Raw genomic sequence first — 57,671 nt, forward strand, 5'->3', positions numbered from 1 at the left:
CCCCAGCATTTACAAGGGATTTCAGACATGATACAGGGTGAGAAGCCCCTCCGTTTACGCGATCATTCCGTAGGTTTGAATGCCTTGGGTTGTTCGATTTCAAGCCCGGACATGAGCCAGTCGAATTGCTGCCAGGTCAATTGTTTTACTTCCAGCTGATTTCTGGGCCAGCGAAACCTGCCCTGAACTTCCATACGTTTATACAGCAGCACAAATCCGTCAGATTCCCAGAGCAAAGCTTTGATCCTGTCACAACGTTTTCCACAGAAAAGATACAGGGCACTTCGCCTTGGATCCATATGGAGTTGATCCTCTACAATAGCACACAGCCCGTCAATGGATTTCCGCATATCCGTTCTGCCTGTTACGATATAGATTTCATCGGCGGCTGTGATATCCCCTAACATTCCAGCTCCTTCACAATTCGAAGCGTTTGAGCCAGAAGCTGAGGATCTGTTCCATTTGGTATTGTTAGATGAAAGCTGCCTACAGACAGCTTCATTGACTCTGCTACAGAAAAGTTATTCCTTTCCGTAGCTGCCGGAATTACATTTAATGGCTGTTCATAAGGAATCGGGTCAGTATCATGAAACTCCACTCTGACAACTTCCTGGCCTTCTGGTGCGCGATAGGTGCGTCCAGTTGACGCCGGCAAATCCACACAACCTTTCTGACGCAGTCTTTTTACCCAGTTGTAAAAAGTTCCTGGCTTGATATCATGTTCCACACACCATTGATGATCTGTCAATCCACTTTGACGGCATTCCATGATGAGACGGTATTGTTCTTCGACAGGTATTCTTTTGCTTTTCATGAGCACACCTCCATAACTTGAATAGAGTAAAATGCTCGCATCTATCATTTCTAGCAAGAAAAGATGAAGTAAAATGCTTGCATTCTCTATTGATTATTATGGGATATTTTTTAGGGCAACACAATCCGTCGAATTATTTTGCACTTACGAAAGAAGTGAAATGGCTGTGGTATCCGTATATTCCGTTCGGCAAGGTTACGCTGTTGCAGGGCGATCCGGGCGATGGAAAAAGCAAGTTAATGCTTTCCATTGCCGCCCTACTCTCTAAGGGCGAACCTCTGCCCTTTACTGAAACGGAAGAAACCGAGCCTATGACTATCATCTATCAGACAACGGAAGATGACGCAGACGATACGGTAGTACCCCGATTTAATTCAGCCGGTGGGAATGGAGAAAATCTTATCTTCATCAAGGAAGATGAAAAGTCTTTATCCTTTGGGGATAACCGTATTGCTGAAGCAATCGAAAGGTATCACGCAAAACTTTTAATTCTTGACCCGATGAGTTCCTATATCGGAGAGAACTGTTCAATGAACAATGCCAACGAAACACGAGCAGAGTTTAATCATCTGATTGCGGTTGCGAAGAATACTGGCTGTGCAATCGTGATTATCGCTCATATGAACAAGATGAGAGATACCAATCCACTTTATCGTACCAATGGTTCTATTGATATTGCGGGTGCTGCAAGAAGTATTCTTGCAATCACACGCACACCGAACAAAGAAGCACCAGCGGAAAGATATATGGTGCAAGTGAAATCCAACCTTGCCCCGACAGGCTCTGCAATTCTCTTTGAGGTTGCAGAAAAAGGAGTGGACTTTATCTCTGAAATGGAAATGACAGCAGAAGAAGCGTTCCAATCCCTTGCCCCTAAAATGGGCAGACCGAACGATAAGGAAATCAAGGCAAAAGAATTTCTTTTGGAAATGCTGAAAGACGGAGAAATGCTTTCTTCGGATTGCGAAGAAAGACTTGAAGCCGCAGGGTTCAAGAAATCGACCATCAAAAAGGCAAAGAAGAAAGCAGGAGTTATCTCCAAAAAGAAAGGCTTTCTGTGGTACTGGTCTTTGCCGATGGGCGATATACCGAGAGAATAATGCAGGCTGTCTGATGAGTGGACAGTCTGTTTTTATGATTGAGGTATCATAAGGAGGTCAAGGGGGAACTCCCTTGCCCACGACATCTTTGCAGACGAAGTCTGAAAGTGTCATAGTGGGTTACACACATTCAAAGAATGTTGTGTAATGGCTTCGCCCCTGTCTGGAAAGGAGAGTAAAATGGCAAAAACCAACAAGGCAGATATGAGTTGTGCAAGGGTAAAACAGTACACCGCTTCTGATGTGAGCAAGGCGGAAAGGCACAACGAACGCAAGAATGAAACCTATGAAAATATGAATGTAATTGTGGAACGAATACCCTTTAATGTGCATTTCAAAAAACCGACTGCCCCGACCTATATGGAACAGTTAAAGCAGATGGAAACAGACGGGCAGGTGTCGCTTCGTGGGTTAAGGAAAGACGCAACACTCTTTAATGAGATTGTGATTGATGTGAACACGATGTACTTCGAGCGTAACGGTGGTTATGAATACGCAAAGCAGTTTTATGAAGAAGCCTATCATTTCATCGAAGAAAAATTCGGTGCTGACAATGTTATATCGGCAGTAATGCACGCTGATGAAATCAATGTAGCGGCAACCGAAGAACTTGGAAAAGAGGTTTACCACTATCATCTTCACGCTATGGTTCTGCCTGTGGTGGAGAAAGAAATCTTATGGAGTAAGCGTTGCAAAGACCCCGAACTGCGAGGAACGGTCAAGGCGGTTGTTAATCAGATAAGCCATTCAAAGAAATGGAAATCGGATATTCCGCTGACCGATGAAAAAGGAAATCCATTGCTAAGAAAGAACGGGAAACCGATGTTCCGAGCTTCGTACAGCATACTGCAAGATGAGTTGTTTCACTATATGACGGAACAAGGGTTCAAAGGCTTTCAGCGTGGCGAATACGGAAGTACGGCAGAGCATTTGACTTCCCTGCAATATCAAATCAAACAGGATAAAGAGCGATTGGAGAAGTTGCAGAAGCGTATTCAAAAGGAACAGGTTAAGTATGAGCCTGCCCGTCATATTTCCAAAACCTTAAACGAGATTGACAGTATGGGGCAGAAAACAATCACAGGTAAAATGGCAATCTCCAAAGAGGATTATTCTGAGCTGACTTCCCTTGCCAAAGAGGGCATTACCAGTCGTGCGGAAATCAATAAATTGGAGCAGAGTGCAAATTATTACCGACAGAAATATTTTGACAGTGCAAATGCACTGGAAAGAATGAAAACCAAATACAACGAACTGAAAGAAAAGTGCAGACCTTTTCTTGAAGCGTTGGAGCATTTCCCCGAAGTTGCTAAACTTTTTACCGAAAAAGTGAAGCAACTTTTTTCTTTTAAGGAAGCACAGGAACGAGCCGAAAAAGAAGCAAGGGAAAAAGAAAGACAGGAGCGTATCAAGGCACGAAGAAACAAGCGTGGTATGGAAAGATAACCATTTCCATTGTACTTGCAACTTAATGACTTCTTGATATGTTCAGATGAAACAGGCTGTATTTGTGGGGTGTTCTAAACGGAATGCCCCACAGTCAATTTATGAAAAGGAGAAACGGACGATATGAAAGAAAACACTTTATCTTATACAACACGAATAGGTAAAACCACTTTTATTGTAAATGTGAAGCAATCGGAAAGTGCGAAGAAGCCTTTGAATACGGTGTTTCAAGAAATATGCAGACACGAGATGTTGGGAGATTTTTCAGCGGATAAATATTTGAATTTAGAAAACTTACAAAAATCATCTTGACAAACTCGTTCCCGAAGGGACGGGCTATCGTGCAAAAACACGATTTGCCCGTTTCTTTAATCTTCCGGAACTGATCTCTATATTTAAGGAAACAGCAGATATTCAGACTGCGGACATGTTGAATCTTCCTGTACCGGAAGCAGAATATATCAACGAAGTGTTAAAGCCGAGTGAGGAACAGAAAGAAATGGTGGAAGCCTTTTCGGAACGTGCAGAACAGGTTCGTGGCGGTGCGGTAGATCCAAGGGTAGATAACATGCTCAAGATTACTAACGATGGAAGAAAATGTGCATTAGACCAGAGGCTTTTAAATGATATGCTGCCAGATGCAGGGGAAAGTAAGGTAAATGCCTGCGTAGAGAATGCTTTCCAGGTATGGGAGGACGGAAAAGATACACAGGCTACCCAGTTGATCTTCTGTGACCTCAGCACACCGAAAACTGACGGAACATTCAACGTGTATGATGATGTGAGAAACAAGCTGGTGGAACGGGGAATCCCGAAAGACCAGATCGCATTTATCCATGAGTATAATACGGAGGTAAAAAAGGCAGAACTGTTTGCAAAGGTGCGGGCCGGGCAGGTAAGAATCCTGATGGGTTCCACTCCGAAACTCGGTGCTGGTACCAACGTCCAGGACAGGCTACTTGCACTGCATCATCTGGACTGCCCTTGGAAACCGTCTGACCTGGAACAGCAGGAGGGACGTATTCTCAGGCAGGGAAACCAGAATGATAAGGTAAAAATCTTCCGGTATGTAACGGAAAATACGTTCGATTCGTACATGTGGCAGATTCTGGAAAACAAGCAGAAGTTTATTTCGCAGATCATGACCAGTAAATCCCCGGTTCGTGCCTGTGAAGATGTAGATGATACAGCCCTGTCCTATGCAGAGATTAAAGCCCTGGCAACAGGAAACGAATACATCAAGGAAAAAATGGATTTGGATGTGCAGGTAAGTAAGCTGAAGCTTCTGAAAGCAAACCACACCAGTCAGATTTATCGTCTGGAATCGGATATTGCAAAGCGGTATCCGGTACAGATCACAGCATTAAAAGAGAAGATTGCCGGTATGCGTGTGGATGCAGATGTAGTAAAAGGAATAGATTTACAGGATAATGACCACTTTGCAATGACAGTCAGTGGAAAGCTGTATACCGATAAAAAAGAAGCGGGAGTTGCACTGATTTCAGCAGCATCCAGTCTGAGGTCTGTAAAATCAGCCGGACAGATCGGGGAATATCATGGTTTTGCTCTTTCTTCAGAACACAATTTCCTGTCGAATACCTATACCATGACGATCAAGGGAAAATGCTCTTATAAGATTGAGTTCGGAAAGGATACTCTGGGCAATATCCAGAGGATTCATAATGCACTTTCTGCAATCGAGAAAAAGCTGGCAGATACCGAGCAGAATCTGGAAACGGTACAACAACAGTTAAAGACAGCACAGGAAGAGGTGCAGAAGCCATTCACCAAAGAAGCGGAACTGAGTGAAAAAATGGAACGTCTGGCAGAATTAAATGCCATGCTCAACATGGATGAGAAAGGTGGAGAGAATCTTCTGGCAGATGAGGGAATCGGGGAAAACCCGGAAGTAAACGTGTCAGAGGAACGGCAGGACAGAATCGCAGATAGTGTTCATAAAACATCTATTCTGGAAAGGATTAAAGAACAGAAACAGCAGGAGCAGACAGGCGAAACACATCAGAAACCAAAAAAGAAACACGAACAGGAGTTATAAAGGGTATCCCGTCAGAGTAACCAGAGCTTTGGCGGGATTTTTCTATGGAGGATTTGATTATGGCAAACAGAGAAGAACAGTTAAAGCAGATTACAGAGCAGTTGGAACAGGGCGTTGCGGAAATATTCACATCAGAAAAATATACGGAATATCTGAACACAATGGCAAAGTTCCATAATTACAGTTTTAATAATACCCTGCTGATCGCCATGCAGAAACCGGAAGCGACACTGGTAGCCGGGTATCAGGCATGGCAGAAGAAATTTAACCGACAGGTAAAAAGAGGAGAAAAAGGCATCCAGATTATTGCCCCGGCTCCGTTTAAAGAGAAACAGGAGATTGAAAAAACAGATCCGGAAACAGGTGAGATTGTGATCGGGGAAGATGGACAGCCGGAAACAGAAGTGGTAGAGCGTGTCATTACAAAATTCCGGGTTACGACAGTATTTGATGTCCGCCAGACCACAGGAGAACCAATTCCAGAGTTTGAGGTATCAGAACTGGAGGGGGATGTTCTGATTTACCATGATTTTATGGAAGCACTGAAAACGGTTGCCCCAGTTCCCATCCGTTTTATTGAAATTGACGGGGAAGCGAAAGGCTTTTATCAGATTGTAGATAAATATATTGCTGTTCAGCCTGGTATGAGTGAGGCACAGACCATGAAAACTGCGGTGCATGAAACCGCACATGCAGTATTGCATGATCGTGACCAGATGGAAGCAGAGGGCGTCGTAAAAGACCAGCTTACAAAAGAAGTGGAAGCAGAAAGTGTTGCTTATGTGGTATGTAATCATTTTGGACTGGACACATCGGAGTATTCCTTTTCCTATATTGCGAGTTGGTCTTCTGGTAAAAATATGAAAGAACTTCGTGCTTCCATGGACACCGTCCGTAAGACATCTGCTGAACTGATCGGGCAGATTGAAGAAAAGGTAAAAGAACTTCAGGCAGAAAGATCGGAACAGGAGGCAACTGTTGGGGAGCAGACAGAAGAACTGAGTGCCATGCAGTATGCGGAGCAGACGATTAACCGTCTGGAACAGGAACGGACGGTTTTCAGCAATGACCAGAGAAATCTTATCGTAAATTTTGCTTATAAACTGGATGACAGGGATGCAACGGAAAAACTGGCAGAGAATCTTGCAGAGGCTATTCTGAATGGGAACAGAGAAGAGGTAATAAAACTGCTCGGAGAAGCAGAGGAACAGATTGACAGTCTGCCAGATTCGATGATCGGGTTATCTGAATTACATGAAGCTGGATTTTATTCGGAAAGTATGCTTCCGCTTACCAGAGAACGGGCAGTGGAACTGTACCATGATGGGGTAACGGTTTACGGATTGATCGGAGCAGTGGGAGTCCAGGAGCAGTCACAGAGGGTTATGGATCTGGAACTGGATATTTTACAGCATGACGGGTTATTCGGAGTGACGAAATTTGAATGGGAAAATTACCGGAGAAGTCAGGAAACGGTTATGACACCGGAAGAAAAAGCAAAGATCAAAGAAACACTTCTTCTGGAAAGTGATGGAAACCGCTATGGTATTTATCAGATCAACAGTGACCAGGAAGAAAGAGGGTATCAGTTTTTAAGTCTGGAAGCAGCAAAGGAAATGGGATTCACCGTAGATGGTAAAGACTATCAGATGGTTTACAGTGAAAGACTGAGAGATGCTACGACACTGGACAACCTCTTTGAGCGTTTTAATGTAGAACGTCCAAACGATTTTACCGGGCATTCCATGTCAGTCAGTGATGTGATCATTATGAACCGGGGCGGCAGATTAACCGCATACTATGTGGATTCCTTTGGTTTTGCAGAATTGCCGGACTTTGTGGCACAGAGAGTTGAAATATTAAATACCAATCCGGTAAAAGCATATCCGGAAGTTTATATGGGAACTTTGGAAAAGGCTATGCAGGAGAGAAATGTAGATGCTTACCTGGATTCCAGAAAACTGAATATTGACTGCAAAAATGCAATCGAACAGGCAATCGCAGAAAAATTTGATGGCATGAGTCTGAACCCGGATACTGCAACAGGTGTGATTGAAAAATATGGAGAGGAACGTGTTGCCTTTGTTCTGGCAAATACGTTAAAGCAGCTTTCCTATGATGGAAGATTTTCTGATGGCAATAAACGGTGGGCAGATGGCATTGATATTCCAGAAAATATTAGCCGGGGAATGGATCTGAACAGGGACTATATTGTGAGCAGTCATCCTGCAGTATTGAATGGCTTCATTGATATGGCGAGAAACGAAATCCGTACCCGGAAACTGGAAGAGGTGCTTGGTGTGAAAAATCAGCATATCACTGAAAATACAAGAGGGTATGAAGCAGACGGACATACAGGCACCTGGTATGCAGTGGATATGAAAACGTATCATGGGGAGCGATTCTTCCAGATGCGAAGTGAGGAATACGGTCAGGAAGTGGCAGATATTATTGTTTCAGAGAATGGAACACTGGTGGCAGAGGACATCTGGCATGGATTTGATGAAGGAGCCAGGGAAGCTATTTCAGAATATCTGGAAGAAAATGGTGCAACAGTATATGACTTGATGAATATTCCAGACCAGGCAACAGTTATCTTAGCAGATGGGACGGTTATGAAAATAACGGAACAGCAGACGATCAGTACAGATACATGGGAACCGACACTGACCGGACAGAATCAGCAGGGGGAAGAACAGAAATTTAGTTTCTTCGAGATACATAAAGTCAGAGAAAATAATGGCATTGACCTGAAAATGCCAGAAAATCATTATATTGACCAATATTATGTGATCGAAGATCTGGCAGCAAAAGGTGGAATGAAGATTGAACGATATAAGGATCTTGGAGCTGCCCTTGGAGCATATTACTCTCTGCCAAACCATAAAATGAAAGCTCTTGGAATTGAAAATACGGCACCGCTGAGAGGCAGTCTTGATTTTATCCAGTGCAAAAATGGAATAGATACATTGATTTATGATTGCCAGGAAGTGGAAGGATGGCTGAATCCGCAGATATACACTACCTTTAAGGACATACGAAATAGTCTGGCAGGACATGATACAGAGATTGCATACCAGATTGGAGAACAGTATTTTACAATCCAGACAGTAGAAGATGGGTATGATTATACGTTCTATGATAAGGATTACTTGGAAATGGATGGCGGTGTCTACGATAATCCGAATATTTCTATTTCAGAAGCAATCGAGAACATTTTAGAGGAAGAAGGATTGTTCATAGAAGATGCAAATGTGATGGATTATGAAGAAATGTATGCAGAAATTGAATATGCAGAAGAAGAGAGACTGGAGAAGATACAGTTTGAACGTAATTGTCCAAAGGCTTTTTTTGATGGTTATGACAGGGAAGCGGCATTAAAAAATTATGAGGGAATAACCGTACAATTTAAAATGTCTGGTATGTATTTAACAGTGCAGCCGACTGAGGAAGGCTATAAATATCTGGTTTATGATCAGGAACTTCATGAAATTTCAGGAGATGCCTGTGGAAATCCAGAAGATTCTATTCAGAAAGCAATGTATGCCAGTCTAAAAAATGAAGGATTGGAAGATGTTGAATGTGTAAAAGTTGATGACAGGGAGTTTCGGGATAAGGTAATCAGTCATTCTAAAGAGGTGTTGGCCAGTGGAGATGTTCGATTCACTTCAGAACTTGGCAGATGTGAAACAGCATTGAATGGGATGGGCAGGGCAGAAATTGAATATGAAGTTTTATTTCATGCAAGAGCTGTGCTGGAAGAAATGGGACTGGAAAATGAAGTTACATTGATTGGGGCGAGAGTACATGGTTCCAGAAGCAGAGATGACCTGTATCGTGCAGATTCTGATCTTGATGTGGTGCTTTCTTATCGAGGAAATATTCGGGAGGATAGTTTTTTTAATGAATTGAATTCGTATGGTATGGCAATAGCAGGCATTAAAGTAGACATTAACCCGATCTTAGAAGAAAGAATTACTCTGTCAGAGTATATAAAGGAATCGGAAGCCTATCTTGATCAGCAGGAAATCAAGAAACTTGCAGTGGACTTGGATAATTTTAGTTATGAGTATGATACTTATGAATATAAGGATACCGTTGAAAATAGGGAAGAACAGGTCGAGAAAATCACAGAGGATATTTTGAACAAGGATACAGCAGGCTTAAAAGACTGGCTGACTGAGGTGTCGGAAGAATCGGATATAGACAGTGATGTAGTCACAGCCCGGTCATTACTTTCACGTCTGGAAAATGCAGAAACACGCTCTGTTTTTACCAGACAGCCAGAGCAGGAACAGCCAGAAGCCACGATCACTTTTTATGTTGCGGAGTGTATGGAATTTCCTGTTATGGGTGAGTATCATGAGAACCTTACCTTGGAAGAAGCACTACGCATTTATGAAACAATTCCTGCAGATCGCATGAATGGAATAAAAGGTGTTGGATTTGAATTGCATGATGGGAGTGATTATGATGGACCGTATGATCTTATGCGACTGGGAAAAGTTGACCGGGAAGGTGTGGAGATGATCCGACATTATAAGGAAAGTCCATTAGTTCAAAAAGCAATGGACGATGTGGAAAAATATTTTGCTCAGAAGCAGGAGCTTACAAAAAGAACAGAGCAGGCAGTTGGAGATAAGCCTGTACAGAAAGAAAATGGTTCACAGCCAAAGAGCAGAAAAGAATCAGTTCTTCAGGCACTCAGAGAGCGTCAGGCGAAAATAAAAGAGCAGGAACAGAATGCAGCAAAAGAAAAATCCAGAACACATAAGAAGGGAGAGGTGTCATTATGATGGTAAGATTTGAGGAAGATGAATATACCGCTTTGGCAATTTTTGATGCAGGAAACAGGGTACAGACAATGGAAGCGATGGATGAGATTTTTTCCTATCTGGACGAAGATATGAAGCTGCTGATTTTTACAACGATTCAGAAACTCTACTATCTTAGTGATGAGGGATATGAAGAACTGCAGAAAACGGTAGAAATTTATAAAGCAGATTTGGAGGTGGATGGAGAATGAGTACAAGTCAGTTTGCAGTTTACCAGTTAAAAAGAAAGCCGGAATTGAGAAATCTTCTTTTCCGGATGTATGAAGAACTTGCACAGGAGCAGATCCCTGTGCAGGTGGCAAATTATGAACAGGTGTATCTTGGAACAATGAAATCGGGAGAAACACCAGAACAGATAAAAAAGGAGCTGGAGAAGAAACAGCCACATAATTATAAAGGTCATGCAGTCAGTACCAGTGATGTGCTGATCCTTAATGATAATGGTGTCACGACCACTTATTATGTAAATAAAGATACTTTTATAGAAATTCCAGATTTTATGAAAGTTACATCTTCAGAAAACGGTGGACTTACAAAAGATACAGTTGGATATGAAATAGAGGGAAAAGACGGGACATGGGAAGTAGTAGATTACCTGCTGGTAGAAGGAAAAAATTATTTTCTTATGGAACATGAGCAGTATGGAAAAGATGTTGCGTATGTAGTATTAGATCAGAAAGGCAATGTGCTTGTAGACAGTACCTACAATGGATTTGATGATGTAGTAAAACAGAAGATTCTTGATTCTCTGCACCCGCCAGTACAGGAGCAGTCCGGAAATAGTAAACCGAAACTGGATAACTGGCAGAAATATATGGAGAATGGGGAATACCTGCGAAGTGCGGAGATCACAGAAGAAGCAAATTACAATATGATTGACGGACTTAAAAATAATGCAGCACCGAAAGATAAAAAGCCCCGTCCAAAAGAATCTGTCCTTGCAAAACTGAATGAGAAAAAGGAAGAAGTCGCAAGGCGCGGCGGACAGAAAGCTATGCAGCAGGTAATGGGACAAGATATGGAACGCAAGAAAAGGTAAGTATATATCACAATTTTCAGAAAAAATCAATAGTCATATAGAAAAAAATATGTTAAAATGAAGCGAGCAACAAATGAGGAGAGTGGAGAAGCATGATGAATAAAGAGGTTTATTTAAAAAATATAGCTGAAAATTTAGCATTATTAAGTCGGGAAGTATCTATATTAAACGCAGTAAATCTCTATGACATTAACATCATTGCAGAAGACTTCTTTCCTGGGCTGTTGAATCTTATCTATGGTTATGAATTAAAAAATGCAAATCATTTGGAAAAAAACGCTCCGGCAATTGACTTAATTGATCAGAAGAATAGGATAGCAGTTCAAGTTACATCAGACAATAGTAGCACAAAAATCAAACATACGATAGAGGAATTTAATAAAAGTCAAGCGTATCATTTATACGACAGATTGGTTGTGCTAATTTTGACGCAGAAGAAAAAATATTCTTCTAATTTTGATACACAGGGGCTGTTTTCTTTTGAAAAGGCAAGAGATATTTGGGATGTTGAAAAGTTAATAAAAGATATTCGTGAATTAGAGACAGCGCAAATAAAAAATGTTAGTGATTATCTGTCAGAAGAATTATATAACAAATATTATTCTGTGAGAGAAACTCAGGCGGGAGAAGTGGATACAATCATAGATTTGATAGAGTATATTTCACAACATAGAAAAGTAAACAAGGATCGTGAAACAACGGTAGATCCAGAGTATAAGATATATAAAAGATTTAAGAATTTTGCAGATAAATTAATTACGGAGTATACGACGCTTTATACAATTTATGGAGAGGCGTTGAATATTGTGAATGAAACGCTTGGAATAGATGAAGCTCAGGACATTATTATTATGTTCTATCTGCAAGATATTAGCGTACAATTTTTGGAAGAGGAACATGATAACCCGATTGCTGCTTTAAACAAATTAGTTACATATTTTGAAGAAAAATTAAGTATTAATGGGAAAAAATATGACCGTTCTGCGATAAAATTTTATCTTGTTAATGAAATGATTAAATGTAGGGTATTTCCAAACGAAAGGAGTGAGTATGATGCTGGCAAGTAGCAATGCACTAAAATCTTCTGCAATGTATATTGGTTATCTCATACTCAAAGAGATACAAAAGCGAGATACAGAAAAGGTTTCAATATATGATGTATCAAAAGCATTAAAAAAAGCAGGAATCACAAGTAGCAGGCAATTGATTTTAGGACTTTCTTTTTTATATTCTGTTAATATTATTGAGTTTGAGGAGGCGAATATATGGGTAAAGAAATAAATCGTATTCGTCTCAATCGACTTTATTCGGAAAATAATATTTTTGAAGAAATTATTTTTCATGATGGAGTTAATATTATATTAGGTGAGAAGTATGATGACAGATCTGTAAAAGGACGAAAAACAAATGGTGTTGGAAAATCCATGAGTATTGAATTTTTGGATTTTTGTTTTCTGAATGATTATGATAAATCCAGAATTGTAAAAATACCAAAAGAAGTTTTCCCAGTAGAAGAAAATGTAATCTTGGATTTAGACATAGGACTAGAAGCAGTTACCATAAAAAGAAATCGTAAACAAGCAGATAAACCTATAATTATCAGGGAGGGAAAAACAGTTTCCTTTGATAAAATTCAGGATGCAAGAGATTATCTAACTGGAATTATTTTTTCAAAGTTAAATGGTAAAAAAGTGCCTAGTTTTAGAAATCTTTTTTCAATTTTGATGAGGGATGAACGCTCTGAGTTTACAGATATTATAAAATGTCATGACTTGACAAAAAAGATTCCAGATGATTTAAGTGCTCATTTATATTTGTTAGGTTTTTCTTTAGAAGCATATAAGAATACAATTGAAACCATCAAGGAAATTGAGGCGGTTAGCACTGTCCTTACGAAAGAAAAAAAAGAACTGACGCAAGACGGAAAAAAGAAAATTTCAGATGTCAGAGCAGAGCTTAATGCGTTGGAAGATGAATTGCAAAAATTGGAGGATGCGATTGAGAGCTTTAAAACGAACGAGAGCTTTGATGCTATGGAAGCGGATTTAATTGAATTGGAGGATTTACTGGATCAATTAAGAAAACGGCAAAAGGCTTTGCGCTATGATTATGAAAAAATTAGAAAAATGCCAAAACCGGAACAAATTGATGACAGAGAAATTGAATTGGTCTACAATCAGTTTAAGAGTGAACTAGGAAATGCTATAGTAAAATCTCTGAATGAAGTGGTAGGGTTTAAGAATAAAATAGAAGAATTTCAAAGAATGCTAGTGAATCAAAAAGCAAAAGAATTGGAGGCTCAGTTAAAAAATATTGCGGAACAAATTCGGATATTGGATGATGAATATTCAGAAAAGCTGAAGATAATTGATAAAAAGGGAATTCTTAAAAATTTAAAGGTAAGTTTAAAAATTTACGAAGCAAAGAAAGAAGCCACTTCACATACAAAGTTTTTGTTTGAACAATACGAAAAGAACGAGAAAAAGAAAAGAATGCTAAACTTACAGAAAACGCAGCAACTCATGGAAATCGATAATGAGATTGAACAGAATAAAAAAATTATCGATGATTTTACTGATACTATTTTGCAAATTCATGAATTTATTATGGGAAATAAGGAATGTTCGTTTAGTATCCAGACAATTGACAAAGCTCGCAGAAAAACACCAGTTGAATTGACTCTTCGTATTTATGATGATGGAAGTCATAGCGTAGATAGAACAAAGGTATTTATTTATGATATGGCATTATTATTTAATCAATATACGAGAGACAGGCATCCACTGTTTTTAGTGCATGATAATATTTTTGATGTGGATCAGGATACACTTGTCCAATGTTTGAATTATCTTTATAAACAAGAAGAACAATATCAGGATTTTCAATATATTCTTACACTGAACCGAGATAAAATTGAAAGTGAAGAGCAGAGAAAATTGATCCAAATGAATATTGATGAGCATCAAGTGGCTGTTTTTACGAAGGAAAAGAAATTTTTGAGACGAGATTATCAGGAAAAATAATAGAAGATCCGCTATATGACAGACTATAAAATCGGTCATATAGCGGATTTTTTGTAAATAGTGAAAAATAACGGGAAAATTTCATAGCACTTTTTAGCGGAAACAGGAATGTTCTTGTGATGCTTCCGGCAGAGGCTCTTGGATATGTGGGTGACTAAGAATGATATCCACATTGGAGCATACTGTACGAAGTTCTCGTTCATATTCACGCTGGGTGTTAAACTCATCCCGCTGTACTGTCTGTAATTCTGTTAAACGATTCTTTTCTTCACGCAACATTTTCAGGGTAGGAAGTTTTTTGCCCTGTGATTTTTCTTTGAGTATTCGGAGAGCAGACTCATAAAGAGTGAGTTCTGCCCTGTGATTGTCATAAAATTTTTCTTTATTTCGACTTTTTCGGTAATCGGAATAGATGGATTTATTGGCAAGGTACTGTCCGGTGTAATGAATCTGTTCATTTATATTTTTTAAAGCGTCTTCTGTGGATTTCAGAGTATTTCTGGTATCAGTGCTTTGGGCAGAGGCATTGGAAAGGGCAGTATCTAAATCTTCCTTGCTCTGGAAACCATGTTCCTGTACATAGGCAACTGTCTGAGCCATCATCTTAAGATTAGACAGCTTTACCTTTTGTGCGTATGCCTGACTTTGCTGTGCCTTGATACAGTGCAGCAAATCTGTTACAAGTCGTAAATCAGATTTTATGAAAAGGAAAGAGTATGTAGTTTCGTCAGTTTGGACAGAAGCTGACGATTTTGACTGTTCTGAAAAATCTGTAACTGGTCTGTCAGTAGAATGTGACTTTTTAGCGTGTTGTCTGTTGGAGTTCTCCTGGAATACCTGCAGAAGATGATTTTCTTCATAAAGCGTTCCGAGATTTCTTCCAGTGATGTATTTTTGACGATTAGGATGCAGGTAGCTGTATCTGCCACGACTGACTTTAAATGTGATATTATATCTATCAGACAGCAATCTGGAAAATTCTTCCTGTGATGTTGCCTGTGAAGCAACTGCATCAATCGCATCACGAAGGTATTGCTTCTCCGTTTGAAATGTTGTCTGTCTTGGAGTAAGTCCTTTCTTTTTCAGTTCTGCATTGTGTTCATCGAGATTTTTTTGACCTCTGCGTTTTGCCCAGTATTCTTTTTCAGATATTTTCTTTTCTGCGGGGTTCAGAAGATCTACCTGGTTTAGTCCATTGGAACGGCACATATCCATAACTTTTTGCTTTAAGTAGATTCTGTATCTGTCAGAAAGATGATGTTTATATCCGGCTTTTGAATCCCGGTCAAATTCCATATAGGGCTGTGGCTCTGTATCATATTTTCGCACACTGTTGATTACAATATGCACATGAATATTTCCACTGCCATTATGACCATCAGTGTGGGTGCAGACAAGAGCCTGGTGTCCGGGAAAATTCTCTCGGGCATATTCCACGCCAAGTTTCTGTGCCTGTTCTCCACTTAAACCATGTTCGTCCCTGTCCTTTGGATCGAAGCTGATAATATAATGGTGAGATTTGATTTCGTTGAAGGATTGGTTCTTGTGGAAATAAGCATTTGTTTCCTGACATTCCACTGCAAAGGTAAACGGATCGCAGTTTACGCCATCAAGGTAGTATTCTTCACGAATGATCATATGCCCATTTTCGTCAAGGACAGGTTTCTGCGTATATTCGTCATGCTGAAAAATCAGATAACGTTCAGATTCTCCATAATCTGCATTTTTACTTGCGATGTGTTTCAGTATTGCCATGAAAGTCACCAGCCATTTCCATTACCTTATATTTCATTTCGTATAAATCTCGAAGTCGCTTATTTATTTCACCACGCATTTCCTGTGAAAGAATCCCACCCTGATTAAAATATTTTGCGATCTGATTGAGGTTGCTGCCTATCTTTCCAAACTCTGCGAGTAGCTTCTTTATTTCTGGAACGTCAGTAACGATTTCGATTTTGGTATGTACCTGTCCTTTTAAAACTTGTGTTCGTACATAAGCGGCCAGAGACATATTGGTTTGTCTGGCTGCAGTTTCAATAATTGAATATTCAAGATCTGTGAATCGAATAGTAATACGATGATTACGATACTTTTCAGTTTCTTTCTTTGGTCTTGCCATCTATTTTTATCCTTTCCGATAATATCGTTGGATTCCTTATAAATTTCACAGTTCACAGTGAAAGCCAAGTAATAAAAGTTTATTACGCTGTGACCATGCGAATGGGAACCAATAGAACAATCTTTGATTGTATTGAGGGTATGGGGAGCAAAATCCCCATCAAGTTGCCTGCTGACAAAATCCGGGAACCGGGTTTCTGGCAGCCAGGGCGAAACTTGCTCTAAAAATGATTGCTTTATATATAAGCCAATTTACACAAAAAAAGGAAAAGAGTAGTTCAAATATAGAATGTTTTTTGAATAAAATTTGATTATGGAGAATAGCCCAGTCGTTCCTGGAAGCCCCTACTTCATTATGACTTATGATACAGCAAAGAAACTGACAGGAATAACAGAGCAGACGGGTATTCTGGCAGTCAAAAATTCAGACGGACATCTTGACGAAGTTTTGACCGCAGTTCAGGAGATTGCGGATGAAAATGGAAAAATAGAAGTAAATATGATTGAGCAAACGATAAAAAATATTCAGCATCAATATAGAGCTTCTATAAATGCTCTGTATATGGCCTCTGCTATTCTGTTTGTCTTTGGAAGTATCAGTCTTATGAATATGCTTATGGTTGATTTTCAGAACAGGAAACGAGAGTTTGGCCTGCTGAAGGCCGTTGGAGCAACGCAGAAGCAGCTAAAATCAATGTTAGACCGAGAGATTGGTAGTTACCTTGGTGGCTCCCTGTTGGTTTCTCTTGCATTTGGAGGACTTATCAGCATCGCAGCATGTCAACGCTTGGATGCAGTAAACCATTGTATTTCGTTGAAATTGCCGTGGCTGTTCCTCATAGCGCTTGTTGCTGTTATGGGAGGTATTTATCTGATTTTTGTAGCATATGCCAAAGTTGAATTAAAGAAAGCGGAAATTTTGCCTGCCATACGGGAAGAATAGCAGTAAATCAGCGGAGTAATTAATAAATGCTGCTTCGCTGATTTTCAACTTTATCCGATTTCTTTGAATTAAGTGGTGTAGTGTGTTTACAATCATAGAAAGGAAAGCATAAAGGAAGGTGGTGCTTTTGGGAAGTTGCTGATTTTGTCCTTTGAAGATAACGAAGAACATATTATCAACAATATTTTATCATGTTTGAATGAGGAAACAGAAGTCTTACGACAGCAGATTGTCAATAAACGAAAACTGATATTTGATGGACTTCGCATTGATGAATATAAGCGGATTGTGGTTCGGGAAGATAATGAGATTGAGTTGACTTACACAGAGTTTGAAATCTTATTGTTGTTAGCACAAAATGCCGGAATAGTATTCAGTAAGGAGTAGATATACAATCGTGTTTGGAAAGAACCTTATTTTGGCAATCATAACATTGTCATGAGCCATATTCGTAACCTACGTGAGAAAATAGAAGATGATCCAAGTAAACCAATGTACATACAGACAGTGTGGGGAGTTGGGTATCGCTTTAATAAAAATTTAAGCAGTGGTCTGTGAAAATAATCCAGATTACTGTTTATTTTTTGCTTTTTCCGCAGGAGATATTCTCAAGATACATGAAAAATTTAACTTCATAGAAAATCAGAGGAAAAAGGTATTGAGAAGTAGTGGTATAGTTGAGGCTGGTGACTCAGACAGTTATAATAATAAAATATGCTTGAGGTTGAGTGCATAATTTATAAAATTTTTATTTGGACTATCTTTTTGCATATCTCAATCGTTATGCCTTATAGAACGGAATAAATATTTTGAACTTCTAATAATGAGAAAGGAGGATTTTGTGTATAATGATTTTCTACTAATTAGAAAAATGAAGCAAGGTGATGATAATGCTTTTGATTTGTTTGTCCACAAGTATTATCAAGAAATTTTAAGCTACTGTTATCATCATTGTTTTGATCAAACATATGCGGAGGATTTCACGCAGGAAACCTTTATACGTTTTTTTTCAAAATTACCCGACTATCATTATAAAGGGAAAACACTGAATTATTTATATACGATAGCAGGTAACCTATGCAAAGATTATTTGAAGAAAACAAAGGAAATGCTTCTGGAAGAAATTGAGCTTGTGGAAGAAAATCAAACAGAACAAATTTTGAATAGAGTTTTGATCGAACAGGTTTTAGAACAACTTCCAGATGAATCAAGAGAAGTACTTACTCTTTATTATTTTCAAGAACTAAAATTAACAGAAATTTCTGATACATTGCAAATTGGACTTCCACTGGTAAAGTATCGTTTGCAAAAAGCAAGGAAACAGTTGAGGGAACTTCTCGGGAAGGAGGAATTCGATGAATCAAAAAGAAAAGATAAAAAAATATAGGGAAAGCATACAAGTGGAAGCTAGCGAAGAAAAAATACAGGAAACAATTTGTAAATCTAAAAATGCCTTTTTTATGGCAGAGCAAGAACGAATGCTTTCTTATCATGACTTTTTGTGGACACAGCTTCGTGTGATACAAAAAAGGTGGTGGGTTCTTCAATTTATGATTTTAGTGGCATTATGGATTGCTTTAAGTTCTATTCATGATGAAATATATCTAAAAAGAAGTATGGGTGTTGTAGCCACGCTATTTGTAATCCTTATTATTCCGGAACTGTGGAAAAACAGATCATGTGAATGTATGGAAATAGAAGCTGCTTCCTATTATTCATTAAAACAGGTATATGCTACACGTATGCTGTTATTTGGTATTACAGATATTTTTTTCATAACTGTATTTTTAGAAGTCGCTTCAGCAGGTTTGCATTATGAATTATCAGAATTAGTTGTCCAATTTCTTTTTCCGCTTTGTGTAACGGCCTGTATCTGTTTTGGAATTTTATGCAGTAAACACGCTTTCAGTGAAACAGTTGCGATTGTTCTGTGTGTGATATGGAGTGCAGTATGGCTTTTTATTGTTTTAAATGAAAATGTATATATCATGGTTACTGTTCCCATCTGGTCAGCACTGCTGGGTGTAACAATACTTTTTATTGCTTTTGCGATATATCGTATTTTAAAGAATTGTAATCAATATTTGGAGGTGTCATTTGATGAAATTAGAGCTTGATGGTTTAACAAAAGAATTTGGAGATTTTACAGCAGTCAATCATATAAATCTTACTATGACAAATGGGGTATATGGTCTTTTAGGTGTAAATGGAGCAGGTAAAACAACTCTAATGAGAATGTTGTGTACCCTTTTAAAGCCAACAAGCGGAACGATATGCTGTAATGGAAAAGATATTTTCAGCATGGACAGTGAATATCGCAAGCTGTTGGGGTATTTACCACAGGATTTTGGATTTTATCCTGAATTTACGGTAGAGGATTATTTACTTTATATTGCTGCATTGAAAGGAATCCGTCCTGTTGTCGTAAAAAAACGTGTGAAAGAGTTGATTGCTAAGGTTGGTCTTTCAAAAGTAGCTCATAAAAAAATGAAAAAATTATCTGGTGGTATGAAGCGTAGAGCCGGAATTGCACAGGCTATGTTGAATAATCCTAAGATTTTAATACTTGATGAACCAACAGCAGGACTTGATCCAAATGAAAGAATCCGATTTCGCAATCTGATTAGCGAACTTTCAGAAGACAGACTGGTATTATTATCGACACATATCGTTTCAGATATCGAGTATATTGCGAATGAAATTTGGTTGATGAAAGACGGGGAAATTCTGCATAAAGGAAGTATTGACGAACTGATAAATTCTATGACAGAAACAGTATGGGAATGTCTTGTGCCGAAAAACAGGGTATCTGATTTTATGGAAAAATATAAAATTTCCAATATGAAATCAGAAATAAATCAGGTTATGCTGCGAATTATTTCTCACGAAAAACCGGTTGAGAATGCAATGCGTGTAGAAGCGTCACTGGAAGATGTATTTTTATATTATTTTGGAGAGAAAGCAGGTGATGAAAATGCTGCGTTATGAAATTAAAAAAGTGTTTTCTAAATCAAAAAATAGAATTGCTGTCATAGTGTTATTCGTAATACTTGCGATAACCAGTATATTAACGATTAACAGAGTGGAGTATGTTGATGAAAATGGAAATTCTTCTGTTGGAATTTCGGCTGCAAGAGATTTAAGAGAAGCCAAAAACCAATGGGCAGGTTATTTAACAGCAGATACATTAAGCAAGGTATTGGAAGAGAACAGGACAATTAACAGTTCGAAAGAGGCATTGTCGGATGACATTACAGAACAAAATAAGGCATATGCAAAAAAGCAAGGCATAGCAGGTATTATGGATGTCATTATTTATGCTTTCAGCGATTACAGAGATTATAATTATTATGTAACGGATCAGATTTCTGATGATGAAGTTGGAACAATCTATGAAAGAAGAATTTCTACTTTAAAAAATTGGCTTGAATCTGGAGAAGAAAGATTTACACAGGCAGAAAAAGATTTTATGATTCAGAAATATAAAGAACTGAAAACTCCATTTTACTATGAATATATGGACGGTTGGGCTGCATTACTACAAAATATATCAACCTTTATTCTGATGCTGGCATTAGTGATCGGTTTTCTTGTATCCGGGATATTTTCAGATGAATTTCAGACAAAAGCAGATTCCATTTTTTTCTCTGCACGATTTGGAAGAAGCAAGGGGATTTCCGCAAAGGTAGGAGCAGGTTTTTGTATTGCTACGGGATTTTATCTGATGTTTGTATTTCTATATACGTTTATTGTACTTTTTATATTAGGTGCAGACGGTGCAAACTGTCCAATCCAGTTGGATTTGTGGAGAAGTGTTTATAATATTACTTTTTTACAGGCATATCTGTTTATTGTTCTGGGTGGATATATAGGAACGATATTTGCAGCTACACTCGGAATGTTGGCATCAGCGTTTACACACTCTACGCCAACTGCCGTTATTGTACCATTCATTGTGCTATGTGCATTTCCATTTTTAAGCAGAATTATTACATTGCCTGGATTATGCTCTTTCTTTCCAGACCAGTTATTAGAAATTTATTTGGATATCAAAGAAGCTGGACTTATAACATTGGGAAGTAAAGTAACCACAATAGCAACTGTTATTGTTCCTGTATATGCAGTGGTATGCTTGATTTTTCAGCCGATACTGTACAGGGTATACCAAAAGGTGGAGATAAAATAATTGAAACGATATGCAAGACGAAAAAAATTTAAAGTAAAAAAACTTTTTATCCTGTTATTTACAGTAATGTTATGTGTGATGGCAGGAAAGGTTCTTCATTCATCTTTAACAACGCCTTTTCTTGGAAATATAACACACCATATGGCCAGTGAAGATCATGGCTGGAATCTGATTCTTGTAAATCGTGAGAATTATATTCCTGCTGATTATGAAGTACAGCTTACAGAATTATCAAATGGAAAAAAGGTTGATTCCAGAATTTACCCGGAGTTGCAGGAAATGTTTAATGCTGCAAGGGCGCAGGGATATGGTTTGTTTGTTAGAGAGGGATATAGGACACAGGAAGAACAGCAGCAACTAATGAACGAAAAAATAGAAGCATATGAAAATGAGGGAAAATCGAAGTCCGAAGCGAAAAAACTTGCAGAGCAATGGGTGGCAATTCCTGGAACAAGTGAACATCAGCTTGGTATTGCAGTCGATATAAACGCAGATACTACAAAAAGTTCAAGAGATGATGTTTATAACTGGCTTGAGGAAAATGCTCATACATATGGTTTTATAAAGCGTTATCCTTCAAATAAGACGGATATAACAGGTGTTATAAATGAACCTTGGCATTACAGATACGTCGGGAAAGAAGCTGCGTCGGCAATATACTCTCAAGGAATTTGTTTGGAAGAATATATAGAAACGCTGGAATAGAATTTCTTATATGGAATGGGTATATTGACCTATTTCCAAAAATAAAATCCAAACTAAAAAACGAAAAGATGGACGGGGGAATATACATAGAAGAATATTATAAGTAATTGACGAAGGAGGGCAGATTATAGCTAAGTTATTATTACTTTCTCTTGAGGAAAATGAGGACGAACTATTAAATGCAGTTATTTCAGTTTTAGATGGTTTTGAAAATAAAACGCAGATGATAAAAGAAAATTTTTGCACAAAATTAGTTTTTGAAGGAATGGAAATAGATGTTTCAAGACGAATACTATATCGAGGAAAAAAAGAAGTTAAAGTTACGAGTGTAGAGTTTCAAATTCTGCATTTATTAGCAAGAAATCCGGGCAGAGTATTTAGTAAGGAACAGATATATGACATTGTGTGGAAAGAGCCTTATTCCGGCGATCACAATATTGTTATGAGCCACATTAGAAATATTAGAAAAAAGATTGAAGATGATCCAAGTAAACCAATGTACATACAGACAGTGTGGGGAGTTGGGTATCGCTTTAATAAAAATTTAAGCAGTGATCTGTGAAAATATTCCAGATCACTGCTTATTTTTCCTTTTTAACACCCAAGAGATATTCACAAGATACATGAAAAAATTTAACTAATGATACAGACGGCGTGAAAAGTCAAGATATTCTAGCGGAAAATTGAAGAAAATCAGAAGAATGCAGGAAGACTTTCCTATGGAAATTTAATCGTACAGATGTTAGGAAAGTGTGGGAAATTTCGTCTGTGTCATGACATAGGAAGTGTTTGCTAAGTATCCTTTCATGCACTCCCGAAGGATGTGCCAATGTAGAAGGCATATGATTGTATTATTCGAAAGAACGAATTATAATAATATTCGGAGGAATTGATATGGATTATATGATATTAAAAGAAGCTAGTGCAAAATGGGGAGTAACACCTCGTTGGATAAATTATTTTTGCTCTGGTGGACGTATTCCAGGACCTGTAAAGATGGGAATGGTTTGGCTGATACCAAAATCAGCATAAAAACCTGTGGATGGTCGGACAAAACAAGGGAGAGAATTGTACCATGAATAGAATTTTGATTATAGATGATGACAGAGAACTGTGTGCCTTAATTAAGCGCAGCGTACAAACGGAAAATATAGCAGCCGATTTTTGTAATACCGGAAAAGAGGGCTTGCAGAAATTAAAAGAGCAGGAATATCAGCTTGTAATACTGGATGTGATGATGCCCGGTATGGATGGGTTTGAAACACTGGAAGAAATCCGTAAAGAGCATAGTTTGCCAATTTTAATGTTCACATCCAAAAATGACAGCATTTCTAAGGTGCGGGGGTTACGGGCCGGAGCGGACGATTATCTGACAAAGCCGTTTGATATGGATGAGCTGATTGCCCGTATTGTGTCCCTCATTCGCCGTTACACTCGCTTTAATCAGCAAGCCGGAACGGTGCAAAAGCTGAATTTTGATGGATTACAAATTGACCTTGAAAATCGTTCCGTTACTACGGGAAACGGCACTTTTGAACTTCCACCAAAGGAATTTGATTTGCTGCTCTATTGTGTAAAAAATCAAGGAAGGATTTTAACAAAGCAGCAGATTTATGAAGAAGTATGGGGTGAAGAATATTTCTATGATGACAGTAACATTATGGCGATTATCAGTCGGCTTCGTAAAAAATTAGAAGTCAACCCCTCCAATCCAAAGTACATCCAAACTGTCAAAGGGATCGGTTATCGCTTTAACAAGGAGGTGTAGTCAGCATGGAAATCATCGTATTCTTGTCCATTGTGATTGCTGTTGTGGCTGTATTGACTTCCATCGTTCTCGTTCGGCGTATAAAAAAACAAATAGCAGAAATGACCGATGCATTGGTTGATGTGAAAAATGGAAATGGCAATCGGCGTATTTTGTCTGCAACAAATGAACTAACAGCCCCTCTTGCCTATGAAATCAATGAGATCGTTGTGGCTTATGAAAGCAGGCTTTCTGCTGTGCGACAGACGGAAGAAACCAACCGCCAGCTTATGACGAGCCTTTCTCACGATGTTCGGACGCCTCTTACCACTCTGATCGGGTATCTTGATGCTGCACACAAAGGTATTGTCACGGGAAAAGACCGGGATGATTATATTGAAACTGCTCGCCGGAAAGCCCACGATCTGAAAGAATATATTGATGTGCTTTTTGACTGGTTCAAGTTAAATTCCAACGAGTTTGCTTTGGAAATCCAGAGCATTGAGGCCGCAGAGTTTACAAGGAATATCCTGATTGACTGGATACCGATTTTTGAGGATAAACAGGTTGATTATGACATTGATATTTCCGAACAGCCTGTCCGGGTAAGATTGGATATAGACAGCTATATGAGAATCATCAATAATCTCATTCAAAATGTCATCGCTCATAGCCATGCGGACAAAATTAAAATCTCCCTATCGAAGAAGGAAAACAGCATGGAGTTGCTGCTGGCAGATAATGGAGTTGGAATTGAGAAAGAAGATTTGAAACACATTTTTGAACGGCTTTATAAGTGCGATAAAGGTCGGTCTGAGAAAGGTAGCGGTCTTGGTCTTTCCATTGTCCATCAACTTGTAGAAAAAATGGGCGGAAGCATAGCTGTTGAAAGTATACCGGGAAAAGGAACTGAATTTTCTTTGCGTTTTCCCTTGGAGATTTAAGCGGGTTCCCGTCCTTGTGACGGGAACTTTTGTTTATTTTGTCGGATTTCAAATTGCAAGGTTAATGCAAGGTTGTGGCAAGGTTAATGCAAGGTTGGCGTGATAGAATACCTTACAGAACAGGAGGTTTTGAATATGGATTCAAATTATATTATTGAAACAAAAAATCTGACAAAGCAATACGGCTCACAAAAGAGTGTGGCGGACTTAAATATCCATGTCAAGCGTGGGAGAATTTATGGTCTGTTGGGTAGAAACGGAGCCGGAAAAACCACAACCATGAAAATGCTGTTGGGGCTAACGAAGCCGACTTCCGGTGAGGTCAAAATCTGGGGAAAGTCTTTGCAGGGAAATGAAAAGAAATTGCTGCCCCGCATTGGAAGTTTGATTGAGTCCCCTGGTTTTTATCCCAATCTGACCGGTACGGAGAATCTGCGTATCTTTGCTACCCTGCGTGGAGTACCAAACAACCATGCCATCAAAGACGCTCTGGATTTAGTCGGACTTCCTTACAAGGATAAAAAGCTGTTTTCGCAATACTCTCTTGGTATGAAGCAGCGGTTGGCGATTGCCCTTGCAGTCATGCACGATCCGGAACTTTTAATTTTGGACGAGCCTATCAACGGGCTTGACCCTATCGGTATTGCAGAAGTACGCTCTTTTATCCGTGAGCTTTGTGACGCAAGAGGAAAAACCATTTTAATCTCCAGTCACATTCTTTCGGAGATTTCCTTGCTGGCTGACGATATTGGAATTATTGACCACGGTGCACTGCTGGAAGAAGAAAGCCTTGCTGAGTTGGAGCAAAAAAGCAGTAAACATATCCGGTTTACGATCTCTGATACTGCACAGGCGGCAAGAATTTTGGAACGCAATTTCCATGAAACCCATTTTTCCATACAAGACGACCACAATCTGCGTCTACACAATATGGAGCTGCCTGTGGGGAAAATTGTAACTGCTTTTGTAGAAAACGGATTGGAGGTATCAGAAGCACATACCTGTGAAGAAAGTCTTGAAGATTACTTCAAGCGTGTGACAGGGGGCGAAGGAATTGCTTAAACTAATCAAATGCGAATTTTTGAAATTGAAACGGAAGAAATTTATTCCGCTGATTATTCTGGCTGCGTTCCTGTTTCCAATCCCGCTGACTTATCTGATGATAACGCCCTCTATGATGGAGCGATATACGGATCGGGCAGATGCTTTCGATGGACTATTTAACATGGTGTTGGGATATGGTATCCAGTTTTTACTGCCCTGCATTATCGGAGTGATTGCCGCCATCCTGTTTTTTATGGAACGCGACAACGATACATTCAAAAATTTGCGTACAATTCCAGTAACCAGCACGCAAATGGTACTTGCAAAGATCATTGTCCTTTTTATCTTTGGAATTGTTTTTTGCGTGGCTTCTACTATTGCAACAATTCTTTGCGGAATTGGAACATTAGAAGTTTATGGAATTGGTTATAAGCTGTTTTTGGCGGTTGAAACGGGGATCTTCATTACAGCAGGAACACTCCCGTTGATTGTCCTTGTTGTCTTTTTCAGTAAGACCTATGTTTTTTCCATTTTGCTGTGTGTCTTTTACAGCGTTCTGAACATGAGTGCTACGGCATTGTTTGACACACTGCCTAAAACCATGTTATGGCTTCTGCCCACGCCACTGACTACATTTTGGAGTGCGGGAGATATGGCGGCTCATGGAATAAAAATGGACTTGGAGCAAATGACAGGGCTAATTCCTTCAACATTTCAAGTTGTATTCATTCTTGGAATCATGGCATTCGTTTCGTTCTTACTGATTGACAGATTATATAAGCAGAGGGGGGAATAAACATGGTTCGCATTGTAAAAACAGAATTTTATAAATTGAAAAGGTATCATATCCTTTGGGCGGGCGTTGCACTCATGCTCCTATCCGTCCTGCTGACCTTGTTTACCTCTATGGCGAATGATGGTTCCGTTTGGGATTTCGCCTATCTTACAGAACAGGTCATCAAAAACAATATGTCCATGATTTTTCCGATGTGTATCAGCCTAATTGCTGGATATATGATTTCTCGTGAGCAGACGGATGACACACTGAAAAATATTCTGACTGTGCCGATTTCTTTTAAGAAGCTGCTGACCGGAAAATTGATTGTGTGCGGCGTATTGTCTATTACTTTCGGGCTGATATGCAGCTTGTTTACAATCATAGCGGAAATGATTGTGGGATTTCCAGGCTTTGAGATTTCCTTAGCTCTAAAAGCAGCCTTGCAGATTACTGCGGTTAATTTCTTTTTATATCTTGCGGTTCTGCCGATTATCGCTCTTACTTGTCGGAGGACAGGTAGCTTTTTAGTCGGTGTAATCATTGCTTTTGTCTATGGATATGGAGGGATGTTTGCCGCAGGAAATATGACATTAGCAAACCTTTATCCGATTACCGCAAGTCTTGGAATGGTAGGCTACCGCAGCTATGATACCGCAGTCAACTGGAATATCGGAAGCTGTTCTTGCAGTCTTGTGCTTGCTGTCGTTATTTCTGCCATCTTGATTTTGTGCATGAAAGAGCGAGAAGCAACCCAAACAAAGAAAAAGGCCAAAAAGGTAGCACCAAAGAAAGGCTGGTGATGATTTTATTAAGAAAATAGTTTTAGCATTGGCATTTGTCCTTTTGGGAAGTTTTATGATTTCTGGCTGTTCAAAAGATGAAATTCTCAATCATTATAATAATATCGTTCAGTCGGCTGGAGTCATAGAGCTTACAGGAAAGTTATCTTTGGAAGGAACAAAAGAAAAAGGGATTGATGATTATACGGGAACTTATACGGCTGATTATGAGAATTTTTCAGATTCAGAGTATTTGTTTGGAGGAACTTCTATAAAGCGAGAAGCTGGTAAGTATTTGTCTATTGATTGCACTTTGGAGGTTGCGGAGGGAACTGCAAAAGTATTTTGGATTTCTGGAGCTGATGAAGTAGTCACTTTGCTTGAAACAACCGGAACTTATAGTGACACAATTACACTTCCTGATGGTGGAAATTATGTCGGCATTGAGTGTGAGGAATTTACTGGAAACATTGAATTGAATATTGAATAATCTTTAGCTGTGTGATGGTAAAAGAAAAATGTCACAGTACGGCAGATTTGTTTTAGTTAAAAGTTTATGCATAAAAAATAAAGTAGGTGATTACATGGGAAAATGTTAATACTGACATTTGAAGATAGTGAGGAAGAAATCCTGAATCATATAATATCCTGTGTCAATACGGGAGCAAGAGCATTTCAAGTAATTGAAAATGCAAAAACAAATTTGAGTTTTAATGGATTAGAAATAGATAATATAAATCGTTTGGTAAGAAAGCAGAAACAGGAAATAGATTTGACATTTACAGAATTTGAAATCCTCTATCTGTTAGCCAACAATCTAGGTAGAGTGTTTAGCAAGGAGCAGATTTATGATATTGTCTGGAAGGAATCCTATTCCGGCGATTATAACATCGTCATGAGCCATATCCGTAATCTACGTGAGAAAATAGAAGATAACCCAAGTAAACCGATTTACATACAAACAGTATGGGGAGTTGGGTATCGCTTTAACAAAAATTTAAGCAGTGGTCTGTGAAAATATTCCAGATCACTGCTTATTTTTCCTTTTTAACACCCAAGAGATATTCACAAGATACATGAAAAAATTCTGCAAGAGCAACGACTTCATAATCCGGTACAAAACGTGTTCCTTGTTCGATACGAAGTACGGTAAGGTCACTGAATTCATATCCGGCCAGTTGTAGTTGTTCGGCTAATGCTTTTTGCGACATATGTTTTTCGATTCGTAGGGCTTTTACACGTTGTCCGATAAGGTTCTTGGAATTACTTTCCTGATTCCAGTAAATCTTCATTCAAACACCAACTTTCTAAAGATGAAGTGTTACATGATTGATTTTACGGAATATTATTGATAATATACTTCTAAAGATGAAGTATAAGAGAATAAAGTTGTTGAAAATAATGCAAGGACTGATAATACTGCCTGCAAAATGCAATACTTATATGGAAAGGTGGATACAAAAATGAACGAAGTATTTGAAATGGTGGCAGAGGTATTGGAGGAGCTTCGTAGCGAAGCAGGAGAGCGTGAGTATTCCGTTTGTACGAAAGAAGCGAAAAATGCAGCTAAAGAATTAAAAAAGGCAAATCAGGAATATGAGAAGTTGCTGGCAGAGATTTCAGGAGAACAGAGGGAGCTTTTGGAAAAATATATGGATATTGTGGATCATGCCCATTTTCAAGAAGAACAAAGAGCGTATTATCAGGGAATGATAGATACGATACAGATATTTGAAGGATTGGGAATTTTGAAAAAAAGAAATAAAGTAAAAGAACTGCTTATGCATACTGAAAAATAGTTCAAACGGGGTGGAAGGCTTACAGACAAGCTGACCACCCTGTTTTATCCAGAATTATTCAGAAATAATCCAGAAAAAATAGAAATCTTTCTGCTATTCTGTTTCATGGGTTTTATATGTACGAAGATAGGCTTCCACAAGTGCAAGGATGGTGGTTATCTGATCGGGAGTACATTCTGAAAGATAGATCAACAGCCTTTGGTAATCCAGATTATCGTTCAGAGCCGCTGGATAAAAAAATGGATCGGCAGAGATGTGTAAAGCACGAATGAGCTGTCCGAGTTTTTCAAGACTTGGAACATTGCCATGATTTTCAATCTCTTTAATATATCTTGATGAAACACCGGATTTTTCGGATAGCTCATCATAAGTCAGCTTTTGGTCTAATCTGGCTTTCTTCAGGCGAAAACCCATGTCTTTATCAATTTTCTTAGATTTAGCCATATCATACACCTCCATGTATAGTGTATATTTCACTTTAGAGAAAGAAAATGCACTAATAAATCACTATATTAGAGGGGTATCATGCACTTTTAGAAAAGGTAAGAAACTTTGGATATTGCATATAAAAAAACGCAATGTTCAAAGGCTTTTTTTCGTGTTTTTATCCTTTGAACATGTTTGGGAGAGCTATGTATTCTGAACTGTTGAAAGGATTTTTTGGTGCTAATCAAAGCCAATCCTGCGTAATGCGTGGAAAGGCAGATAAATAAGTTGCATTTTAAGCAATGTAAATAGTTATGCAGTTGAGAGTGCATTATACCCACTCGAGACATGTGGGGAAAATTTAATATCAGATATAAACAACGTCCTATGGGTATCGGCCTGTAAGGGCGTTTTTTATATAAAAAAATATTTTTTAAAAACAGTGTCGGGTGTTCGACGCTGGATATATATCCATTCGTGCTATGGAGTGAAAGGGAGATATTTCACTCTGCTTCAGGTGGTTACGGAAGGAGGTGATCTCTTATGAAGAAATCTTCTTCCGAACAGCAGTCAAGAATAAGGAAACAGTTTGACAGTTTCTGCAAAACCCTGTTGAAGAATGAAATGATAGATTATGAGAGAGAAAGAAATTATCGTTTAAAATATGAAATTTCTTTTTCGGAATTAACGCAGAAGGAACTACGACAACTGGAAATCATGGATGATTACATAGTTGAATCAGAAATGTTCCATGTCTTTGATTATGACATAGAAGTAAAAGATGAGTTGATTGGTGAAGCATTAAAGTCTTTGCCGGAAAAGAAGCGAAATGTAATTTTATTATCTTTTTTTCTGGATATGACAGATACAGAAATTGCAAAATATATGAATCTTGTAAGAAGTACCATTCATCATCATCGTACAAGTTCCCTTATAGCTTTAAAAAAGATTATGGAGGAGATCAGGACTGGAAAAAAGAAATAATACAAAGTTACTACCGTATCATATTATTGTGTCGGCAGCGTCCGGAGATGTGGAAGCAATTAACAGGATTTTGAAACATTATGAAGGTTATATTGCAGTGTTATCAACCAGAAAATTATATGATGAATACGGAAATTTACATTATTGTGTGGATGAAACATTGAGACGCAGACTTGAAACAAAATTGATTACTAAAATACTGAAATTTAAGATTGCATAATTTTTATCTGAACGACTCCCTTTCGTAAATTGATATAAAAAGAGCAATCATTGTACCTTGAAAATTTCATATTTATCCTGCAGGACGAATGAAACAGAGGAGCTATACAGTAGATACGCCAGGACTGTCTGCATTATTGCTTTGCGACATCGTGACGCAAAGTGGAAATGGTATCAAAATGATATGGAAGCAAAGGCATGAGCGATAAATATTTGACTGTGATCAGAAAGTGGGATTTTTGTAGCGAAGATACTGTTTTTGTTAATGATACTTCCGGGAAAGCTGCCCGGTCTGAGAAGATGGTGAAATACCAATGAGGCTGTTACCCGACAGCTACTGCAGGATTTTTTAATAAAAGTAGATGAGAAAGAATAGAGAGGGAAAATGAATAGTGCAAAATTGTTGAGATACAGTATGCAGCTGTCAATGTTGAAACAATTACGCTCGTTAAAACTTATAAGTGAAGCAGAGTATCAGCTGGTAGAGAAAAAGTTAAAAAAAGATTATGGTGTTATTTCTAATATTACCGCTTGACTATCGGAGTGTTGCGTTGTAAGATTATATCAACACTACGGTAGGAACACAAAAAGAAAGGGGCGGTGAAATGGAAGTTGAAATCATTAAGGCGAAGGGTGCTGGTGAGGATACTTCTACGGGAAGAAAGATTGATAGATTAAGAGTTGCCGCATATTGTCGTGTTAGTACTGATGATGAAGATCAGATTAAAAGTTATAATTCAATGGTCAGATATTACACGGACTTGATAAAGAGTAATAAGCAATGGGTTTTTGCAGGAGTTTTTGCTGATAAAGCAATTACAGGCACGAAAACAGATAAAAGAGAAGAATTCCAATTACTGATTCAGGAATGCCTTTCTGGTAATATTGATTTAGTGATTGCCAAAAGTATTCCTAGATTTGCACGAAATACATTAGATACATTAAAATATGTAAGAATGTTAAGAGAGAGAAATATAGCGGTATATTTTGAAGTCGAAAAAATTAATACCTTAAAAGATGGAGAATTTTTACTGACTATTTTAAGTTCTGTTGCACAGCAGGAAGTGGAAAATACATCTGCATATGTAAAAAAAGGTTTGAAAATGAAGATGAAACGTGGAGAACTTGTTGGTTTTCAGGGATGCCTTGGATATGATTACGATGTAGTAACAAAGTCGCTGTCTATTAACGAAGAAGGTGCGGAAACGGTCAGATACATATTTGACAGATATGTTGCAGGTGCTGGAAGTACGATGATTGCAAGGGAACTGAATGAACAGGGGATTCCAACTATTAAAGGGAATCCGTGGACTTCTTCCAGTGTAATGGGAATTATTAATAATGAAAAATACAAAGGTGATATTTTATTAGGAAAAACCTTTACCGTAGATCCGATATCAAAAAGAAGGCTGGAAAATCTTGGAGAAGAAGATCGGTTTTATATCAAAAATCATCATGAACCGATTATATCAGAAGAAAAATTTGCAAGAGCTCAGGAGATACGGGAACGCCGTAATGGAGGACGCAAAAAGGGAGTAGCACCTGGAAAACGAGAAAAATTCAGTAGACAATATGCTTTTAGTTGTATGCTTGAATGTGGATTTTGCGGTGCGAATTTATCAAGGAGAAGGTGGCATAGCAGTTCGAAATATACAAAAACTATTTGGCAATGTGTAGAATCAACAAAACATGGTAAAAGGTTTTGTCCAGATAGTAAAGGAATTCCAGAGCAGGTTATAGAAGATGCTTTTATTGAATCTTACCGTATGTTATGTACAGATCATAAAGATGTGTTGGAAGAATTTATTAAGAGAGTCGAGAAAACTTTATCAGAGGACTCGATAGAAGATAAAATTGAAAAACTCAATAGAAGTGTTTATAATATTCAACATAAGAGAAAAAAGTTGCTGGAAAACTATTTAGAGGGTGTTGTGGCTAAAGACATTTATGAGGAAACAGATGTGGGGTATGAAAAGAAATTGTCTGAAGCAAAAACACAGTTAAGTATGTTGGAACAACAATATGACAATGAAGGCAGCTTGCAAAGAAGACTGGCAGATTTTAGAAAAGCATTGTCAAAAAATCAGATTTTAGAAGAATTTGACAGAGGAATATTTGAAAGTATCATCGAAAAAGTTATTGTCGGTGGTTACGATGAAAATGGAGAGAAAGATCCCTATAAAATCATTTTCGTATATAAAACAGGATTCAAAAATGAAATTGGAAACGCAAAAGAACGATTTGGGAAGAAATCAAAAGCAGTAGAAAAAGCGAAAGAAATGTGTTCCCATATCGTAGACGAGGTAAAGGATGTGTGTTCCTATGTTAGTGACAACACATGTGGAGACTGTGTGCCTTTTGGGCAAACGAAAACCAGATGCCAAGGTAAAAATAGGCATTGATATGGATGATTATTACCGTATCAGGGAGAATGCTGAAAGCAAATAAACCTTTGCAAAACCGAATAATACACTGAAACAAAGCAAGACAGAAGCTGTTGATGCGTTAGAAGATAACGTGTCAGCGGCTTTTTCTTTTTATATAATAGGAAAGTTCGACATTCGTCGAACTCTTGATAAAAAGAGCCCGCACAAAAGCGGGCATAGAAAACAGACGATAGATTAAAAGAAGTCGATGTAAAAACCTTCTTCAAATTCATCGTCATCGAGGTCATCATCCTCGGTAAGAAAATAGTGCATATCCAAAAGGTCAGAGTCTGTCATGTTTTTGACCAGATTGGATGTCATTCCCTCTGGAGGATTTTTGATGTATTTTTGTCTGAGTTCCTCTATAAGCTTTGCATCCATGGTTTAAATTCCTCCCTGTCTGTTAATAAGTCCAGTATGATACAGACAGGCAGAAAAATCAAGCAGAGCGGCATTTAGCTTTTGCCATGGCCCTTTCGTAAAGTTCTTGAAGAGGAACTCGTTTATGATTGTGATAGATTTCTACTAAAAGCAATGCTGCGTGGACTTCGGAAGTAGAAGAACAGTTCGAGTATATGTATCGGCTGTTCTTTTTTTGCTTTTGAAGGTTAAAATGGTAATGTTTTTCTTGTGTACAGTAGAGTGCCATAGTATAATAAAATCAGTTTTTTGCATAAGTTTAAAAGCTTAAAAAGGACGATCGGCAAACCAGATGAAAGTCTGGGACGCAAAGCTACAGGGCCTGTAAAATGGCAGCCAGTTGCATGAAATGAGGTGCACTGTCTGTTTGGCAGTGCTTTTTTACGGTGTTATTTCATAGACGTGACTATAACAATTCTATTAGGAGAACTTGTAATGAAAAAGAAAAAATGGAGCAAGGTTTTGTCTGTATTTTTAGTGATGGTGACAGCCGTATCGCTTCTGTCAAGCTGTGGCGGGAAGAGTGCGGAAAAAGAAGATGCAGAAACAATCACAGTATATTTATGGAGCACAAACCTGTATGAAAAATATGCACCATATATCCAGGAACAGCTTCCGGATATCAATGTCGAGTTTGTTGTAGGGAATAATGATTTGGATTTCTACAAGTTCCTTGATGAAAACGGTGGATTGCCGGATATTATAACCTGCTGCAGATTTTCCCTGCATGATGCAAGTCCCCTGAAAGACAGTCTGATGGATCTTTCCACAACCAATGCGGCAGGTGCTGTCTATGATACCTACCTCAGCAATTTCAGGAACGAGGATGGAAGCGTAAACTGGCTTCCTGTGTGTGCAGATGCCCATGGTTTTGTAGTGAACAAAGACCTTTTTGAAAAATATGATATCCCGTTGCCAACAGATTACGAGAGTTTTGTTTCCGCCTGCCAGGCATTTGACAAAGTGGGTGTTAGTGGATTTACGGCAGACTATTCTTATGATTATACCTGTATGGAAACACTGCAGGGTCTGTCTATATCAGAGTTGTCTTCTGTGGAAGGACGCAAGTGGCGGACGGTCTACAGTGACTCGGAAAATACAAAGAGAGAAGGTCTGGACGATACCGTCTGGCCAGAGGCTTTTGAACGTATGGAACAGTTTATTCAGGATACAGGGCTTAGTCAGGAAGATTTGAATATGAATTATGATGATGTTGTTGAGATGTACAAAAGTGGCAAGCTTGCCATGTACTTTGGCAGTTCTTTCGGTGTAAAAATGTTCCAGGATCAGGGCATTAACACAACATTTCTTCCATTCTTTCAGGAGAACGGTGAAAAGTGGATTATGACTACGCCATATTTCCAGGTGGCCTTAAACCGTGATCTGACAAAGGATGAAACACGCAGAAAGAAAGCAATGGAGGTACTGGATACAATGTTTTCAGAGGATGCGCAGAACAGGATCATTAGTGATGGACAGGATCTGTTAAGCTACAGTCAGGAGGTGGATATGCAGCTTACGGAATATCTGAAAGATATAAAACCTGTGATCGAAGAAAACCATATGTATATCCGTATTGCGTCAAGTGACTTTTTCTCTGTTTCCAAGGATGTGGTTTCCAAAATGATCTCAGGAGAATACGATGCAGGGCAGGCATACCAGTCATTTAATTCTCAGCTTCTTGAGGAAGAAACTGCTTCTGAGGATATCGTGCTGGATTCACAGAAGTCGTATTCCAACCGTTTCCACAGCAGTGGAGGAAATGCAGCATATTCTGTTATGGCAAACACGCTACGTGGCATCTATGGGTCAGATGTGCTGATCGCAACCGGAAACAGCTTTACGGGAAATGTGCTGAAAGCCGGTTACACAGAAAAAATGGCAGGTGACATGATCATGCCAAATGGTCTGGCGGCTTACAGCAGCAAGATGAGTGGGGCTGAGCTGAAAGAAATAATCAAAAACTTTGTAGAAGGCTATGAGGGAGGATTTATTCCGTTTAACCGTGGCTCTTTGCCAGTGGTTAGTGGTATTTCTGTGGAAATTAATGAAACGGAAGATGGCTATACATTAAGTAAAGTTACAAAGGATGGAAAGGCAGTTCGGGATGAGGATACTTTCACGGTGACCTGTCTTGCCACACCGCAGCATATGGAAACTTATCCTGTAGATGAAAATATGATATTTGATGGAGGAGCTACATCTGTGAAAGATACCTGGACAGCATATGTTTCAGGTGGTAATGCCGTTCTTGCAGAACCTGAAGATTACATAACCCTGAGGTGAGAAAAATGGATGTTAAGAATTATAATAGAAATAGAAAGAAACCTGTCAGGAAAAAAGGATTAAGAATAGTTGCTTTTCTTCTTCTCTTTATAGGAGTTGTTCTGGCTGTTTTCCGATATTATAAGTTTATGTCGAAATCTATTTACGAGGAAAGTGTTTCTCATCTGACGGAAGTTCTTCATCAGTCTGATCAGATGCTGAGAGAACTGACAAATAAGAACCTGACTTACCTCCATATTTGGGGCGAGAATCTGCAGAATATTTCCGGTGAAGACGAGATCCGTGATTATATAAAGAAAGCGCAGGAAGATGCAGGCTTTTTGGAATTCTTTTTTCTATCATCTGACGGTGACTACAAGATGGCGACAGGTGAAACCGGGTATCTTGGATTACAGGAAAATATTGAAGAGGATATCCGGCAGGGAAATGATGTGATAGCGAATGCAGCAGTTCCCGGAAAATCCCAGCTGCTTGTTTTTGCCACACCTAAGGCGCATGGAATTTATCAGGGATTTGAATATGATGCGATTGCCATTGCTTATGAAAATTCTGATATCGTAGATGTACTGGATATTTCTGCTTTTGATGGAAATGCCCAGAGTTTTATTATTCATCCGGATGGTCGTGTTGTGATTGATCATTCTTCCGAGTTATGGGGGAACGTGTATAATTTCTTCGGTTTTCTGAGTAGGTATTCTGATATGTCTGAAAAAGAGATCAATGTCCTTTTGGAGAAGTTTAAAGCGGGACGTACTGATGCGATGTTGCTGAATCTGGATGGAAGAAATTATTATCTGGTCTATGAAAAATCGGATATTCAGGACTGGATGTTTCTGGGACTTGTCCAGGCTGATATTGTCAATGCCAGTATGAACAATCTGCAGTTTACCACGATGCTTCTTGTTGGAGCTGTTGTACTTTGCATTGCTGCCTTTTTTATCAGTCTTATTATCCAGAAAAACAGGAAAAATCTCAGAAGAAAGGATGTGGAGATCCGGTACCGTGATGAGCTGTTTCAAAAGCTTTCAATGAATGTGGATGACGTTTTCCTGATGCTGGATGCCCAAACATATCAGACGGATTACGTCAGCCCTAATGCGGAAAAACTGCTGGGTATTACAGTAGAACAGATTCGCAAGGATATTCGTGTTTTAAGAAAACTGCACCCTGCAGATTCTGAAGACTCGCAGAAGAATCATCTGAAAGAAATTCCGGTTCATGAACAGCAGGAGTGGGATTGTGAATTTATACATCGGAAGACAGGGGAAAGGCGCTGGTTTCATAATATTGCAATGGGAAGTGAGGTAAACGGGGAAAAGAAATATATTCTGGTTATGTCAGACCGTACCTCTGACCGGAAAATGAACCAGGCTCTTTCTGAGGCAGTCCATGCGGCAGAGACTGCAAATAGGGCGAAGAGTATTTTTCTTTCCAATATGTCCCATGATATCCGGACACCAATGAATGCGATTATTGGATTTACAACATTGGCTGTAAGTAATATTGATGACAAAAAAAGGGTTCAGGATTATCTGGGCAAAATTCTTTCTTCCAGTAAGCATCTGCTTTCACTGATCAATGATATATTGGATATGAGCCGGATTGAGAGCGGAAAGATCCATCTGGAAGAAACAGAAGTCTGTCTGTCGGATGTGCTTCATGATCTGAAGACGATCATCAGTGGACAGATTCATGCGAAGCAGCTGGAGCTTTATATGGATGCCATGGATGTTACGAATGAGGATGTCTATTGTGACAAACTGCGGCTGAACCAGATACTGCTGAATCTTTTGTCAAATGCGGTTAAGTTTACTCCGGCAGGCGGAACCGTTTCTGTCCGTCTCAGACAGTACCCGGGAAAAGCAAAAGGCAGCGAACTGTATGAATTTCGGGTAAAGGATAACGGAATTGGAATGAGTCAGGAATTTGTACAGAAGATCTTTTCTCCTTTTGAGCGGGAGCGGACTTCTACAGTCAGCAGGACTCAGGGTACGGGACTTGGAATGGCCATTACCAAGAACATCGTGGATATGATGGGCGGTACTATTGAGGTTCAGACAGAGCAGGACAAAGGCACCGAGTTTATAGTCCGTCTGCCATTTCGGACTCAGCCTGAGCATCATCGCATAGAGAAGATTTCGGAACTAGAGGGTCTTAAGGCATTGGTTGTAGACGATGACTTTAACACCTGTGACAGTGTAACAAAGATGCTTGTAAAGGTTGGAATGCGTTCGGAATGGACAGTCTCGGGTAAAGAGGCTGTTCTCCGTGCACGACAGTCAATGGAGCTGGGGGATGCATTTCATGCTTATATCATCGATTGGCGTCTGCCGGATATGAATGGAATTGAAGTTACACGTCAGATCCGCAGTCTTGATGACAATACGCCGATCATTATTCTGACTGCATACGACTGGTCAGATATCGAAACAGAAGCCAGAACTGCAGGAGTGACTGCATTCTGCGCGAAACCTCTGTTTATGTCAGATATCAGAGAGACTCTGATGGCTGCCATCGGTCAGAAACAGGCCCAGGCAGAGGATAAGATTCTTCCGGCAGCAGATTTAGATTTCAGAGGCAGGCGTATACTTCTTGTGGAAGATAATGAACTGAACAGTGAAATTGCAGTGGAAATTTTGAAAGAATATGGATTCCTGGTTGATACAGCAGAAAATGGAGCAGAGGCAGTGGAGAAAATTAAAAATTCAACACCAGGGGATTATGATCTGGTACTGATGGATGTGCAGATGCCTGTAATGAATGGATATGAGGCTACCAGGCAGATCCGTGCGCTTACTGATCCGGCACTGTCGGGAATTACCATTCTTGCCATAACTGCTAATGCTTTTGATGAGGATAGAAAGAAAGTTCTGGAATGCGGTATGGATGGATTCTTATCCAAGCCAATAATTATTGAAGAATTGATCGATACGTTACAAAAGAATCTGGATTAGGTGCCTGGAACATCATAAAACCCACAAGGTAGAAGAGGGAAATGGAAATCAGTACGCAGATGATCCACAGATGCAGCAGAAGATCAGAGAAAAGGTAATGGAATCCCTGAAATATCTGGTGTCTCTGGTAAATGATGTGCTGGGTATGAATAAACTACAGAGCGGAGATTTGAAGGATTCTGTCGAATATTATGGACAATGCCATAAAATTCAGTCAGGCGGGTAGTGTGCTCATGGTCGGGGTTAAGGAAGAGTTTCTGCCTTTAACTGTCACAAGATCAAAGTTTTTATGTGTCACGGATAATTCGGCAGCCAATTCGCTGAGCTTCTTTTTCATTCCTGACGGGTACAGCAAACGATTTGTTTTCAAAGCACCAATGGTATGAAATCCTTGTACGGCAAAGGTGTTGATTATTTTTTCAGAAACGTACCAACAGTCACAAAGAAAATAGGACTGTACCGGAGGAGTTGGCATTAGAATACGATTTGCATAAATCTAATTTTTTAAACTGGTTGTATATGAATGCTGAATGATGTATAGTATTTGCAGGAGACACCTTCTTTCGTGAATGCTGTAAATGTTGGTTTGGTCACTTTCATTATACAACACAATCGAATTCAAGGTGTCTTTCTTTTATGCAAAATCACGAACTTGCTCATTTATAGTATAAAGATAAAATGCGTAGTAAGAATTCAAATAAAAATAAAAGGAGGCTATAACAATGAGTAAAACAGAATGGACGAAAAAAATAATAATCATTGTGATTGGTTCGATCATAGCAGCATATGGCATTACCCTTGCATTGTATGCGGGATTTGGAGGGGCAACCCTTGCTGTTTTGTGGCAGGGGATTTCAAGGACATTTCATATAAGTATAGGCATGGCATCTCTGATTGTAGCCATAATTATGATTGTGTTCTCATTTTTCTATGACAGATCACAGATACATATTGGTACGATTATTTATCAGCTTGTGTATAGCCTCTGTGTTGATTTGTTTGCAAATGCACATGTGTACAGTACGCATTTGTGGGTGAATGCACTGATTATGTTGCTGGGAGTCATGCTTTTTGCAGTCGGAACAGGAGTTTATGCGGCAGCTTCACTGGGACGTGGTTCTTACGAGGCATTAACCTTTTCTCTTGCGGAAAAGAACGGCTGGCAGGTAAAAGCAGTGCGGATGATACTGGATATTGTTATGGTACTTACCGGAGTTTTGCTGGGGGGAAAGTTTGGCATATGTACAATCGTAACGATCATTATCTCAGGACCGGTTATTCAGTTTACAGCATCAAAAACTAAAAAGTTATTAAAAAACTAAAGATGTGGATTTGGTGAAAATCGTCACCGGCGGGAGTATCCAGAAGCAGTCCGACGCCTGATCTATACGACCAACACCATCGAAGGATTTAACCGCCAGCTCCGAAAAGTCACAAAATCAAAAACTGTATTTCCATCGGATGACAGCCTGCTTGACATGCCTGGAAATTGCATTATAATACAAACAAGGACAGAGCCCCCAAAACGGGCTCCGTCCTCGATAACTAATGACATATCTTATATCAGTTTTTTCTGTTTACACAAAACTTGAAACAGTCTCAATTACCGCTCTGTAGATTACAGCACAATTAAAAACTTTGTTTTCAATGTTACTAAGGATATCCGCATGACAGACATACCTACATGGAAACAGAAATTAGAACAGCAGTATATCAATCTTGCATTTGACCCTGCAGCAGCATTGAGTGATTTATCGAAGAAGGAGGCCTCCTATTTGAAAAAGAAAAAAGATGAAGTAACTATCCGTTCCAGTGCAGCAGAATACCTGACCTATGTTGCCTCTGTTGGTGGTCAGCAGGATAGTATTGAGATGCGCTATGAGGATGAGAATATATGGCTGACACAGAGGATGATGAGCACATTGTATGACGTTGGTTTGCCAACGATAAATGAACATAGCAATATAATCTTCAAATGATTATTGCGGTTGGATTCAAGGTTAATAATGAGCGAGCAGTACAGTTTCGCAAGTGGGCCAATGGCATCGTGAAGGACTACGCCATCAAAGGTTGAGTCATGGATGATGAACGCCTGAAAAATGGTGGCTCTGTGCTCACAGTAGAATATTTCGACCATTTGCTTGAGCAGATTCGAGAAATCCGTCTCTCTGAGCGTAGATTTTATCAGAAGATAACAGATATCTATGCTACAGCTCTTGATTATGACCGAACAGCGAAAACAACAAAGCAATTTTTTGCAAAAGTGCAGAACAAGATGCACTATGCAGTTCACGGACATACAGCAGCGGAGTTGATTTACGAGCGAGCCGATGCAGATAAGCCACACATGGGATTAACTACATGGGCTGCAGCTCCGGAGGGCAAGACTGTAAAAAGTGATGTCAGCATTGCGAAGAATTATCTAACAGATAAGGAAATGTGTTCATTGGAGCGTATTGTATCTGCTTATTTGGATTTGGCAATGGAACGCTGCAGACATCAACCCTGACGGGTGCAAAGATCAAAGAAATGGCAAAAGAAGGCTGTGATCTCAATGGAAACGGATATCCGTATCCATATGTGCTTCTGACCAAAGATGGAACCGATCTGGAGGACGAAAAAGAGTACACCGTTGTGATCTGTGGTTTCTTAAAAGGAATGGAAGACGAGCTGAATCAGCAGGATACCGGAATCATCGGTCTTGATGCAGCAAAAGAATATCTGAAGAACGTAAAAGAAGTTTCATCCGGTACGCTGGATGACAGTCTGGTCAAAGAACAGAAAAAAAGACCATTATGTGTACGGATGTTGTGATCGAAGAAAATACGTATTACATGGTTTTAAAGAAGCTGGACGGATACGACTGGTCGATGCTGATGCTGGTGCCGACATCGGATCATTATGCGCAGATGTGCCTGTGGGTAGCGGATAATGGAATCGGTATGAGCAAAGAATTCCGGAACAGCAGCCACCCGCTGGCAAAGAAAATCCCGATTCTTGCGATGACAGCCAACGCATTTTCAGAAGATGTGCAGAATGCTTTCAATGCGGGCATGAACGCACACATAGTAAAACCGGTGGATATGAAGGTACTGATAAAAACAGTGTGGAATCTTCAGACGGGCACCGGAGCGGCAGGAACTTTAAATTGAAAAAATCCGGCAGAGTGTTTATAATGGATGGGAAAAACAAAACAGAAAGGCAATGCCGTTATGCGTAAAATTACAGAATTAAAAGAAAAACAGGAGATTGCGCTTGGAATATTACTGTATCTGGATGAAGTCTGCCGGAAACATCACCTGATCTATTTTGCAGCAGATGGAACGCTGCTCGGGCTGATCCGGCATCAGGGGTTCATTCCGTGGGATGATGATGTGGATGTCTGGATGCCGAGAGCGGATTATGAAAAACTGGAACAGATTGTAAACAGCGAAACGGATACACCGTACCGCGTCATGAATTTTCATAATACAAAGGGTTTCACACTGGCATACGGAAAGCTGGTACACACCGGAACGAGTCTTGTGGAGCACGTGGCAGGAGCTGTGGATACCGGTCTTTTCGTCGATATTTTCCCGTTTGACGGACTGCCGGAAAAAGATACACTGGAGTACGACCGTCACTGGAAAAAGCTGCTGTTTCTGGAAAGCCAGCGGATGAATGCATTCCGCACCTACCGCCAGACCTTAAAAGGAAACAAAGGAAGCTTCGCAAAATGGTGCAAATGGGCGATCCGGAAATGTTATGGAAAAGAGCGGATTCTGCGCGAGATGGAAAAAGAGTGCAGAAAGTACCGCGCGGAGGACTCAAAGTGGGTGGCCTGCCAGTGCGGCGGTTACCGCAAGTCGGACGCGATTCCCAAAACAGCGATCGAAGAGATCGTGCGCCTTCCGTTTGAAGGCCATCTGATCAATGCCCCGGCGGGATACGAGACGTATCTTCACACCCTGTACGGCGATTACCATCAGCTTCCGCCGGAGGATCAGCGTCATCCTGCGCATGTGGGAGATGCCTACTGGCGTTAGAACAGAGAAAAAAGCAGATGAGAGGTAAGCAATGAGTAAAATACTGGTGCTGGGACGTACCATGGACATGGGCGGAACGGAAGTGGCCATGGCAGCGCTGCTGCAGAAACTGGTGGAGAAAAAAGAAGATGTAACGCTTCTTCTGGTCGAAAAAAGAGGCGTTCTGCTGGAGCGGATTCCGAAGGAAGTGGAAGTGCGCCAGATGATCTGGGACAAAAAGCCGCATCCGGCTTTGGAACGGATTGTGGGAAAACGGGAGACATCGGCAGAACGGTCTTTCTATGCCAGAGGAATGGGCGTATTTCTGATGCGCGTCGTGTATGGAAAGAAACGGTATGGAAAACTGTATGAACGGATTCTGGAGTGTGTGGAGCCGGAAACAAAACAATACGATCTTGTTTTCGACTTTTTCGCATTCGGAGCCAGAAAGACGAATGCGCGGAAAAAAGCGGTCTGGTTCCACGGAGAAAATCTCTGGTGGCTGTTCCGGACCAGGGACTTTATTCCGGAGTATGATAAAATTTACTGCGTTTCCGAGCCTGTCCGGAAACAGGTCATTGCCCGTTTTCCGGAACTCGCGGACCGGACAGAGGTTCTGCTGAATTTCATTGACATCAAACAGGTGCAGAGACGGAGTGAGGAGCCGCTTAGCGATCCGCAGTACACAGGAGAGCTGAAATTTCTGACGGTGGGAAGAGCTTCGGAAGAAAAAGGATATGATATTGCGGTGCAGATTACGGCGGAGCTGAAAAAACGGGGACTTCGCTTCAAATGGTTCATCATCGGTGATGGAAGAGATCTGAACAAGCTGCGGACCATGGCAAAGGAATATCAGGTGGAGCAGGAAATTATTTTCCTCGGAATGCGCGAAAATCCTGCGCCGTACGTAAAATCCTGCGACCTGTATCTCCAGCCGTCCCGTCACGAAGGCTATCCGATTACGATTGTAGAGGCGAGAAGCCTGCAGAAGGTCATCATCGCTTCCGATATTCCGTCCATGCGCGAGCAGATCCGGGATGGGGAAAACGGATATCTCTGTCCGCTGGATGTGATGCAGTTTGCCGATAAAATCCAGAAAGTGCTGGCAGATCAGGAAGGACGCGATGCGGTCAGAAAGAAGCTGCGGGAGGAACCCATTGATTTTTCAGCGGGATATGCGCAGATAGAAGCGTTTGCAAAAAAATAAAAGAGAAACAGCAAGAAAAAACGCCAGAACCGGCGATAAGATATTTCCGGTTCCGGCGTTTCTTTAGTCCTGGCGTCCCTGCTTGTTTTCATACATATATTTATCTGCTTTGTCAAACAGCGTGCGGAGCGTACATTCGTTGTAATCGGTGGAAAGTGCCAAGCGGTGGGAATAGCTGATGCGGAACTGGGTTCCGTAGCCGTTGAACTGTTCGACTTCGTTCTGAAGCTCTGTGAGGATTTCTGTGATGCTTTCGCGGGTTGCATCATAGATGACCGCCATAAATTCATCGCCGCCGTATCTTCCTACGAAATGCTTCGCGGGAATCGAGTTTCGCAGCAGCCGGGCAAAGTTCAGAATCAGCTGGTCGCCGATGGAGTGGCCGAGGCTGTCGTTGACGCGTTTCAGGTTGTTCATGTCAAAGACGATACAGGCGGTAGGAGTTTTGATGAATTCCACATTGTGGAACAGCTCTTCGCACTTGCTCTTGTTCGGCAGTCCCGTGTGAAGGTCGATGTAGGCTTTCTGTTCCAGCTGGCGGTTGGCATGGGAAAATTTGACTGTGGCAACCGTTTCATCTGCCATCTGGAAATACGTCTCGCTCATGTCTACCAGATCCGCCGTTCCGTTTTCTCCGGGTCTGACCTTCTGAATTTCATTTTTCAGTTTATCCCAGTAGGCAATCTGGACATCCAGTTTTTTCTGATAATCCTTGTCGGAAAGACTCACGAGATCGTAGTGGCCGTCCTCGTATTTCAGTCCGCTTAAGATATCGTCCAGGTAAGGTCTATCTCAAATCCGGAAAGATCCCAGACTTCAATACTCTTTTTTCCCTTCCTGAAGCTCCTTTTTCTCCCCTCGTCCCGCTGAAACATGCTTTCCGCATCCTGAAACAGAAGCCTTCTTTCATCTTTCAGACGGATTACCGTTTCTAAACCGCATTCTTTCAAAGTATTGATAAACGGGGCATTCAGGTACAGTGCATCCGCCACAATCACATCTGCGAAATGACCATGCCTTTTCTTTAAATGCCGGATGAGCCTTTTCGCTCCTGTCAGTTCCCCTTCATCTTTTTCTGAACCATCTCTGGGTTTCAGCATTTCCTGCCCAAAGATCACATGCGGCGATTTTCCTACCGTCATACATACCACACTTCGATGAAAGTATTCTGTCTTCCTCGTCCCGTTCTTTCGGCTCAGGCAGTCTGGACAGGACTTTTTTGTACTGCTGAATAATTCCACCCCATCAATACCTGCCGCAACATATCCGCCTATGGTTCCTTCCCGAAATACGCGGTTGCGTTTCAGAACATCAATCGTCTGCGCGTGAATTTCCTCGATTTCTTTTGGATCAATCCGGGAAAGAAGATCCCTGACTGCATCAACTTTTGGGATTTTTCCACGGATACAGTTTTTCGGTCGTTTCTCCATGCTTTCCGGCGCTGAAAAAATGGTGTGAAAACTTTCATACTGAAGCATCAGGAAAATCAGCACTGGCATAACGATATTAAACAACGGGATGGGTTTTCTTTTTCTTTCATCGGATAAACCCTTGATTTTTTGTGGAATTTTGTATACACTTTTCATATAAGTTAGCAGTTTCTTCAATGCTAATTTTTCATTAAGGACACCTTCTTTCGTATGTTTGTGGGGTAACATAATTATACAATAAAAGGTGTCCTTTTTGATTGTTTATTGCAGTAGTGGAAGAAACAAGAATCCCCCTGCTTTAGCTGTGGGGAGTGTCAAAGTCTACAATTGGAAGCGAGGTGAAGCATTTGGAAAAAGAAAAACAGAAAACAGAGAGAAAAGAACATATTCTGGTCTGTCTGTCATTTTCGCCGTCCAATGAAAAAATTATCCGGACTGCGGCACAGATGGCCCGGGCATTTGGTGCTAATTTTACAGCACTGTATGTGCAGACCGCGGAACCGGCAGAGAAAACGCCGGAGGATCAGGCAAGGCTGCAGAAGCATATCCGCCTGGCAGAACAGAGCGGGGCGGAGATTGTAACGACGCACAGCGAGGACATTGCCCTGCAGATTGCAGAATATGCGAGAATTTCCGAAGTAACGCGGATTGTCATTGGAAAAAGCATGATGGATCAGGGATTTTTTCGAAAGAGAAGGGAATGGACCGAACGGCTGACCGATCTGGTGCCGGATTTGGAAATCCATATCATTCCGGATTCCAATATCATTACCATATATCTGGTCGGCGTTATGATGACGTCCATTCTGACCAGCGGTTATACCTGCAGCGTAATCAGTTCTGTGATCAGTGTAGTGCTGTTTAACTACTTCCTGACAGAACCGCGTCTGACACTGTACGCGTACGGTTCCGGTTATCCGGTGACCTTTGCCATCATGCTGGGCATTTCCATTCTGACAGGTACGCTTGCATCAAAATTAAAAGAGAATGCAAAGCTGTCTGCGCGGGATGCGTTCCGGACGAAAATTCTTTTCAATACCAGCCAGCTTCTGCAGAAGGCAGAGGATGCGTCGGAGATTTTTGATATTACAGCGACAAAGCTTGTAAAACTGCTGGGAAGGGATCTGACGGCCGCACCGGCAGGGGCACAGGAGAGCAGAATTGTCCGCGGAACACTTTACAGCGCGCAGACAGGAGGAAAGACGGAAAAAATCTTTGACCCAAGGGAACAGGAAATCATTCAGTGGGTTCTCGACAGCCAGAAAAGAGGAGAAAAATGTCTGGATCGCGGTGGAGGACAACGGCCCCGGGATTCCAAAAGAGTCCAGAGAGCATGTGTTTGAGATGTTCTATTCCGGGAAAAATAAAGTAAGCGACAGCCGCAGAAGCCTTGGCCTTGGACTGGAACTCTGCCGTTCGATTGTAAATGCGCACGGCGGGGAGATAGCACTTTATGACTGCGATCCACAGGGCTGCTGCTTTCGGATTAACCTGCCGCTCAGTGAGGTGAATTTGAATGAATAAGACATTAATTCTGGTTGTGGAAGATGATACGCCGGTTCACAACCTGATTACTACGACGTTAAAAACACACGATTATAAGTATATTTCTGCAAAGAACGGTGCGGGTGCCATTATGGAGGCATCCACACATAATCCCGACATTGTTCTGCTCGACCTTGGCTTGCCGGATATTGATGGCGTAGAGGTGATTGAAAAGATTCGAAGCTGGTCGAATATGCCGATTATCGTAATCAGTGCAAGAAGTGAGGACAGCGATAAAATCGAGGCATTGGACGCAGGAGCGGATGATTATCTGACGAAACCGTTTTCTGTGGAGGAACTGCTGGCCCGCCTTCGAGTCACACAGCGCCGTCTGTCCCAGATGCAGGCAGAAAATGGAGTCCAGTCGGCTGTCTTTGAAAACGGCGCACTGCGGATCGAGTACGCAGCGGGGTGCGCATATCTTGACGGAGAGGAACTTCATCTGACACCAATCGAATACAAGCTGCTCTGCCTGCTGTCGCAGAATGCAGGGAAGGTGCTGACGCATACGTTTATCACACAGAAAATCTGGGGAAGCAGCTGGGAGAACGATATCGCTTCCCTCCGTGTTTTCATGGCGACGCTTCGGAAAAAGCTGGAAAAGAACGGAGAGCAGACGCAGTATATCCAGACGCATATCGGGGTTGGCTACCGGATGCTGAAGGTAGAGTAAAAGAAGAAAAAATTTGACTTTACAGGCCTAAAATGATAGCATAAAGGACAGAGAACGCAGTTTTGGGAGGACGAAAAAACGGATGATGAAAAACCTCGAAGTACTGGAGGAAATTAGAAAACAGGGAAAAAATCTGATCGAGACAAAACGGGATGAGTTTGTAAAGCAGAATCTTTTATCGGACGAGTTTATTCAGATGATGCAGAAGAACAAAAAGCCGTTCGAGCTTCTGATGTCGTATTATCAGTGCGCCATTATGGAAATCGAGACAAAGTTCCGGGTGCTGAATCAGGAATACTCGCTTTCCTATGACCAGAACCCGATCGAAGGAATCAAAACAAGGGTCAAATCGTATGAGAGCATTATGCGGAAAATCCGCGTGAAAGACATCCCGGTCACACTGGAGTCTATCGAGGAAAATATCCGCGATATCGCCGGTGTGCGCGTGATCTGTTCTTTTCCAAGCGATATTTATAAGCTGGCAGACAGTTTTCTGAAACAGGATGACATTACGCTGATTGAGCGGAAGGACTATATTCAGCATCCGAAGGAGAGCGGCTACCGCAGTCTTCATCTGATCGTTCAGGTGCCGATCTTTTTACAGGATACAAAGAAACTGGTTTACGTGGAAGTACAGTTCCGTACGATCGCGATGGATTTCTGGGCGAGTCTGGAGCACAAGATGCGCTACAAGAAAAATATTCCCGAAAATCATGTCAAATATCTGCAGGATGAACTCTACGACTGCGCAAGACAGAGCGCGGAGCTGGATAACCGTATGCAGAATATCCGGAATCTGATTGCAGAGGAAACAGAAGAGGAAGACCACTGCACTTTGTAACGCAGCCGATGCGATGACGGATTTGAAACAAGGAGGATGCAAAATGAAACAGTGTATGGATGCAGATAATCTTCACCGCCGCCTGAAAAAGATCATCGGTCAGGTGCAGGCGATCGACCGTATGGGTGGATGAGGATGTGCCGTGCGAGGATATCCTGGCGCAGATCAAGGCGGCAAAATCGGCACTTCATAAAGTAGGACAAGTTGTCCTCGAGGGCCATATCCAGCACTGCGTGCGCGACGGCATCGAGCACGGAGATGCGGATCAGACGATTGCACAGTTTACGAAGGCTGTGGAGCGGTTTGCAAATATGAAATAAAAATAAGAAGATAAGATGAAAAGAGAACTTCCGGCAGGAGCAGAAAAAAGATGCTTCGTCGGAAGTTCTTTTTGTTTTTCTGATTTTGAAAAACTCCTCTTGACAACCAATACCCCTATAGGTATACAAGGAGGAAATAGTGTGAAAAAGTTAGAGGAGTTTCTCGAGTGGGGAGGAACGAAGAAGGACATCACGCTGGCATGCGCCGACAAGAGCAAAAAGCTTTTCGTCTTCCTTGTGTAAATCGATCATGGTAAAAATCCTCCCAAAAACAAAATAGAAATAAGTCGTTGTATCCTGTTTCTATCGTACCGGATTTTGCAGAAAAGACAAGTGCGTACCTGAAAGTGACATGGTTTCCAAAAGATACTAATGGACTTCGAAATTAAAGAATCAGCTCCTGTTCCCGGAACAGTGCATCGACCGCCTCTTCATACTCGGCAAGCCGGTTCGCCTTTTTAATCTTTTTCAGATATTTCTGCGGATTGGTAAACGACATTCCAAGATAAATCCACAGTGCTTTTAATTTGAACAGCACATTTTTATCCCCGGAAATCACACGCGCATAACCGGCGCAGAGATCCTCACAGAACGCGTGCAGCAGCTCTTTATCGGGAGCAGAGGCTTCGCTACCTGCCGGATCTGCACTGCGCAGCATCCCAATCAGCCACGGATTCTGCAGTACCCCGCGTCCGAGCATCACCTTCTCCGTGTCCGGAAACTCACGGCAGAGATTCTGAAAATCATCGGGTGAGAAAATGTCACCGTTGTAGCAGAGCGAGCAGCGGCTCGTCTCATACGCTGTCCGGTAGCACTCCATGCGCGGTGTGTATTTGTAAAAATCCTTCTGAATCCGCGGATGAATGATCAGTTCCTCGAGCGGATATTTGTCGTAAAACGTAAGCAGATCCTCCCACTCGTCGGTATCCGTTGTGCCAAGCCGCGTTTTGATCGAGATGCGGCAGTCGCACGACGAAAAAATCTCATCGAGAAACGCGTCGAGCGTATTCGGCCACGCGAGCAGCCCGGAGCCGCGCCGCTTGGCGACAACCGTGCCGGACGGGCATCCGAGGTTCAGATTGACGGTATCGTAACCGTACTCCCTCAGTTCCTTTGTCAGGGACAGAAAATCCTCCGCCTGATTAGTGAGAATCTGCGGAATCACCGTCATTCCTTCGTTGTGCTCCGGGAGAATATCGTTCCGTTCGCGGGAACTCATTTTTTTATTTGTAATAAACGGCGTGAAATAACGGTCCGCCGCCGGAAAATATTTGTGGTAAGCATTCCGGTACACATATCCGGTCAGCCCTTCCATCGGGGCGAGATAAAACTGCATGATGATAAAATCCTTTCGAAAAATAGTCAGGGAACTGCAGAAAATGACTGCATTTCCCAATATCCAAAAGTGTACCACAAAATCATGGAAAACGACAGAAAAAGTTCCTACAGAAAGTGCAGTCAGACACCGAGAAGCACGGAAATAAAAAATATACTAAAATAGTGGGAAAAATAGAGAAAAAATGCAGAAAAGGTCTTGACTTTAAAGTGTACTTGAATGATACACTGATTCCAGAAGGAAACATAAGGGAGGACTTTCAAGATGGAAAAAGTAAAAAAAGTAACCCTTTCCGGCATGCTCTTTGCGATCGGCCTGATCCTGCCGTTCTTCATCGGCCAGATCCCGGCAGTTGGAAAAATGCTCCTGCCATGAACGGCTGGAAGCATACTACGATCCGAAGGTCTTCCTCACGATCGATCCGATCGAGCAGATCCAGAGAATTGAAAAGCGGAACGGGAGTGAAAAGGCGGTGGAATTTCAGAAGAAATGGATTCCGCTCGAGGAGCTGTATTTTGAAAAATGCCGCACCAGAAGCCGGTGCGACGTCTGTTTTACAATGTGTGATGAGATGTAGAAAAAATCCGATACAGAATCTTTTTTGAGGGGTCCTCAAAGATTTCTGTACCGGATTTTTCTAATTCTGCATATGAATCTGCTCGCCCGTCACCGGCGCAAAGCAGCGAAGCGTTTCGCCATCAAGATTCTCGCGGTGCATATCAACCGCAGAAATCTGATGATTGTCATACGTCGTATAATAGTAAATTCCCTGCGTCGCATTGCAGCAGGAAGTATAGAGCGTGATCTCATACTTTCCGTCCGCCACCTCGCAGCATCCTCTCTGCTGGTCAACAGAATTTAAAATATGGAAAAACTGGCTGACACTCTCCGTTTCGCTGTTTCCAGAGATCGAGTTCTGCTTTACAAACGCTACGCGTGCAAAGCGGGAAGCAGACGAGAGGTCGCCCGGCAGTCCAAGACCGCCCATGCCACGGCTGTACGTAGAAAGATCGAGTTGGTTGGAAAACGTGTTGGCCGGCTGTTTCGGTGACAGATGCAGGTAATTGTTCAGTGAGAACATCTGCATTGGAAACGGCGGATTGTTTGTCAGAACGCCGACCGGATTGTCGTAGACATGCAGACCGTCCGCCGCGGATTCCACGGTGATGGCACCCGATGCATCTGCGATGATCCAGTGAAGCTGTGCGAGCGGAAGATTCTTTTTAAAAGGTGTGCTGATGAGATTGATACGGGAGAGGGATTCTTTTGCTTCCGCAAGCGAAGCACATGTACCGAGAATCCACGGGATCAGCTCGAACTGCGCGATATTGTCTTTCTCCGGTTTCGGATCGAAATAAACGGCATTTCCTACAAAATTAAGGCCGGCGATACCAAGCCCCTTTTCATTGAACGCCTCATAATAGAGCGGGTAATCATCCATCACACACGCCATGCCGATCATTGCATAGTGATGGGAAAGGGACGGCATATGAAGAAAGGAAAACGGATAATTGCGAGGTGTAACGGTGATCTGGTCGCCATAGGAAAATTCATAATCGAGTGTGCGGCCCATATAAAAGTCGCGTGTTTGATAGGTTGCTGCTGTACACATAGAAAAACTCCTTTCGATGGACGGGTTGTCATTGCTGTAAGGTATCATAGCACAGAAGCGGAGGAACGAACAGGAGAAAAATATGAAAAAAGTATAAAAAAGGATCCTGTCAGGCAGGATCCTTCAGAGTGGAGACAAAACCCTGCTTTTGCAGGGTTTGCTATGGGTGTTTTTTGAGGGATGATTGCTCAGATACGCTCCGGATCGCTGACCGGTACCTGTTTCGAAGCAGCAGATCAGACATAGATGCTGTGATTTGAAAGGATGCTGCAGGAAGAGGTGGAATTACGCAAGATGCTTCCGGAAGTGTTCTATGACAGCAACGGATTCTGCACTGACAGGTTTCGGAACAGCGGACGGTTTTGCAAGAAAATAGCCCTGCAGGAGATCAACATCCAGTTCCAGTACCTTCAAAAGTTCAGCTGGAGTTTCCAGACCCTCGGCAATGATTTTCATGCCTCTTTGATGTGCATAGGAAACAATATTTTCTACGATCTGCTGCTTGTCCGGATCGGAGTCGATATCGCGGATGATGGAAAGATCCAACTTGATATACGCCGGTGCAAGCTCCAGAAGCATTTTTTCATTGCTGTAGCCGCTGCCGTAGTCATCCAGGGCAAATACACCGGAAAATCCCGGCATCTCACGTTTTTTCAACAGAGCTGTAAGATCCGGTGAATCCTCCTCTGTGATCTCGATGACAATCCGATCCTGAAGAAAGCTGTATTGTTCGACGTAAGCCACTGACTCATCGTGATTCATGTATTGGCTTGCAATCGAATTGACAAAGAGAAGCTCATCACCGCGTATCTGATGGGTGGAGAGGAATGTGGCATAGGATTTTGCAGAGAGAAACATAGTCAGACGTTCTATTTCATGCAGGCACTCTTCCTCGTGAGCCAGCTGCAGGATCTGATCCGGACGAGTAAGTGCCGGGAGATTTCCGCGCATCAGCGCCTCGTAGGCGTAGATACTGCCGTCCGCAGCGGAAACAATTGGCTGGAAGTAATAGGTAAACAGCTCTTCATTCAACATTTTATGGAACAGGCGGCGCATCTCGGTTTCCTTTGCGTTTTTCGTAAAAAGCTCCAGATCGAATTCGGTAATGTACCCTTTTTCTGCTTTCTTTACCTGGTACATTGCGAAATCCGCATATTTTTTCAGCGTAGACAGATCTGTACTGTTTTCCGGATACCAGGAAACTCCGCCGGAAAGGCGAAGGGGCAGTTTACGACCACTTGGCAGCTCTAGGGCTGTATTTGAAACCGCAAGGGAAAGATTCTGCAGAAGTGTTCGAATTTCTTCCTGCGATTGGTAGCCGTAGAACAGAAGATTAAATTCATCGCCGGAAATACCGGGTGGAAAGCTCGGAAACATCTTCAGATGGGAGGTTGAGCATGGAAAAAAAGTTCTTTGTGACATAGACCGTGTTGAGATCAAAACGCATCTCATAGCCACCCAGTTCAATACTTGCCATTTCCATGATACGCAGGAATTTTGTGGAGGTTGTCAGAATAATGTGGATACTGCCGTCATCGGAAAAGTCACCTTCTTCCAGATAATTGGGAAGATAAACATCTTTTTCTTTCTCTGTAAGATAAGGGGAAAGATCAACGACCTGTCCCATCTGCTCAAGCGTATAGGCGGTATCGGCGTAAGCGGAAAAAATATTTGGCATGGCAAGGGCACCAACCCTTCCTTTGGCGGCATCGAGAACATTTTTTTCAAGGTCATTGATGCTGCCCTGACTGGAGGCTTCGACCGTAATATGCTCTTTTTTTCCGATCGTTGTATTGAATTCCTCAACAAGACGTTCAAAGGAAGCTAACTGATCTCCGTTGTAATACGTCCATACGGTCAGCGTAACGGGTTTGTCGGAGGCGCGGCATCCGCCAAGAAGCGATACAGCGAGAACAGAACTCAAAAGAACGGTTGTGGCTTGATTTAAAAAAATTATAACATAAAGGAACAGGAGCCGCAATCGAAATTAAGCCGTGGAACAGAAAAGTTGTTACAGTTCACTGGTTCCCAGCGAACTGTAACATTCGCAGCCCTCATTTAAAGTTTTGCTTCGCAAAAGGAGGGCTGCTCACGCCTGAATCACTTTCTTACGCAGCGAAACAGCAAGTGTTTCACTGCTGAGTGAACAGTAACGAAAAGTTACCTGTTGTTTGCCGGGTACCGGTGAAGTGTAATGCAGCAGGAAAGAATCCGGTAAAGGAAAAAAGCTCCGCCGGAAAAAAGGTGGTATTTCCGGTGGAGCTCTGTGAAAAAAGTGATCAGAATTTTACTGATGATAATAAGAGAGGAAGTCGGTGAGCTTTCCAACCGCATCCTTTAAAACTTCAATTCGCGGCAGGTAAACAACGCGGAAGTGATCCGGCTGTCCCCAGTTGAAGCCGCCGCCGTGGACGATCAGAAGTTTTTTGTCGCGCAGCAGATCGAGAGCAAATTTTTCGTCGTTTGTGATATTGAACTTTTTCGTGTCAATTTTCGGGAACATGTAGAACGCAGCTTTTGGTTTGACTGCGGTGATACCCGGAATATCGCAGAATGCCTTGTAAACGTATTCGCGCTGCTCGTAAATCCGTCCGCCCGGAACAATGTAGTCGTTGACGCTCTGGTGGCCGCCAAGAGCGGTCTGGACAACGGACTGGGCCGGAACATTGGAGCAGAGACGCATGTTAGAAAGCATTTTGAGTCCTTCAATATAGTCCTTTGCGATAGCTTTATTTCCGCTTAAGATCATCCAGCCGATACGGAAGCCTGCGATCATGTGCGATTTGGAAAGACCACTGAAGGTGACACAGAACAGATCCGGTGCGAGGGATGCAATGGAAACATGCTCAAGACCGTCCATGACGAGCCGGTCATAAATTTCATCGGAAAAGATGATCAGCTGATGCTCTCTGGCGAGATCGACAATCTGCTGCAGTACCTCTTTCGGATAGAGTGCACCGGTCGGGTTATTCGGATTGATGATAACGATCGCTTTTGTGCGGTCGGTGATTTTTTTTCGCATATCATCGATGTCCGGATACCATTCGGACTGTTCATCGCAGATGTAGTGGACGGCTTTTCCACCGGCCAGCGTTGCGCAGGCAGTCCAGAGAGGGTAATCCGGGGATGGGATGAGGATTTCATCCCCATCATCCAGAAGAGCGGACATGCAGAGGTTGATCAGCTCACTGACGCCGTTTCCGGTGTAGATATCATCGATAGAAACATTTGGCAGTTTCTTTAACTGCGCATACTGCATGATCGCTTTTCGTGCAGAGAAGAGACCCTGGGAAGGAGAGTAACCCTCGCAGTCGGTAAGCTGATGGCTCATGTCGTAGATGACCTCATCAGGAGTACGGAAGCCAAATGGAGCCGGATTTCCAATGTTCAGTTTCAGAACCTGTGTGCCGCACGCTTCCATGCGGTTTGCTTCTTCTACGACAGGTCCGCGGACATCATATAAGACATTGTCGAGTTTCGATGATTTTTTAAATTCTCGCATAGGGGAACCTCCTGTTTTTGTCTGGGAAAGGGAAGCGGCAGATGGATCAGAAAAGGATTCTGCCGGATCGGAAACCGTATCTGCCGTATAGTTTACTGTGGAATCTTTTGCAAGCAGCCAGTCGGGATCGACCTGGAGCACATCGGCCAGAAAGTGAAGAATGTCGGAGCGCGGAACCGTTTTTCCGCTGACATACTGGCTGACATGGCTTTTTCCAAGTTTCACACCGCGCCGCTGGGCCGCTCGGATCAAATCGACCTGCTTGAACTGTTTCGCCTGCATGGCCAGTTTCAGACGGTCGGAAAAGGTTTCATTTGTCATAGAAAATCTCCTTAAAATAGAATGCAAAATAAAGAAAGTTCAAAACTGTGCTTATTGTAGCATGAGCGGGAAGAAAGTTCAATAGAAAAGCTGAAATTTATAAAAAATATTGAAAAGTTCAAAATAGAAGAAAAATAAGTTCAATTATAATATTTGTCTATTCTGTACAGGTAAAGCGTTAAACCTTGCGCATTTTGCAAATTGACAAACGATGAGATTTCGGTAGAATAAAAAAATAGGATTTTATGCATTTCTGTTGGGATCCGCCAACAGAAACGAGAGTACATTGGGAGAAAAAAGGAGGAAAATGTATGGGGGAAGGTCATAAAAAACTGAATTTTTCCGACTGTATGGGACTTGCGATCGGACAGATCATCGGTTCGGGCATCATGGTACTGACGGGAATCGTCATCGGTCTGACAGGACACGGCATTGCCGCAGCGTTTATTTTAGGTGCCGTGCTTGCCGTTATCACCTGTGTACCGTTCATCATCCTGACGTCCGCAATCCCGTCATCAGGCGCCGGCTTTACTTACATCCGACGATTGATGGGTGAAAAAGCCGGATTTATGTACATTGCGATGTTTGTCTTAAGCCAGGTTCTGATCGCAACGTACGCGAAAGGCTTTGCAAGCTATTTCTGCTCGATTTTTCCGCAGTTTGGCGAGTCGGCTGTCGCAATGGCAGCACTTGTTATCTGCACCGCCATCAATCTTATCGGACTGAAATCGAGCGCACTGGTGCAAAAGGGCATGGTTGTGCTGCTGCTTTTGAGCCTGTTCTTATTTATTGTATTCGGGTTGCCCAAAGTAAGCTGGGATGCCCTGACACCGACGGTATCCAACCTGATGCCGAACGGTCCGAAGAACTTTTTCACAGGCGTGGCACTTTTGAGTTTTGCGTGCGGAGGCGCAAAATTCGTTGCGGAGAACGGAGACGATATTGTGGAGCCGTCCCGCACAATTCCAAGGGTTATCGTGCTTTCCACGAGTATCGTTGCTGTATTCTATGTGCTGATCGGTATCGTGGCAGGCGGCGTGCTTCCGGTCGAAACGGTTGCATTTCAGAATCTGACGCTTGTCGCACAGGAGATTTTTCCAACCTGGCTGTACCTGTTTTTCGTGTTCGGTGGTGCCGTATTTGCGCTGCTTACCACTCTGAACGGAACCTTGAGCTGGGTGACAAGAGGACTGCAGGCTGCCGCAAAACAGGGCTGGCTGCCGGAAAAAACCGCGGAGGAGAATAGAAACGGTGTTCCGGCGATCCTTCTGATGGTCTTTTTCCTGATGGGCGCCATTCCGATCCTTACGGGAATGGATCTGACATTGATTTCCAACATGGGTGTCGGAACCGATATGGTGACGGAGTTTATGGTGCTGCTGGCCTGCTGGCGTCTGCCGGATATTTTCCCGGAAGAGTATCAGAAGTCTGCGTTTTGTATGAAAAAGCGGACACTTCACATTCTGCTGTTTTTCATCGGCATTCTGATGATCGGAACCTCGTATGTCAATCTGTCGGATCTTACCGTTCCAGCGGCGATCGCATGCGGCATCTATATTCTGGTGATGTTTGTTTACACGCAGGTCCGATATCCGTATGTGAAGGCAAAACAGGAAAAGAAAGAAGACAAATAAAGAAGAGAAATGGAGAAGAAACATGAGGGCAACAACAAAAGAGCAGGGCTTTTACAGCCAGATTTTTAAGCTGGTTCTGCCGATTGTGATTCAGAATCTTTTAAGCGCGGCAGTCAACTCTGCCGATGTCGTGATGCTGAACTACGTGGGACAGTCCGCTATTTCCGCGGTATCC

Annotated in this window: 60 protein-coding genes, 3 pseudogenes and 1 riboswitch (1 of these 64 only partly in view); of the genes and pseudogenes, 49 read left to right on the forward strand and 14 right to left on the reverse strand. The window is 41.4% G+C overall.

The genetic code is table 11. From position 1 onward, the window contains the following. Positions 1–62: 62 nt before the first annotated feature. Positions 63–407 (reverse strand): IS66 family insertion sequence element accessory protein TnpB, encoded by a 345-nt coding sequence (gene tnpB / locus DW915_RS04255; protein WP_009246070.1) that lies wholly within the window; start codon positions 405–407, stop codon positions 63–65. After that, the gene (gene tnpA, locus DW915_RS04260) at positions 401–814 is read right to left on the reverse strand and encodes an IS66 family insertion sequence element accessory protein TnpA (RefSeq protein WP_199676773.1); all 414 of its coding nucleotides are present in this window, start codon (positions 812–814) and stop codon (positions 401–403) included. The genes tnpB and tnpA overlap by 7 nt, the downstream gene beginning before the upstream one ends. 17 nt (positions 815–831) lie before the next feature. Here tnpA and DW915_RS04270 point away from each other — a divergent pair, with 17 nt between their 5' ends. The 10 genes from DW915_RS04270 to DW915_RS04315 all read left to right on the forward strand — a co-directional run bounded on the left by DW915_RS04270 (position 832) and on the right by DW915_RS04315 (position 14,313). Continuing rightward, positions 832–1,914: an AAA family ATPase gene (locus tag DW915_RS04270; protein ID WP_243033782.1), complete on the forward strand. Its 1,083-nt coding sequence runs from the start codon at positions 832–834 to the stop codon at positions 1,912–1,914. A gap of 180 nt (positions 1,915–2,094) precedes the next feature. Beyond that, complete coding sequence (locus DW915_RS04275) at positions 2,095–3,360, forward strand: plasmid recombination protein (protein ID WP_021391154.1); 1,266 nt, start codon at positions 2,095–2,097, stop codon at positions 3,358–3,360. A gap of 123 nt (positions 3,361–3,483) precedes the next feature. Further along, entirely contained in the window at positions 3,484–3,672 is a 189-nt protein-coding gene (locus tag DW915_RS04280) for a transposon-encoded TnpW family protein (protein WP_004452856.1), read from the forward strand. A 115-nt stretch (positions 3,673–3,787) separates the two neighbouring features. Continuing rightward, on the forward strand, positions 3,788–5,416 hold the full coding sequence (locus DW915_RS04285) for a helicase C-terminal domain-containing protein (RefSeq protein WP_243033783.1): 1,629 nt from the start codon (positions 3,788–3,790) through the stop codon (positions 5,414–5,416). A gap of 59 nt (positions 5,417–5,475) precedes the next feature. Next, a complete protein-coding gene (locus DW915_RS04290; protein ID WP_118741654.1) occupies positions 5,476–10,212 on the forward strand; it encodes a DUF3849 domain-containing protein in 4,737 nt (1,578 codons plus the stop codon). Beyond that, entirely contained in the window at positions 10,209–10,442 is a 234-nt protein-coding gene (locus DW915_RS04295; RefSeq protein ID WP_117597317.1) for a transposon-transfer assisting family protein, read from the forward strand. The genes DW915_RS04290 and DW915_RS04295 overlap by 4 nt, the downstream gene beginning before the upstream one ends. After that, positions 10,439–11,290, forward strand: a complete 852-nt coding sequence (locus DW915_RS04300) for a YodL domain-containing protein (protein WP_118741655.1) — start codon at positions 10,439–10,441, stop codon at positions 11,288–11,290. Before DW915_RS04295 ends, DW915_RS04300 begins: the two co-directional genes overlap by 4 nt. Positions 11,291–11,382: 92 nt before the next feature. Further along, positions 11,383–12,357: an SMEK domain-containing protein gene (locus DW915_RS04305; protein WP_117844649.1), complete on the forward strand. Its 975-nt coding sequence runs from the start codon at positions 11,383–11,385 to the stop codon at positions 12,355–12,357. Continuing rightward, positions 12,341–12,571 (forward strand): ABC-three component system middle component 6, encoded by a 231-nt coding sequence (locus tag DW915_RS04310; RefSeq protein ID WP_117844647.1) that lies wholly within the window; start codon positions 12,341–12,343, stop codon positions 12,569–12,571. The genes DW915_RS04305 and DW915_RS04310 overlap by 17 nt, the downstream gene beginning before the upstream one ends. Continuing rightward, positions 12,556–14,313, forward strand: a complete 1,758-nt coding sequence (locus DW915_RS04315; RefSeq protein ID WP_117844645.1) for a DUF2326 domain-containing protein — start codon at positions 12,556–12,558, stop codon at positions 14,311–14,313. Before DW915_RS04310 ends, DW915_RS04315 begins: the two co-directional genes overlap by 16 nt. Positions 14,314–14,406: 93 nt before the next feature. Here the strand turns inward: DW915_RS04315 and DW915_RS04320 are convergent, their stop codons facing one another. Both DW915_RS04320 and DW915_RS04325 read right to left on the reverse strand, forming a co-directional pair. Next, entirely contained in the window at positions 14,407–16,068 is a 1,662-nt protein-coding gene (locus DW915_RS04320) for a relaxase/mobilization nuclease domain-containing protein (protein ID WP_117844643.1), read from the reverse strand. Continuing rightward, entirely contained in the window at positions 16,040–16,432 is a 393-nt protein-coding gene (locus tag DW915_RS04325) for a plasmid mobilization protein (protein WP_117844641.1), read from the reverse strand. The genes DW915_RS04320 and DW915_RS04325 overlap by 29 nt, the downstream gene beginning before the upstream one ends. Positions 16,433–16,786: 354 nt before the next feature. Here DW915_RS04325 and DW915_RS04330 point away from each other — a divergent pair, with 354 nt between their 5' ends. The 17 genes from DW915_RS04330 to DW915_RS04405 all read left to right on the forward strand — a co-directional run bounded on the left by DW915_RS04330 (position 16,787) and on the right by DW915_RS04405 (position 28,572). Beyond that, entirely contained in the window at positions 16,787–17,374 is a 588-nt protein-coding gene (locus DW915_RS04330) for an ABC transporter permease (RefSeq protein ID WP_243009890.1), read from the forward strand. A 144-nt stretch (positions 17,375–17,518) separates the two neighbouring features. Continuing rightward, complete coding sequence (locus DW915_RS16305) at positions 17,519–17,761, forward strand: hypothetical protein (RefSeq protein ID WP_330422669.1); 243 nt, start codon at positions 17,519–17,521, stop codon at positions 17,759–17,761. Next, the gene (locus tag DW915_RS16310) at positions 17,762–17,932 is read left to right on the forward strand and encodes a winged helix-turn-helix domain-containing protein (RefSeq protein ID WP_330422673.1); all 171 of its coding nucleotides are present in this window, start codon (positions 17,762–17,764) and stop codon (positions 17,930–17,932) included. A gap of 283 nt (positions 17,933–18,215) precedes the next feature. After that, on the forward strand, positions 18,216–18,761 hold the full coding sequence (locus DW915_RS04340; protein ID WP_002594776.1) for an RNA polymerase sigma factor: 546 nt from the start codon (positions 18,216–18,218) through the stop codon (positions 18,759–18,761). Continuing rightward, on the forward strand, positions 18,730–19,491 hold the full coding sequence (locus DW915_RS04345) for a hypothetical protein (RefSeq protein ID WP_118699249.1): 762 nt from the start codon (positions 18,730–18,732) through the stop codon (positions 19,489–19,491). The genes DW915_RS04340 and DW915_RS04345 overlap by 32 nt, the downstream gene beginning before the upstream one ends. Next, complete coding sequence (locus DW915_RS04350; protein WP_002594774.1) at positions 19,475–20,362, forward strand: ABC transporter ATP-binding protein; 888 nt, start codon at positions 19,475–19,477, stop codon at positions 20,360–20,362. Before DW915_RS04345 ends, DW915_RS04350 begins: the two co-directional genes overlap by 17 nt. Continuing rightward, positions 20,343–21,560 carry an ABC transporter permease gene (locus DW915_RS04355; RefSeq protein WP_243033791.1) on the forward strand — a complete coding sequence of 406 codons (1,218 nt, stop codon included), beginning with the start codon at positions 20,343–20,345 and terminating at the stop codon, positions 21,558–21,560. The genes DW915_RS04350 and DW915_RS04355 overlap by 20 nt, the downstream gene beginning before the upstream one ends. Beyond that, complete coding sequence (locus DW915_RS04360) at positions 21,561–22,265, forward strand: M15 family metallopeptidase (RefSeq protein ID WP_002594772.1); 705 nt, start codon at positions 21,561–21,563, stop codon at positions 22,263–22,265. Between the two features lie 223 nt (positions 22,266–22,488). After that, positions 22,489–22,827: a winged helix-turn-helix domain-containing protein gene (locus DW915_RS04365; RefSeq protein WP_080633535.1), complete on the forward strand. Its 339-nt coding sequence runs from the start codon at positions 22,489–22,491 to the stop codon at positions 22,825–22,827. A 332-nt stretch (positions 22,828–23,159) separates the two neighbouring features. Next, complete coding sequence (locus DW915_RS04370) at positions 23,160–23,297, forward strand: DNA-binding protein (protein WP_080633534.1); 138 nt, start codon at positions 23,160–23,162, stop codon at positions 23,295–23,297. Between the two features lie 43 nt (positions 23,298–23,340). After that, on the forward strand, positions 23,341–24,033 hold the full coding sequence (locus DW915_RS04375; protein ID WP_002594771.1) for a response regulator transcription factor: 693 nt from the start codon (positions 23,341–23,343) through the stop codon (positions 24,031–24,033). 5 nt (positions 24,034–24,038) lie between these two features. Further along, on the forward strand, positions 24,039–24,956 hold the full coding sequence (locus tag DW915_RS04380; protein WP_002594770.1) for a sensor histidine kinase: 918 nt from the start codon (positions 24,039–24,041) through the stop codon (positions 24,954–24,956). A gap of 135 nt (positions 24,957–25,091) precedes the next feature. Next, positions 25,092–26,018, forward strand: a complete 927-nt coding sequence (locus tag DW915_RS04385) for an ABC transporter ATP-binding protein (RefSeq protein WP_015524607.1) — start codon at positions 25,092–25,094, stop codon at positions 26,016–26,018. Then, entirely contained in the window at positions 26,011–26,796 is a 786-nt protein-coding gene (locus DW915_RS04390) for an ABC transporter permease (RefSeq protein WP_117844631.1), read from the forward strand. The genes DW915_RS04385 and DW915_RS04390 overlap by 8 nt, the downstream gene beginning before the upstream one ends. A gap of 2 nt (positions 26,797–26,798) precedes the next feature. Continuing rightward, entirely contained in the window at positions 26,799–27,578 is a 780-nt protein-coding gene (locus tag DW915_RS04395; protein WP_117844629.1) for an ABC transporter permease, read from the forward strand. A gap of 7 nt (positions 27,579–27,585) precedes the next feature. After that, entirely contained in the window at positions 27,586–28,047 is a 462-nt protein-coding gene (locus DW915_RS04400; protein ID WP_118741656.1) for a hypothetical protein, read from the forward strand. Positions 28,048–28,149: 102 nt separating this feature from the next. Beyond that, complete coding sequence (locus DW915_RS04405; RefSeq protein WP_002594765.1) at positions 28,150–28,572, forward strand: winged helix-turn-helix domain-containing protein; 423 nt, start codon at positions 28,150–28,152, stop codon at positions 28,570–28,572. A 19-nt stretch (positions 28,573–28,591) separates the two neighbouring features. Here DW915_RS04405 and DW915_RS04410 read toward each other — a convergent pair whose 3' ends face one another. Then, the gene (locus DW915_RS04410; RefSeq protein ID WP_038292687.1) at positions 28,592–28,849 is read right to left on the reverse strand and encodes a helix-turn-helix domain-containing protein; all 258 of its coding nucleotides are present in this window, start codon (positions 28,847–28,849) and stop codon (positions 28,592–28,594) included. Positions 28,850–29,020: 171 nt separating this feature from the next. Here DW915_RS04410 and DW915_RS04415 point away from each other — a divergent pair, with 171 nt between their 5' ends. Further along, positions 29,021–29,356 (forward strand): hypothetical protein, encoded by a 336-nt coding sequence (locus DW915_RS04415; protein ID WP_002594764.1) that lies wholly within the window; start codon positions 29,021–29,023, stop codon positions 29,354–29,356. A 93-nt stretch (positions 29,357–29,449) separates the two neighbouring features. Here DW915_RS04415 and DW915_RS04420 read toward each other — a convergent pair whose 3' ends face one another. Then, entirely contained in the window at positions 29,450–29,800 is a 351-nt protein-coding gene (locus tag DW915_RS04420) for a helix-turn-helix domain-containing protein (RefSeq protein ID WP_002594763.1), read from the reverse strand. A 525-nt stretch (positions 29,801–30,325) separates the two neighbouring features. Between DW915_RS04420 and DW915_RS04425 the strand changes: the two genes are divergently transcribed. The 4 genes from DW915_RS04425 to DW915_RS04440 all read left to right on the forward strand — a co-directional run bounded on the left by DW915_RS04425 (position 30,326) and on the right by DW915_RS04440 (position 33,387). Next, positions 30,326–30,766, forward strand: coding sequence for a sigma factor-like helix-turn-helix DNA-binding protein (locus DW915_RS04425; RefSeq protein ID WP_002594762.1), 441 nt, complete (start codon positions 30,326–30,328; stop codon positions 30,764–30,766). Then, a complete protein-coding gene (locus DW915_RS04430; protein WP_038292684.1) occupies positions 30,750–30,986 on the forward strand; it encodes a helix-turn-helix domain-containing protein in 237 nt (78 codons plus the stop codon). The genes DW915_RS04425 and DW915_RS04430 overlap by 17 nt, the downstream gene beginning before the upstream one ends. A gap of 384 nt (positions 30,987–31,370) precedes the next feature. Then, the gene (locus DW915_RS16055; RefSeq protein ID WP_004613393.1) at positions 31,371–31,520 is read left to right on the forward strand and encodes an SHOCT domain-containing protein; all 150 of its coding nucleotides are present in this window, start codon (positions 31,371–31,373) and stop codon (positions 31,518–31,520) included. Between the two features lie 70 nt (positions 31,521–31,590). Continuing rightward, positions 31,591–33,387: a recombinase family protein gene (locus DW915_RS04440; RefSeq protein ID WP_118741657.1), complete on the forward strand. Its 1,797-nt coding sequence runs from the start codon at positions 31,591–31,593 to the stop codon at positions 33,385–33,387. Positions 33,388–33,606: 219 nt separating this feature from the next. Here DW915_RS04440 and DW915_RS04445 read toward each other — a convergent pair whose 3' ends face one another. After that, positions 33,607–33,792 carry a hypothetical protein gene (locus tag DW915_RS04445; RefSeq protein ID WP_118741658.1) on the reverse strand — a complete coding sequence of 62 codons (186 nt, stop codon included), beginning with the start codon at positions 33,790–33,792 and terminating at the stop codon, positions 33,607–33,609. Positions 33,793–34,103: 311 nt separating this feature from the next. Further along, positions 34,104–34,179, forward strand: a riboswitch (cyclic di-GMP riboswitch). 87 nt (positions 34,180–34,266) lie between these two features. Between DW915_RS04445 and DW915_RS04450 the strand changes: the two genes are divergently transcribed. The 9 genes and pseudogenes from DW915_RS04450 (at position 34,267) to DW915_RS04495 (ending at position 44,282) form a co-directional block, all read left to right on the forward strand. Beyond that, the gene (locus tag DW915_RS04450) at positions 34,267–36,117 is read left to right on the forward strand and encodes an ABC transporter substrate-binding protein (protein WP_055219531.1); all 1,851 of its coding nucleotides are present in this window, start codon (positions 34,267–34,269) and stop codon (positions 36,115–36,117) included. A 5-nt stretch (positions 36,118–36,122) separates the two neighbouring features. Then, positions 36,123–39,071 (forward strand): hybrid sensor histidine kinase/response regulator, encoded by a 2,949-nt coding sequence (locus DW915_RS04455; protein WP_118741659.1) that lies wholly within the window; start codon positions 36,123–36,125, stop codon positions 39,069–39,071. A gap of 722 nt (positions 39,072–39,793) precedes the next feature. After that, positions 39,794–40,393, forward strand: coding sequence for a YczE/YyaS/YitT family protein (locus DW915_RS04465; protein WP_118741660.1), 600 nt, complete (start codon positions 39,794–39,796; stop codon positions 40,391–40,393). Between the two features lie 33 nt (positions 40,394–40,426). Beyond that, positions 40,427–40,543, forward strand: a pseudogene (locus DW915_RS04470) (transposase); the annotation flags it as partial. Between the two features lie 303 nt (positions 40,544–40,846). After that, positions 40,847–41,574: pseudogene (gene rhuM, locus DW915_RS04475) on the forward strand (RhuM family protein); the annotation flags it as partial. Positions 41,575–41,600: 26 nt separating this feature from the next. After that, on the forward strand, positions 41,601–41,885 hold the full coding sequence (locus DW915_RS04480) for a hypothetical protein (protein WP_118741661.1): 285 nt from the start codon (positions 41,601–41,603) through the stop codon (positions 41,883–41,885). Next, positions 41,867–42,223, forward strand: a complete 357-nt coding sequence (locus DW915_RS04485; protein ID WP_118741662.1) for a response regulator — start codon at positions 41,867–41,869, stop codon at positions 42,221–42,223. The genes DW915_RS04480 and DW915_RS04485 overlap by 19 nt, the downstream gene beginning before the upstream one ends. A gap of 27 nt (positions 42,224–42,250) precedes the next feature. Beyond that, positions 42,251–43,096 (forward strand): LicD family protein, encoded by an 846-nt coding sequence (locus DW915_RS04490; RefSeq protein WP_118741663.1) that lies wholly within the window; start codon positions 42,251–42,253, stop codon positions 43,094–43,096. Between the two features lie 31 nt (positions 43,097–43,127). Then, positions 43,128–44,282: a glycosyltransferase gene (locus DW915_RS04495; RefSeq protein ID WP_118741664.1), complete on the forward strand. Its 1,155-nt coding sequence runs from the start codon at positions 43,128–43,130 to the stop codon at positions 44,280–44,282. 63 nt (positions 44,283–44,345) lie between these two features. Here the strand turns inward: DW915_RS04495 and DW915_RS04500 are convergent, their stop codons facing one another. After that, positions 44,346–45,011, reverse strand: coding sequence for a GGDEF domain-containing protein (locus DW915_RS04500; protein ID WP_243033784.1), 666 nt, complete (start codon positions 45,009–45,011; stop codon positions 44,346–44,348). Positions 45,012–45,046: 35 nt separating this feature from the next. Continuing rightward, complete coding sequence (locus DW915_RS04505; protein ID WP_243033785.1) at positions 45,047–45,796, reverse strand: transposase; 750 nt, start codon at positions 45,794–45,796, stop codon at positions 45,047–45,049. A 263-nt stretch (positions 45,797–46,059) separates the two neighbouring features. Between DW915_RS04505 and DW915_RS04510 the strand changes: the two genes are divergently transcribed. From DW915_RS04510 to DW915_RS04525, 5 genes and pseudogenes are all read left to right on the forward strand, one after another. Continuing rightward, positions 46,060–47,055, forward strand: a complete 996-nt coding sequence (locus tag DW915_RS04510) for a DUF4118 domain-containing protein (RefSeq protein ID WP_243033786.1) — start codon at positions 46,060–46,062, stop codon at positions 47,053–47,055. After that, positions 47,003–47,236 (forward strand): sensor histidine kinase, encoded by a 234-nt coding sequence (locus DW915_RS16060; protein WP_243033787.1) that lies wholly within the window; start codon positions 47,003–47,005, stop codon positions 47,234–47,236. Before DW915_RS04510 ends, DW915_RS16060 begins: the two co-directional genes overlap by 53 nt. Then, entirely contained in the window at positions 47,229–47,930 is a 702-nt protein-coding gene (locus tag DW915_RS04515) for a response regulator (protein ID WP_022461465.1), read from the forward strand. The genes DW915_RS16060 and DW915_RS04515 overlap by 8 nt, the downstream gene beginning before the upstream one ends. Before the next feature lie 82 nt (positions 47,931–48,012). Next, entirely contained in the window at positions 48,013–48,771 is a 759-nt protein-coding gene (locus DW915_RS04520; RefSeq protein ID WP_118741666.1) for a GTP pyrophosphokinase, read from the forward strand. Positions 48,772–48,814: 43 nt separating this feature from the next. Further along, positions 48,815–49,091, forward strand: a pseudogene (locus tag DW915_RS04525) (metal-sensing transcriptional repressor). A 385-nt stretch (positions 49,092–49,476) separates the two neighbouring features. Here the strand turns inward: DW915_RS04525 and DW915_RS04535 are convergent. Beyond that, positions 49,477–50,427: a tRNA dihydrouridine synthase gene (locus DW915_RS04535; RefSeq protein ID WP_118741667.1), complete on the reverse strand. Its 951-nt coding sequence runs from the start codon at positions 50,425–50,427 to the stop codon at positions 49,477–49,479. 352 nt (positions 50,428–50,779) lie between these two features. On the opposite strand from DW915_RS04535, the gene DW915_RS04545 reads away from it, so the two are divergent. Continuing rightward, positions 50,780–51,004, forward strand: a complete 225-nt coding sequence (locus DW915_RS04545; protein WP_118741668.1) for a hypothetical protein — start codon at positions 50,780–50,782, stop codon at positions 51,002–51,004. Positions 51,005–51,064: 60 nt separating this feature from the next. Here DW915_RS04545 and bsh read toward each other — a convergent pair whose 3' ends face one another. The 4 genes from bsh to DW915_RS04565 form a co-directional block, all read right to left on the reverse strand. Continuing rightward, complete coding sequence (gene bsh, locus DW915_RS04550; protein ID WP_118741669.1) at positions 51,065–52,039, reverse strand: choloylglycine hydrolase; 975 nt, start codon at positions 52,037–52,039, stop codon at positions 51,065–51,067. Between the two features lie 285 nt (positions 52,040–52,324). Further along, positions 52,325–53,416: an EAL domain-containing protein gene (locus tag DW915_RS04555; protein ID WP_158581017.1), complete on the reverse strand. Its 1,092-nt coding sequence runs from the start codon at positions 53,414–53,416 to the stop codon at positions 52,325–52,327. After that, complete coding sequence (locus DW915_RS04560) at positions 53,379–53,963, reverse strand: hypothetical protein (RefSeq protein WP_118741671.1); 585 nt, start codon at positions 53,961–53,963, stop codon at positions 53,379–53,381. The genes DW915_RS04555 and DW915_RS04560 overlap by 38 nt, the downstream gene beginning before the upstream one ends. Positions 53,964–54,326: 363 nt before the next feature. Continuing rightward, positions 54,327–55,862 (reverse strand): aminotransferase class I/II-fold pyridoxal phosphate-dependent enzyme, encoded by a 1,536-nt coding sequence (locus DW915_RS04565; protein ID WP_117814477.1) that lies wholly within the window; start codon positions 55,860–55,862, stop codon positions 54,327–54,329. Positions 55,863–56,173: 311 nt separating this feature from the next. Here DW915_RS04565 and DW915_RS04570 point away from each other — a divergent pair, with 311 nt between their 5' ends. Beyond that, positions 56,174–57,496 carry an APC family permease gene (locus tag DW915_RS04570; protein WP_055265291.1) on the forward strand — a complete coding sequence of 441 codons (1,323 nt, stop codon included), beginning with the start codon at positions 56,174–56,176 and terminating at the stop codon, positions 57,494–57,496. Positions 57,497–57,518: 22 nt separating this feature from the next. Beyond that, positions 57,519–57,671 carry the 5' portion of an MATE family efflux transporter gene (locus DW915_RS04575; protein WP_118741673.1) on the forward strand. 1,227 nt of this gene lie beyond the right edge of the window, so only the first 153 of its 1,380 coding nucleotides appear in the window; its start codon is at positions 57,519–57,521; the stop codon falls past the right edge of the window.

It is taken from the genome of Blautia sp. AM42-2, assembly GCF_003480245.1.
GTDB classification, from domain to species: Bacteria; Bacillota; Clostridia; order Lachnospirales; family Lachnospiraceae; genus Fusicatenibacter; species Fusicatenibacter saccharivorans.

Coding starts and splice junctions, on each gene's coding strand:
- DW915_RS04395 (WP_117844629.1), top strand. CDS start 26,799: ATGGTTCGCATTGTAAAAACAGAATTTTATAAATTGAAAAGGTATCAT.
- DW915_RS04495 (WP_118741664.1), top strand. CDS start 43,128: ATGAGTAAAATACTGGTGCTGGGACGTACCATGGACATGGGCGGAACG.
- DW915_RS04515 (WP_022461465.1), top strand. CDS start 47,229: ATGAATAAGACATTAATTCTGGTTGTGGAAGATGATACGCCGGTTCAC.
- DW915_RS04440 (WP_118741657.1), top strand. CDS start 31,591: ATGGAAGTTGAAATCATTAAGGCGAAGGGTGCTGGTGAGGATACTTCT.
- DW915_RS04280 (WP_004452856.1), top strand. CDS start 3,484: ATGAAAGAAAACACTTTATCTTATACAACACGAATAGGTAAAACCACT.
- DW915_RS04565 (WP_117814477.1), bottom strand. CDS start 55,862: ATGACAAATGAAACCTTTTCCGACCGTCTGAAACTGGCCATGCAGGCG.
- DW915_RS04300 (WP_118741655.1), top strand. CDS start 10,439: ATGAGTACAAGTCAGTTTGCAGTTTACCAGTTAAAAAGAAAGCCGGAA.
- DW915_RS04570 (WP_055265291.1), top strand. CDS start 56,174: ATGGGGGAAGGTCATAAAAAACTGAATTTTTCCGACTGTATGGGACTT.
- DW915_RS04415 (WP_002594764.1), top strand. CDS start 29,021: ATGAACGAAGTATTTGAAATGGTGGCAGAGGTATTGGAGGAGCTTCGT.
- DW915_RS04355 (WP_243033791.1), top strand. CDS start 20,343: ATGAAAATGCTGCGTTATGAAATTAAAAAAGTGTTTTCTAAATCAAAA.
- DW915_RS04310 (WP_117844647.1), top strand. CDS start 12,341: ATGATGCTGGCAAGTAGCAATGCACTAAAATCTTCTGCAATGTATATT.
- DW915_RS04480 (WP_118741661.1), top strand. CDS start 41,601: ATGGCAAAAGAAGGCTGTGATCTCAATGGAAACGGATATCCGTATCCA.
- DW915_RS04315 (WP_117844645.1), top strand. CDS start 12,556: ATGGGTAAAGAAATAAATCGTATTCGTCTCAATCGACTTTATTCGGAA.
- DW915_RS04375 (WP_002594771.1), top strand. CDS start 23,341: ATGAATAGAATTTTGATTATAGATGATGACAGAGAACTGTGTGCCTTA.
- DW915_RS04465 (WP_118741660.1), top strand. CDS start 39,794: ATGAGTAAAACAGAATGGACGAAAAAAATAATAATCATTGTGATTGGT.
- DW915_RS04320 (WP_117844643.1), bottom strand. CDS start 16,068: ATGGCAATACTGAAACACATCGCAAGTAAAAATGCAGATTATGGAGAA.
- DW915_RS04455 (WP_118741659.1), top strand. CDS start 36,123: ATGGATGTTAAGAATTATAATAGAAATAGAAAGAAACCTGTCAGGAAA.
- DW915_RS04385 (WP_015524607.1), top strand. CDS start 25,092: ATGGATTCAAATTATATTATTGAAACAAAAAATCTGACAAAGCAATAC.
- DW915_RS04420 (WP_002594763.1), bottom strand. CDS start 29,800: ATGGCTAAATCTAAGAAAATTGATAAAGACATGGGTTTTCGCCTGAAG.
- DW915_RS04490 (WP_118741663.1), top strand. CDS start 42,251: ATGGGAAAAACAAAACAGAAAGGCAATGCCGTTATGCGTAAAATTACA.
- DW915_RS04350 (WP_002594774.1), top strand. CDS start 19,475: ATGAAATTAGAGCTTGATGGTTTAACAAAAGAATTTGGAGATTTTACA.
- tnpA (WP_199676773.1), bottom strand. CDS start 814: ATGAAAAGCAAAAGAATACCTGTCGAAGAACAATACCGTCTCATCATG.
- DW915_RS04330 (WP_243009890.1), top strand. CDS start 16,787: ATGACTTATGATACAGCAAAGAAACTGACAGGAATAACAGAGCAGACG.
- DW915_RS04535 (WP_118741667.1), bottom strand. CDS start 50,427: ATGCAGTTTTATCTCGCCCCGATGGAAGGGCTGACCGGATATGTGTAC.
- DW915_RS04290 (WP_118741654.1), top strand. CDS start 5,476: ATGGCAAACAGAGAAGAACAGTTAAAGCAGATTACAGAGCAGTTGGAA.
- DW915_RS04285 (WP_243033783.1), top strand. CDS start 3,788: ATGTTGAATCTTCCTGTACCGGAAGCAGAATATATCAACGAAGTGTTA.
- DW915_RS04305 (WP_117844649.1), top strand. CDS start 11,383: ATGATGAATAAAGAGGTTTATTTAAAAAATATAGCTGAAAATTTAGCA.
- DW915_RS04555 (WP_158581017.1), bottom strand. CDS start 53,416: ATGTTTCCGAGCTTTCCACCCGGTATTTCCGGCGATGAATTTAATCTT.
- DW915_RS04410 (WP_038292687.1), bottom strand. CDS start 28,849: ATGAAGATTTACTGGAATCAGGAAAGTAATTCCAAGAACCTTATCGGA.
- DW915_RS04485 (WP_118741662.1), top strand. CDS start 41,867: ATGTGTACGGATGTTGTGATCGAAGAAAATACGTATTACATGGTTTTA.
- DW915_RS04405 (WP_002594765.1), top strand. CDS start 28,150: ATGTTAATACTGACATTTGAAGATAGTGAGGAAGAAATCCTGAATCAT.
- DW915_RS04365 (WP_080633535.1), top strand. CDS start 22,489: ATGATAAAAGAAAATTTTTGCACAAAATTAGTTTTTGAAGGAATGGAA.
- DW915_RS04345 (WP_118699249.1), top strand. CDS start 18,730: ATGAATCAAAAAGAAAAGATAAAAAAATATAGGGAAAGCATACAAGTG.
- DW915_RS04370 (WP_080633534.1), top strand. CDS start 23,160: ATGGATTATATGATATTAAAAGAAGCTAGTGCAAAATGGGGAGTAACA.
- DW915_RS04325 (WP_117844641.1), bottom strand. CDS start 16,432: ATGGCAAGACCAAAGAAAGAAACTGAAAAGTATCGTAATCATCGTATT.
- DW915_RS04520 (WP_118741666.1), top strand. CDS start 48,013: ATGATGAAAAACCTCGAAGTACTGGAGGAAATTAGAAAACAGGGAAAA.
- DW915_RS04275 (WP_021391154.1), top strand. CDS start 2,095: ATGGCAAAAACCAACAAGGCAGATATGAGTTGTGCAAGGGTAAAACAG.
- DW915_RS04445 (WP_118741658.1), bottom strand. CDS start 33,792: ATGGATGCAAAGCTTATAGAGGAACTCAGACAAAAATACATCAAAAAT.
- bsh (WP_118741669.1), bottom strand. CDS start 52,039: ATGTGTACAGCAGCAACCTATCAAACACGCGACTTTTATATGGGCCGC.
- DW915_RS04380 (WP_002594770.1), top strand. CDS start 24,039: ATGGAAATCATCGTATTCTTGTCCATTGTGATTGCTGTTGTGGCTGTA.
- DW915_RS04295 (WP_117597317.1), top strand. CDS start 10,209: ATGATGGTAAGATTTGAGGAAGATGAATATACCGCTTTGGCAATTTTT.
- DW915_RS16055 (WP_004613393.1), top strand. CDS start 31,371: ATGAATAGTGCAAAATTGTTGAGATACAGTATGCAGCTGTCAATGTTG.
- DW915_RS04450 (WP_055219531.1), top strand. CDS start 34,267: ATGAAAAAGAAAAAATGGAGCAAGGTTTTGTCTGTATTTTTAGTGATG.
- DW915_RS04425 (WP_002594762.1), top strand. CDS start 30,326: ATGAAGAAATCTTCTTCCGAACAGCAGTCAAGAATAAGGAAACAGTTT.
- tnpB (WP_009246070.1), bottom strand. CDS start 407: ATGTTAGGGGATATCACAGCCGCCGATGAAATCTATATCGTAACAGGC.